54 protein-coding genes (2 of these 54 running past the window's edge) are annotated in these 55,924 nt (G+C 62.5%); 27 read left to right on the forward strand and 27 right to left on the reverse strand.

Translation table 11 applies throughout. The features are described from left to right. Positions 1-415 carry the 5' portion of a 4-hydroxy-tetrahydrodipicolinate reductase gene (gene dapB, locus JL2886_RS09675; RefSeq protein WP_065271811.1) on the reverse strand. Its footprint begins 395 nt before the window's first position, so 415 of the gene's 810 nt are visible here — the first part of the coding sequence; its start codon is at positions 413-415; the stop codon falls past the left edge of the window. Positions 416-520: 105 nt separating this feature from the next. Here dapB and rbfA point away from each other — a divergent pair, with 105 nt between their 5' ends. From rbfA to JL2886_RS09715, 8 genes are all read left to right on the forward strand, one after another. Then, the gene (gene rbfA / locus JL2886_RS09680; RefSeq protein ID WP_065271812.1) at positions 521-916 is read left to right on the forward strand and encodes a 30S ribosome-binding factor RbfA; all 396 of its coding nucleotides are present in this window, start codon (positions 521-523) and stop codon (positions 914-916) included. Beyond that, a complete protein-coding gene (locus JL2886_RS09685; RefSeq protein ID WP_370570407.1) occupies positions 913-1,653 on the forward strand; it encodes a phosphodiester glycosidase family protein in 741 nt (246 codons plus the stop codon). The genes rbfA and JL2886_RS09685 overlap by 4 nt, the downstream gene beginning before the upstream one ends. 127 nt (positions 1,654-1,780) lie before the next feature. After that, positions 1,781-2,689 carry a tRNA pseudouridine(55) synthase TruB gene (gene truB / locus JL2886_RS09690; protein WP_065271813.1) on the forward strand — a complete coding sequence of 303 codons (909 nt, stop codon included), beginning with the start codon at positions 1,781-1,783 and terminating at the stop codon, positions 2,687-2,689. 44 nt (positions 2,690-2,733) lie between these two features. Next, positions 2,734-3,240 carry a DUF1643 domain-containing protein gene (locus JL2886_RS09695; protein WP_065271814.1) on the forward strand — a complete coding sequence of 169 codons (507 nt, stop codon included), beginning with the start codon at positions 2,734-2,736 and terminating at the stop codon, positions 3,238-3,240. Positions 3,241-3,364: 124 nt separating this feature from the next. Beyond that, on the forward strand, positions 3,365-4,489 hold the full coding sequence (locus JL2886_RS19810; RefSeq protein ID WP_065271815.1) for a calcium-binding protein: 1,125 nt from the start codon (positions 3,365-3,367) through the stop codon (positions 4,487-4,489). Between the two features lie 104 nt (positions 4,490-4,593). After that, on the forward strand, positions 4,594-5,796 hold the full coding sequence (locus JL2886_RS09705; protein WP_065271816.1) for a GTP-binding protein: 1,203 nt from the start codon (positions 4,594-4,596) through the stop codon (positions 5,794-5,796). Between the two features lie 169 nt (positions 5,797-5,965). Then, a complete protein-coding gene (gene rpsO, locus JL2886_RS09710; protein ID WP_019295116.1) occupies positions 5,966-6,235 on the forward strand; it encodes a 30S ribosomal protein S15 in 270 nt (89 codons plus the stop codon). A gap of 186 nt (positions 6,236-6,421) precedes the next feature. Continuing rightward, positions 6,422-6,841 carry a GFA family protein gene (locus JL2886_RS09715; RefSeq protein WP_065271817.1) on the forward strand — a complete coding sequence of 140 codons (420 nt, stop codon included), beginning with the start codon at positions 6,422-6,424 and terminating at the stop codon, positions 6,839-6,841. A gap of 18 nt (positions 6,842-6,859) precedes the next feature. Here the strand turns inward: JL2886_RS09715 and JL2886_RS09720 are convergent, their stop codons facing one another. Beyond that, positions 6,860-7,450 carry a phosphotransferase gene (locus JL2886_RS09720; protein WP_082996049.1) on the reverse strand — a complete coding sequence of 197 codons (591 nt, stop codon included), beginning with the start codon at positions 7,448-7,450 and terminating at the stop codon, positions 6,860-6,862. Further along, a complete protein-coding gene (locus JL2886_RS09725) occupies positions 7,366-7,743 on the reverse strand; it encodes a hypothetical protein (RefSeq protein ID WP_065271819.1) in 378 nt (125 codons plus the stop codon). Before JL2886_RS09725 ends, JL2886_RS09720 begins: the two co-directional genes overlap by 85 nt. Positions 7,744-7,873: 130 nt before the next feature. Here JL2886_RS09725 and JL2886_RS09730 point away from each other — a divergent pair, with 130 nt between their 5' ends. The 4 genes from JL2886_RS09730 to JL2886_RS09745 all read left to right on the forward strand — a co-directional run bounded on the left by JL2886_RS09730 (position 7,874) and on the right by JL2886_RS09745 (position 12,006). Continuing rightward, positions 7,874-8,131, forward strand: coding sequence for a DUF6525 family protein (locus JL2886_RS09730; protein WP_065271820.1), 258 nt, complete (start codon positions 7,874-7,876; stop codon positions 8,129-8,131). Positions 8,132-8,327: 196 nt separating this feature from the next. Further along, positions 8,328-10,469, forward strand: a complete 2,142-nt coding sequence (gene pnp, locus JL2886_RS09735; RefSeq protein ID WP_065271821.1) for a polyribonucleotide nucleotidyltransferase — start codon at positions 8,328-8,330, stop codon at positions 10,467-10,469. A 119-nt stretch (positions 10,470-10,588) separates the two neighbouring features. Beyond that, the gene (locus JL2886_RS09740) at positions 10,589-11,302 is read left to right on the forward strand and encodes a glycosyltransferase family 25 protein (RefSeq protein ID WP_065273624.1); all 714 of its coding nucleotides are present in this window, start codon (positions 10,589-10,591) and stop codon (positions 11,300-11,302) included. 191 nt (positions 11,303-11,493) lie between these two features. Then, entirely contained in the window at positions 11,494-12,006 is a 513-nt protein-coding gene (locus JL2886_RS09745) for an AAA family ATPase (RefSeq protein ID WP_065271822.1), read from the forward strand. Positions 12,007-12,055: 49 nt separating this feature from the next. On the opposite strand, the gene JL2886_RS09750 is transcribed toward JL2886_RS09745, so the two are convergent. Then, positions 12,056-12,709: a peroxiredoxin gene (locus JL2886_RS09750; RefSeq protein ID WP_065271823.1), complete on the reverse strand. Its 654-nt coding sequence runs from the start codon at positions 12,707-12,709 to the stop codon at positions 12,056-12,058. Positions 12,710-12,993: 284 nt separating this feature from the next. Here JL2886_RS09750 and JL2886_RS09755 point away from each other — a divergent pair, with 284 nt between their 5' ends. After that, entirely contained in the window at positions 12,994-14,433 is a 1,440-nt protein-coding gene (locus JL2886_RS09755) for an aldehyde dehydrogenase family protein (RefSeq protein WP_065271824.1), read from the forward strand. Positions 14,434-14,523: 90 nt separating this feature from the next. On the opposite strand, the gene JL2886_RS09760 is transcribed toward JL2886_RS09755, so the two are convergent. From JL2886_RS09760 to JL2886_RS09785, 6 genes are all read right to left on the reverse strand, one after another. After that, positions 14,524-15,327 carry an ATP-binding cassette domain-containing protein gene (locus tag JL2886_RS09760; RefSeq protein ID WP_065271825.1) on the reverse strand — a complete coding sequence of 268 codons (804 nt, stop codon included), beginning with the start codon at positions 15,325-15,327 and terminating at the stop codon, positions 14,524-14,526. Then, entirely contained in the window at positions 15,324-16,196 is an 873-nt protein-coding gene (locus JL2886_RS09765) for an ABC transporter ATP-binding protein (RefSeq protein ID WP_065271826.1), read from the reverse strand. The genes JL2886_RS09760 and JL2886_RS09765 overlap by 4 nt, the downstream gene beginning before the upstream one ends. Beyond that, the gene (locus JL2886_RS09770) at positions 16,193-17,041 is read right to left on the reverse strand and encodes an ABC transporter permease (RefSeq protein ID WP_065271827.1); all 849 of its coding nucleotides are present in this window, start codon (positions 17,039-17,041) and stop codon (positions 16,193-16,195) included. Before JL2886_RS09770 ends, JL2886_RS09765 begins: the two co-directional genes overlap by 4 nt. Next, positions 17,034-18,044 (reverse strand): ABC transporter permease, encoded by a 1,011-nt coding sequence (locus tag JL2886_RS09775; RefSeq protein ID WP_065271828.1) that lies wholly within the window; start codon positions 18,042-18,044, stop codon positions 17,034-17,036. The genes JL2886_RS09770 and JL2886_RS09775 overlap by 8 nt, the downstream gene beginning before the upstream one ends. Before the next feature lie 89 nt (positions 18,045-18,133). Beyond that, positions 18,134-19,660 (reverse strand): ABC transporter substrate-binding protein, encoded by a 1,527-nt coding sequence (locus JL2886_RS09780; protein ID WP_065271829.1) that lies wholly within the window; start codon positions 19,658-19,660, stop codon positions 18,134-18,136. A gap of 43 nt (positions 19,661-19,703) precedes the next feature. Further along, positions 19,704-21,275 carry a phytoene desaturase family protein gene (locus tag JL2886_RS09785; protein WP_065271830.1) on the reverse strand — a complete coding sequence of 524 codons (1,572 nt, stop codon included), beginning with the start codon at positions 21,273-21,275 and terminating at the stop codon, positions 19,704-19,706. A 119-nt stretch (positions 21,276-21,394) separates the two neighbouring features. Between JL2886_RS09785 and JL2886_RS09790 the strand changes: the two genes are divergently transcribed. From JL2886_RS09790 to JL2886_RS09815, 6 genes are all read left to right on the forward strand, one after another. Continuing rightward, positions 21,395-22,186 carry a cyclase family protein gene (locus JL2886_RS09790; protein WP_065271831.1) on the forward strand — a complete coding sequence of 264 codons (792 nt, stop codon included), beginning with the start codon at positions 21,395-21,397 and terminating at the stop codon, positions 22,184-22,186. 6 nt (positions 22,187-22,192) lie between these two features. Next, positions 22,193-23,752 carry a phytoene desaturase family protein gene (locus JL2886_RS09795; protein WP_065271832.1) on the forward strand — a complete coding sequence of 520 codons (1,560 nt, stop codon included), beginning with the start codon at positions 22,193-22,195 and terminating at the stop codon, positions 23,750-23,752. Then, positions 23,749-24,255 carry a MarR family winged helix-turn-helix transcriptional regulator gene (locus tag JL2886_RS09800; RefSeq protein WP_065271833.1) on the forward strand — a complete coding sequence of 169 codons (507 nt, stop codon included), beginning with the start codon at positions 23,749-23,751 and terminating at the stop codon, positions 24,253-24,255. Before JL2886_RS09795 ends, JL2886_RS09800 begins: the two co-directional genes overlap by 4 nt. Positions 24,256-24,306: 51 nt before the next feature. Continuing rightward, on the forward strand, positions 24,307-26,469 hold the full coding sequence (locus tag JL2886_RS09805) for an indolepyruvate ferredoxin oxidoreductase subunit alpha (RefSeq protein WP_065271834.1): 2,163 nt from the start codon (positions 24,307-24,309) through the stop codon (positions 26,467-26,469). Then, on the forward strand, positions 26,469-28,013 hold the full coding sequence (locus JL2886_RS09810; protein ID WP_065271835.1) for an indolepyruvate oxidoreductase subunit beta family protein: 1,545 nt from the start codon (positions 26,469-26,471) through the stop codon (positions 28,011-28,013). The genes JL2886_RS09805 and JL2886_RS09810 overlap by 1 nt, the downstream gene beginning before the upstream one ends. Before the next feature lie 267 nt (positions 28,014-28,280). Continuing rightward, positions 28,281-29,126 carry an alpha-1,2-fucosyltransferase gene (locus JL2886_RS09815; protein WP_065271836.1) on the forward strand — a complete coding sequence of 282 codons (846 nt, stop codon included), beginning with the start codon at positions 28,281-28,283 and terminating at the stop codon, positions 29,124-29,126. Here the strand turns inward: JL2886_RS09815 and JL2886_RS09820 are convergent, their stop codons facing one another. Beyond that, positions 29,127-29,780: an RluA family pseudouridine synthase gene (locus JL2886_RS09820; RefSeq protein ID WP_065271837.1), complete on the reverse strand. Its 654-nt coding sequence runs from the start codon at positions 29,778-29,780 to the stop codon at positions 29,127-29,129. 108 nt (positions 29,781-29,888) lie between these two features. Here JL2886_RS09820 and JL2886_RS09825 point away from each other — a divergent pair, with 108 nt between their 5' ends. After that, a complete protein-coding gene (locus tag JL2886_RS09825) occupies positions 29,889-30,299 on the forward strand; it encodes a nuclear transport factor 2 family protein (protein ID WP_065273625.1) in 411 nt (136 codons plus the stop codon). Positions 30,300-30,336: 37 nt separating this feature from the next. Next, complete coding sequence (locus JL2886_RS09830; RefSeq protein ID WP_065271838.1) at positions 30,337-31,041, forward strand: SGNH/GDSL hydrolase family protein; 705 nt, start codon at positions 30,337-30,339, stop codon at positions 31,039-31,041. Positions 31,042-31,053: 12 nt separating this feature from the next. Here the strand turns inward: JL2886_RS09830 and rarD are convergent, their stop codons facing one another. The 11 genes from rarD to JL2886_RS09885 form a co-directional block, all read right to left on the reverse strand. Next, a complete protein-coding gene (gene rarD, locus JL2886_RS09835; protein ID WP_065271839.1) occupies positions 31,054-31,971 on the reverse strand; it encodes an EamA family transporter RarD in 918 nt (305 codons plus the stop codon). Positions 31,972-32,125: 154 nt separating this feature from the next. Beyond that, positions 32,126-34,576 (reverse strand): GcvT family protein, encoded by a 2,451-nt coding sequence (locus JL2886_RS09840; RefSeq protein ID WP_065271840.1) that lies wholly within the window; start codon positions 34,574-34,576, stop codon positions 32,126-32,128. Positions 34,577-34,681: 105 nt separating this feature from the next. Continuing rightward, complete coding sequence (locus JL2886_RS09845; RefSeq protein ID WP_237028458.1) at positions 34,682-35,620, reverse strand: GlxA family transcriptional regulator; 939 nt, start codon at positions 35,618-35,620, stop codon at positions 34,682-34,684. A 114-nt stretch (positions 35,621-35,734) separates the two neighbouring features. Further along, positions 35,735-38,182: a GcvT family protein gene (locus JL2886_RS09850; RefSeq protein ID WP_065271842.1), complete on the reverse strand. Its 2,448-nt coding sequence runs from the start codon at positions 38,180-38,182 to the stop codon at positions 35,735-35,737. Positions 38,183-38,206: 24 nt separating this feature from the next. After that, positions 38,207-38,578, reverse strand: coding sequence for a GFA family protein (locus JL2886_RS09855; RefSeq protein ID WP_065271843.1), 372 nt, complete (start codon positions 38,576-38,578; stop codon positions 38,207-38,209). Beyond that, a complete protein-coding gene (locus JL2886_RS09860) occupies positions 38,575-39,204 on the reverse strand; it encodes a LysE family translocator (RefSeq protein ID WP_065271844.1) in 630 nt (209 codons plus the stop codon). Before JL2886_RS09860 ends, JL2886_RS09855 begins: the two co-directional genes overlap by 4 nt. Next, entirely contained in the window at positions 39,201-39,473 is a 273-nt protein-coding gene (locus JL2886_RS19715; RefSeq protein ID WP_237028353.1) for a hypothetical protein, read from the reverse strand. Before JL2886_RS19715 ends, JL2886_RS09860 begins: the two co-directional genes overlap by 4 nt. Positions 39,474-39,694: 221 nt before the next feature. Beyond that, entirely contained in the window at positions 39,695-40,264 is a 570-nt protein-coding gene (locus JL2886_RS09870; RefSeq protein ID WP_065271846.1) for a helix-turn-helix domain-containing protein, read from the reverse strand. Positions 40,265-40,363: 99 nt separating this feature from the next. Continuing rightward, positions 40,364-40,816, reverse strand: coding sequence for a GAF domain-containing protein (locus JL2886_RS09875; protein ID WP_065271847.1), 453 nt, complete (start codon positions 40,814-40,816; stop codon positions 40,364-40,366). 73 nt (positions 40,817-40,889) lie between these two features. Beyond that, a complete protein-coding gene (locus JL2886_RS09880) occupies positions 40,890-41,936 on the reverse strand; it encodes an alpha/beta hydrolase (RefSeq protein WP_065271848.1) in 1,047 nt (348 codons plus the stop codon). 162 nt (positions 41,937-42,098) lie between these two features. Then, on the reverse strand, positions 42,099-43,271 hold the full coding sequence (locus tag JL2886_RS09885) for a thiolase family protein (protein WP_065273626.1): 1,173 nt from the start codon (positions 43,269-43,271) through the stop codon (positions 42,099-42,101). A gap of 97 nt (positions 43,272-43,368) precedes the next feature. Between JL2886_RS09885 and JL2886_RS09890 the strand changes: the two genes are divergently transcribed. The 3 genes from JL2886_RS09890 (at position 43,369) to JL2886_RS09900 (ending at position 46,208) form a co-directional block, all read left to right on the forward strand. Next, positions 43,369-43,713 (forward strand): STAS domain-containing protein, encoded by a 345-nt coding sequence (locus JL2886_RS09890; RefSeq protein WP_065271849.1) that lies wholly within the window; start codon positions 43,369-43,371, stop codon positions 43,711-43,713. A 36-nt stretch (positions 43,714-43,749) separates the two neighbouring features. Beyond that, positions 43,750-44,187: an ATP-binding protein gene (locus JL2886_RS09895; RefSeq protein WP_065271850.1), complete on the forward strand. Its 438-nt coding sequence runs from the start codon at positions 43,750-43,752 to the stop codon at positions 44,185-44,187. Between the two features lie 443 nt (positions 44,188-44,630). After that, complete coding sequence (locus tag JL2886_RS09900; protein WP_065273627.1) at positions 44,631-46,208, forward strand: gamma-glutamyltransferase family protein; 1,578 nt, start codon at positions 44,631-44,633, stop codon at positions 46,206-46,208. Between the two features lie 63 nt (positions 46,209-46,271). Here the strand turns inward: JL2886_RS09900 and hspQ are convergent, their stop codons facing one another. Continuing rightward, a complete protein-coding gene (hspQ, locus tag JL2886_RS09905; protein WP_065271851.1) occupies positions 46,272-46,598 on the reverse strand; it encodes a heat shock protein HspQ in 327 nt (108 codons plus the stop codon). Positions 46,599-46,683: 85 nt separating this feature from the next. Between hspQ and JL2886_RS09910 the strand changes: the two genes are divergently transcribed. After that, complete coding sequence (locus JL2886_RS09910) at positions 46,684-47,571, forward strand: AEC family transporter (RefSeq protein ID WP_065271852.1); 888 nt, start codon at positions 46,684-46,686, stop codon at positions 47,569-47,571. A gap of 56 nt (positions 47,572-47,627) precedes the next feature. Further along, positions 47,628-48,215, forward strand: coding sequence for a lytic transglycosylase (locus tag JL2886_RS09915; RefSeq protein ID WP_065271853.1), 588 nt, complete (start codon positions 47,628-47,630; stop codon positions 48,213-48,215). A gap of 324 nt (positions 48,216-48,539) precedes the next feature. Here the strand turns inward: JL2886_RS09915 and JL2886_RS09920 are convergent, their stop codons facing one another. From JL2886_RS09920 to JL2886_RS09935, 4 genes are all read right to left on the reverse strand, one after another. Then, positions 48,540-49,130 carry a LolA family protein gene (locus tag JL2886_RS09920; protein ID WP_065271854.1) on the reverse strand — a complete coding sequence of 197 codons (591 nt, stop codon included), beginning with the start codon at positions 49,128-49,130 and terminating at the stop codon, positions 48,540-48,542. A 79-nt stretch (positions 49,131-49,209) separates the two neighbouring features. Then, entirely contained in the window at positions 49,210-52,224 is a 3,015-nt protein-coding gene (locus JL2886_RS09925) for a DNA translocase FtsK 4TM domain-containing protein (protein WP_065271855.1), read from the reverse strand. Between the two features lie 115 nt (positions 52,225-52,339). Continuing rightward, positions 52,340-53,521, reverse strand: a complete 1,182-nt coding sequence (locus tag JL2886_RS09930) for an aminotransferase class I/II-fold pyridoxal phosphate-dependent enzyme (protein WP_065273628.1) — start codon at positions 53,519-53,521, stop codon at positions 52,340-52,342. Positions 53,522-53,655: 134 nt separating this feature from the next. Beyond that, on the reverse strand, positions 53,656-54,987 hold the full coding sequence (locus JL2886_RS09935) for an amidase (RefSeq protein WP_065271856.1): 1,332 nt from the start codon (positions 54,985-54,987) through the stop codon (positions 53,656-53,658). A 137-nt stretch (positions 54,988-55,124) separates the two neighbouring features. Here JL2886_RS09935 and JL2886_RS09940 point away from each other — a divergent pair, with 137 nt between their 5' ends. Further along, positions 55,125-55,924: the 5' portion of a UbiH/UbiF/VisC/COQ6 family ubiquinone biosynthesis hydroxylase gene (locus tag JL2886_RS09940; RefSeq protein ID WP_065271857.1), read on the forward strand. The gene runs 427 nt beyond the window's last position; the window shows 800 of its 1,227 coding nt (coding positions 1-800); the start codon lies at positions 55,125-55,127; the stop codon falls past the right edge of the window.

Genomic DNA, 55,924 nt, shown 5'->3' on the forward strand with positions numbered 1-55,924 from the left:
TCAGCTGCACTAGAAGGTTCACGCCCAGGGACATATTGCCCGCACGTACGATCACCGCGTGACGCGCGGCGGGCGCCAGCTGGGCGATCTGTTCATCCGTCATGCCGGTGGTGCCGATCACATGCACGGCGCGGGCCTGTGCAGCGAGGGCCGCAAATTCCAACGTGGCCTCAGGCGCGGTGAAATCGATCACCGCCTGCGCCTTGGAAAAAGCCTCAAGCGCGTCATCGGTGACGGTGACACCCAAAGGTACGCCGCCCATCGCCTCACCCACGTCGCGGCCGACCCAGTCGTGGCCGCCGCGCTCCACCGCGCCCACAAGGGTCGCCTTGTCGCTGTCCAGAACCGTCTTGATCAGCATCTGCCCCATACGCCCGGATGCTCCGGTAATCACGATCCCCGGTTTATGAGTCATTGGCCCGATCCTTTTCGCTGGCTGGCGCTTCGTTCTTTTGCTGGTTTTGTCCTACCGTCTTGCGCACGTCTTGGCAAAGGGCAGCTTTCGGCATAGATCGAAGATATGGCAAAGAACAAATTCCACGATGGCCCCGGCCCCTCTCAACGTCAGCTGCGCGTCGGCGAACTGATCCGCCGCACCCTGTCCGAGGTGCTGGCGCGCGGTGATGTGCATGACCCCGAACTCAACCGCATGTCGATCACGGTGGGCGAGGTGCGCATTTCACCCGACCTGAAGATCGCCACCGCCTATGTGCTGCCGCTCGGTGGCAAGGGGCAGGACGAGGTGCTGAAGCTGCTGGCCCGCAACAAGGGTGAGCTGCGCCGCATGGCGGGCAAGAAGCTCGGCCTCAAATACGCCCCGGATCTGCGGTTCCAGCTGGATCAGACCTTTGATCAGATGGATGACACCCGCCGGATGTTGAACCAGGACGCGGTGCGCCGCGATATCGACGATTGATCCTGCGGGCGGCAGTTGCGCTTGCCGCCTTTTGCCTGGGGTTGTCGGCCTCTGTCGCCGCAGCCGTCGAATGCCGTGACACCTCTTACGATGGCAGCCGCTACACAATCTGCGAAGTCGACGCGGGCAAGGAAGAGTTGCGGCTGTTCCTGCGGAACGCAGAGGGGAAACCCTACGGCCATTTTGCCGCCATCGATGCCGACCTCGGCAAAGAGGGCAAATCCCTCTCCTTTGCCACCAACGCCGGAATGTATCACGCCGACCGCTCTCCGGTGGGCCTCTATGTCGAGGATGGCCAGCAGGAAATGCGGCTTGTCCCCAATGCGGGCCCCGGCAATTTCGGCCTGCTACCCAATGGTGTCTTCTGCATCAATGAGACCCGCGCCGATGTGATCGAAACGCTGAAATTTCGCGACAGCGGCGCCAGCTGCCGCGATGCCACCCAGTCGGGGCCGATGCTGGTGATCGACGGGGAGCTGCACCCGCGCTTCCTGCCGGATTCGACCTCCTACTACGTGCGCAACGGTGTCGGCACCTCGGCAGACGGGCAGCGCGCGGTCTTTGTCATCTCGCGCAATGCGGTGACGTTTCACCAATTCGGCAGCCTATTCCGCGACTACCTGAAGCTGCCCAATGCGCTGTACTTTGACGGCAATATTTCGCGCCTGCACGCGCCCCAGATGGGCCGGTCGGATGCCGGTTTCTCGATGGGGCCGGTGGTGGGCGTCGTCGAATAGCCGCCGTGCAGCCCGCCTGAGCATAGACGGGGCATAGAAATGGCGCCACAACAGACCCGGCACAATTGACAGGCTGTTCTGGCTGCGCTACCCCGCGCGCCTCTTTCAGCATCATCGAGGAACAGGCATGGCACGCAAACGCAAGGGGCGCGATATTTCCGGCTGGCTGGTGGTGGACAAGCCCGCAGGGCTGACCTCGACCGCTGTCGTGAACAAGGTGCGCTGGGCGCTTGAGGCCAAGAAGGCCGGCCATGCGGGCACGCTCGACCCCGAGGCGACGGGTGTTCTGGCCGTGGCCCTGGGTGAGGCAACCAAGACGGTTCCCTATATCACCGACGCGCTGAAGGCCTATACCTTTACCGTGCGGCTGGGACAGGCGACCAATACCGACGATGCCGAGGGCGAGGTGATCGCGACAAGCGACGCGCGCCCTTCCGACGAGGAAATCAAGGCCGCGCTGGGTCAATTCATCGGTGAGATCATGCAGGTGCCGCCGAAATTCTCGGCTGTGAAGATCGACGGGCAGCGTGCCTATAAACTTGCCCGCGATGGCGACGAGGATTTCGAGATCGCCGCCCGCCCCCTGTGGGTCGAGGAACTGGTGCTGGTGGACCGCCCCGATCCCGATCATGTGGTGCTGGAAATGACCTGCGGTAAGGGGGGCTATGTACGCTCCATCGCGCGCGATCTGGGCGCCGCGCTTGGCTGTCATGGCCATGTGAAGGAGTTGCGCCGCATCTGGTCCGGACCCTTCGATGCTGCCGATGGGCTGTCGCTGGAAGAGATCGAACGGATGCAGCGCACGCCGGAACTCGACACCCATCTGCGCCCGCTGGAGGAAGGTCTGGCTGACCTCCCCGAGCTGAAATGCACGCCCGAAGGTGCCACACGCCTACGCAACGGCAACCCGGGCATGGTGCTGGCCTCGGATGTGGAGTACGGCGACGAGGCCTGGGCCTCGATTGACGGAAAGGCCGTCGCCGTCGGCATCTACAAGGCGGGTGAGCTGCACCCGAGCCGCGTCTTCAACCAGTAACGCCCGCGCTTGCCCCTCTGGGGGCAGCGTGGCATCCCTGCCCCATGATCACCCGCAGCCATACCAAGGGCGATGCACCCTCCACCGCCGTCTATTCGGATTGCGAGACCTATCGCTACAGCCTGACCCGGATCTGGGATCCGGATGGGCAAAAGGTGATGTTCGTGATGCTGAACCCTTCGACTGCGACCGAGGTGCAGAACGATCCGACCATCGAACGCTGCGAAAGACGAGCGCGCACGTTGGGGTTTGGCGGCTTCCGGGCCACCAATATCTTTGCCATCCGCGCCACTGACCCGCGGGTGATGCGCGCCGCCAAGGATCCCGAGGGGCCGGAGAATGAGGCCGCGATCCTGTCCGGCGCAGAGTGGGCCGATCAGATCATCTGCGCCTGGGGCACCCATGGCGCCCACCGCGATCAAGGTCCCCGCATTGAGAATGCGTTAAGGGCGACCGGACAGCCTCTGTTTCACCTTGGCCTCAGCAAACACGGCCATCCGAAACACCCGCTTTACATCGCCTACAGCCAGCAGCCGCAACCCTGGGCATGATCCCAAAGGCGCCGACCCCGGTATTATTTCGTTAACCGATGTTCCCGGTTTGTTTTGAGGCAAATCCTTAATTGTGCGAGAGTATACTCAGGGATAGAAATTTGTTGCGTAAGGAGTGGGGCCGATGCTCTGGTTGGCCGGCCTTTTTGGTCTTGTGGCTGTTGGCGGGGCCATGTTTGTGGATTTCAGCGGCGGTGACGACGATCTGAACGACACCGACGACTCGGATGAGGCAGCGGGCGAAGGCTCCGGTGAGGACACCGGAGCCGTCATCGTGCCGCCTTCCGAATTTCTGAACCCCGACGACCCGGACAGCACCGCTACAGATGACGGCTCTGCCAGTGGCAGCGGCGACACCGGGACGACCACCGATGGCGAAACCGGTGACGGCACCGACAGCGCCACGGATGGGCTCAACCTGTCCGGTACCGATGAACCCGAACTGCTGACCGGCAGCGATTGGGCCGATATTCTGTTCGGTGGCGATGGCGATGATCAGCTGGACGGCAACGAAGGCGACGATTCCCTGTCTGGCGACGGCGGCCATGACGTCCTGCACGGTGGCGACGGCGATGACACGCTTGCGGGTGGCTGGGGACGTGATCTGCTGCATGGTGAAGACGGCGACGATCACATTGCTGGCGAGGATGGCGATGACACGCTGTATGGTCACTTCGGCAATGACACCCTGACCGGCGGCGGCGCCGAGGATGTGGCCCACGGTGGCCAGGGTCACGACGTGCTGAGCGGCGGCGAAGGCAGCGACGCGCTGCATGGTAACGATGGCAATGACACGCTGAGCGGTGGCACCCAGAACGACACGCTGTTCGGTGGCCGGGGCAACGATCTGGTCTGGGGCGCCGATGACGATGACACCAGCGATTTCCTGAACGGGGGCGATGGCGATGACACATTGGTTGCCGGAGCCGGGGATATCGTCACTGCGGGCAGCGGCGCCGATCTGATCATGGCCGGAGATATCGGCGGAGCCCCGGATGGCGACCAGCCCCCTGTCGAACTGGTCGATTATGATCCCGAAGAGGACCAACTCATGGTTCTCTGGTCCCCCGGCAGCGAATCGGAGCCGGAGATCACCGTGGAACAAGATCCCGATGCCCCGGACGAGCAGGTAATCCGCGTGAACGGCACCGAGGCCTTGCGCGTGAGTGGTGCCGCGCCGCTATCGGCCTCGGACATTCGACTGGTCGATGTGAACGATCCGACCTTCGCCGACCTGCTGCCCAGCTGACCGATCCGATTGCGGCCTGAACCGGCACGGATAGACGGCTTGCAGGGTTGCGCCTTTGCTTCTCTCGTGATTGTTATGTCATAACATAACATTTGGAGTAAACCATGCAGGATTCTCGCCTTCCCGTCACAGTGCTGTCCGGATTTCTCGGTGCGGGCAAAACCACCTTGCTGAACCGGGTGCTGAACAACCGCGACGGGCGCCGCGTCGCCGTGATTGTCAACGATATGTCAGAGGTGAACATCGACGCCGATCTGGTGCGCGCCAATACGCCCGAGCTGAGCAAGACCGAAGAAAACCTCGTGGAACTGTCCAACGGCTGCATCTGCTGCACCCTGCGCGACGATCTGCTGACCGAGGTACGCCGTCTCGCGGAAACGGGCCGGTTCGATTACCTGCTGATCGAATCCACCGGCATATCCGAACCGCTGCCGGTGGCGACGACCTTTGATTTCCGCGATGAGGCTGGCGTCAGCCTGTCCGATGTCGCGCGGCTGGATACTATGGTGACCGTGGTCGATGCGGTGAACCTGCCGGATGACTTCTCCAGCCACGATCAGCTTGGCGACCGGGGCGAGACGATGGGAGAAGCGGATACCCGCAGCCTTGTCCACCTGCTGACGGATCAGATGGAATTTGCCGATGTGGTGATCCTCAACAAGGTCACGGACGCAGGCCCAGCCCGCACCGATGCCGCGCGCAAGATCATCCGCAGCCTCAACGCCGATGCCCGCATTGTCGAAGTCGATCACAGCGAGGTCGCGCCAGAAGATATCCTCGACACCCGCCTGTTCGATTTTGAAACCGCGCATGAGCACCCGATGTGGGCCAAGGAACTCTATGGTTTTGCCGATCACACGCCCGAAAGCGATGAATATGATATCCAGTCCTTCGTCTTTCGCGCCCGCGCGCCCTTTGATCCGGTGGCAATCCACCGGGTTCTGAATGCGGATCTGCCCGGCGTGATCCGCGCCAAGGGGCATTTCTGGATTGCCACCCGCCCCGATTGGGTGGCGGAATTCTCGCTTGCCGGTGCCCTGTCCAGCGTTGCGCCGCTGGGGACATGGTGGGCCACAGTTCCCGAAGAACGCAGGCCCACTCATGCCCAGGCGCAGGAATACCTGCAGGCGCATTGGCAGGAACCCTTCGGTGATCGCAGGCAGGAACTGGTATTCATCGGCAGCGGGATCGACTGGCCATCCCTGAAGGCACAGCTGGAGGCCTGCCTGATGGCGGTTCCCGATGTCGATGCGCTGGAGTGGCTGACGGATCTGCCCGATCCTTTCCCGCGCTGGCGCCGGGCCTGAACGCCTAAGGGCGAAAAACCGGGAACCGCCGACATCTCCTTTGCTTTTTGCCGCAAAACCGCCTATACGCCCGCATCTGCCGTGGAATCGCGGCGGACTTCTCCATGGGCCTGTGCTGGACGACATCCCGGCCTGCGCCATTTCTCTAACCTTTTCAAAGGAGACCCCGATGTCGATTACTGCTGAAGAAAAAGCACGCCTGATGAAAGAATTCGCAACCAAGGAAGGCGACACCGGTTCGCCCGAAGTCCAGGTTGCCATTCTGACCTCGCGCATCAACACCTTGACCGAGCACTTCAAGACCCACAAGAAAGACAACCACGGTCGTCGTGGTCTGCTGAAGATGGTTGCTCAGCGTCGTAAGCTGCTGGACTACACCAAAGGCAAGGATGAGGCCCGTTACCAGGACCTGATCAAGCGCTTGGGCATCCGCCGCTAAGCGCGACATTTGCATTTCGATGCATGCGCCCGTTCCGAAAGGAGCGGGCGTTTTTTATTGGCGGGAACCGGATGGGATGTGGTTGGCCCACCGCCAGCCCTCGTTTACCGGCTGCCGACCTATGATGTAGGGTTTCACTGCGTGTGAAGCGCGCTCTCCCAGCTCAGACAATGAAAGAGCAGAAATATGGAACACCTGACCTCGGGAAGCTGCTCGGGAAGCTGTCTGTGCGGTGCTGTCCGGTTTCACATCCACGGCGCATTCGAAAGCTTCTTCCTGTGCCACTGCGCGCGCTGCCGCAAGGACAGCGGGTCCGCGCATGCGGCCAATCTGTTTTCCACCCAGGCAGAGATTGAATGGCTAACCGGGGGGGACAGGGTCAAGAGTTTCCAGTTGCCTGAAACACAGCATGTCAAAAGCTTTTGCATGGATTGCGGATCAGCGCTGCCGACGCTGCAGATGGATGGCGCCCTGCTGGTCGTGCCCGCAGGTGCGCTGGACAGTGAGATCCCTATCCGGCCCACGGCCCGCATCTGCTACGCCAGCCGCGCGGCCTGGACCGATGCGATTGAGACTGCGGAAACCATCGATGGGCTTCCCGGCTAACCGATCCCCTCCATTCACCTAGCGCAGTAGATCCAGCCGGGACAGGGTCAGCCGTGATTGTCGGCACAGCGCCTCATTCTTGCCGCCACGATAGAAACTGAGGGCAATTACCGCACAATAGAGCGCCCAGCCGCTAGCCCGTACCCACGCGCGGTCCTGCAGTTCCAGACGGTCGCGAAACGCGGTGCGGGCGGCAGGGTCCACCCAGGTCCAGGCCGCCGCATAATCGACGGCGGGATCGCCAACTGCCGACAGGCCCCAATCGATCACCCCCCGCAAGACACCATCCCGGGCAATCAGATTGTCCGCCTTCAGATCCCCGTGCAGCCAGACGGGTCGGTCCTGAAACCCGGCATCGCAGGCCGCGTCCCACAGGCAACGTGCGCGCGATGCGTCGATCTCATCTTTGAGGATATCGATGGCCGGATGCACCACGTGGGTCAGGTCCTGCAGCGCGACGCCACGCCGGTTGTTGGCCTCCCCCGCAACGGGTGAGCCCTCCGTGTCGGTTCGGTGCAGCGCCGTCAGAAATCTGCAAGGCTTTGCGCCACCGCAACCGGGTCCGCAATCTTTGCGGGGTTTGCGAGATCCCCTTCGATCCAGTCGAATATGCCAAAGGGCAGATCATCCCGTAGACAGCTGCGGTGCCGCAGCACCGGAACCGCAAGCGGCAGACCCTGTAGGCGCGGCAGCCAGTCCAACTCCTTGGCCAGATACTGAGTCGCCGACCACCGGCGCGGCACCCTAAGAACCATCTGCTCCCCGATACGGACCATGCAATTGTCCGTCCCAGACGATTCGATGCGCCTCCGCGGAAGGCCAGCCCATTGCGGCACCTCGGTCGCAAGGATATCGCCGACCATCGCGTCGCTGATTGCAATGTCATCCGTGTCTTTGCTCATCAGGCGAAGCTAACCGCCCGATGGCCCCACCGGCAAGGAAAGGGCGCGATCCGAGTCCCGAAGTACCGGCAGCTTGCCGCTTCAATTTGATATGTTATTACATACTAAATCAGCATTTCGAAGGACACCTATGCCACACCCGCGACGCCGCAATCTGGGCGCCACCGGCCTGCCCATCCGCAAACGTACCGGAAATGCGATGACGGAGTATGACCGCTTGCCGCCCAGCCTGCGGGCCTGGATGCAAGAGGCTGCCCTGCCGTGGTCGCCGCGCTCTTGCCGCAGCATCTGGATGAAGGTGAAACAGGATGGCGGAACCGACCGGCAGGCCATTGCACGCCTTGCCGCTGTTGAGGCCGCAATGCTGAAACGCGCCGCAGAGGCGTGAACCTCCTTCCTGTAGGTCTCCACGAGCTGTTTTTCTTTCATTCCGGGCCAAAGTGATGTATGGGCCGGGCATCTGAGACGTTGCGCCATGGCCCCGGCGCTCGAAAGAAAGATGGAGGGGGCCGGCGGCAATGGGGCCGCCATGACAACGGGAGACCCGGGATACGCCTGGGAGTGCTCCCACTTAGGATGCTGACATGTTCAACGTTACGAAGAAATCAATGCAGTGGGGCGAGGAAACGCTCACACTGGAAACCGGCAAGGTTGCCCGCCAGGCAGATGGCTCTGTGATTGCCACCCTCGGCGAAACCTCGGTTATGGCAAACGTCACCTTTGCCCGCCAGCAAAAGCCCGGCCAGGACTTCTTTCCCCTGACCGTGCACTACCAGGAAAAATACTACGCCGCGGGTAAAGTGCCCGGCGGCTTCTTCAAGCGTGAGGCCCGCCCCACCGAGAAGGAAACCCTGACCGCGCGTCTGATCGACCGCCCGATCCGCCCGCTGTTCGTCCCCGGCTTCAAAAACGAAGTTCTGGTGATGTGCACCGTGCTGTCCCACGATCTGGTCAATGACCCTGACATCGTCGCAATGATCGCTGCCTCCGCTGCGCTGACCATTTCCGGCGCCCCCTTCATGGGCCCGATCGCCGGTTGCCGCGTTGGTTTCGAGGACGGCGAATACGTCCTGAACCCGACCGTGGACGACATGCAGGACCTGCGCTTGAACCCCGATCAGCGCCTGGACCTGGTTGTTGCCGGCACCAAGAACGCCGTGATGATGGTGGAATCCGAAGCTTACGAGCTGTCCGAAGCAGAAATGCTGGGCGCCGTGAACTTTGCCCACGAGCAGATCCAGCCGGTTCTGGACCTGATCATCTCGCTGGCCGAAGAAGCCGCCAAAGAGCCGTTCGACTTTGCCGCACCGGATTACTCCGAGCTGTATGAAGCGGTCAAAGCCGCTGGCGAAGAGCAGATGCGCGCCGCCTTTGCGATCTCGGACAAGCAGGAGCGCACCGCCGCTGTTGCCGCCGCACGCGAAGCCATCAAGGAAGCGCTGAGCGAAGAGCAGCTGGAAGATTCCAACCTCGGTTCTGCTCTGAAGAAACTGGAAGCCGGCATTCTGCGCGGTGACGTTGTCAAAACCGGCAAGCGTATCGACGGCCGCAAGACCGACGAGATCCGCGACATCGTTTCGGAAACCGGCCTGCTGCCGCGGACCCACGGTTCTGCCCTGTTCACCCGTGGTGAAACCCAGGGTCTGGTCGTGACCACGCTGGGCACCGGCGATGACGAACAGTTCATCGACGCCCTGCACGGCAACTTCAAATCCAACTTCCTGCTGCACTACAACTTCCCGCCCTACTCGGTTGGTGAAGTTGGCCGCGTGGGTGGCCCCGGCCGCCGCGAAATCGGTCACGGCAAGCTGGCATGGCGCGCGCTGCAGGCGGTTCTGCCCGCGGCAACCGACTTCCCCTACACCATCCGCGTGGTGTCCGAGATCACCGAATCGAATGGCTCCTCCTCGATGGCGTCGGTCTGCGGTGGCTCGCTGTCGATGATGGACGCAGGCGTTCCGCTGAAAGCACCGGTCGCCGGTGTGGCCATGGGCCTGATCCTCGAAGATGACGGCTCCTACGCGATCCTGTCCGACATCCTGGGTGACGAAGACCACCTCGGCGACATGGACTTCAAGGTTGCGGGTACCGAGAACGGCATCACCTCGCTGCAGATGGACATCAAGGTCGCAGGCATCACGCCCGAGATCATGGAAAAAGCCCTGGCCCAGGCCAAGGACGGCCGGATGCACATCCTTGGTGAGATGTCCAAGGCTCTGTCGGAAACCAACGCGTTCTCCGTCCACGCGCCGCGCATCGAGACCATGAACATCCCGACCGACAAGATCCGTGAAGTGATCGGTTCGGGCGGCAAGGTCATCCGCGAAATCGTGGAAACCTCTGGTGCCAAGGTCGACATCAACGACGACGGCGTGATCAAGATCGCTTCCTCCAACGGTGACGCGATCCAGAAGGCCTATGACATGATCCACGCGATCGTGGCAGAGCCGGAAGAAGGCGCCATCTACAAAGGCAAGGTCGTGAAGATCGTCGATTTCGGCGCCTTCGTGAACTTCTTTGGCAAGCGCGACGGCCTGGTGCACGTCAGCCAGATCGAGAACCGCCGCCTGAACCATCCTTCGGACGTTCTGAAGGAAGGCCAGGAAGTCTGGGTCAAGCTGCTGGGCTTTGACGACCGCGGCAAGGTCCGTCTGTCGATGAAAGTCGTCGATCAGGAAACCGGCGAGCCCGCCGCGCCTGAGAAGAAAGAAGAAGCCGCGGACTGATCCGCAGCCTCGCTTCGAACAAGAAAGGCCCCGCTGGCAACGGCGGGGCCTTTTCTGTCAGCGCCGTTCAAGGAACTGCGGCCTTCCCCCCCGGCTCGTTCCCCGATATGGATCTGACCATGCACACCCTGATCATCCACATGTCCGGCAGCAGCAAACGCGGCGCAAATGTCGAACACCTGCTTTATACACTGCCGAATGCCGAGGTGGCCGTAGCGGTGAATGGCCGGACTGCGGTGAGTCACCATGTGCATCCGACGCGTCACGGCGATGTGCATGATCCGCGCTACCCCTTTCCCCTGTCACCAGGAGAGGTCGGCTGCTTCCTGTCACACCGTAGCTGCTGGCAGCGGATCGTGGATGCGGGCTGGGAGTATGCTTTGATCGTCGAGGATGATCTCTCGGTCGATCCGGAGGCATGGCAGACGGCGCTGTCGCTGGTCGAGGCCCACGCGGATGCGGACAGCTTCATCCGCCTGCCCGCCAAACGACGCGAAAGCCCCGCCACCATTATCGACCAGACGGGCGACAGCAAGCTGTTCCTGCCCCGCGTCATCGGCCTTCAGACCGTCGCGCAGGTGGTGGGGCGCAACGCGGCGGCGAACCTTCTTGCCGCCAGCACCACCATCGACCGGCCTGTCGATACCTTCCTGCAGATGCACTGGATCCACGGCCAGACCATTCATACCATCCTGCCCAATGGCGTCAGCGAGCTGACTGAGTCACTGGGCGGATCGACCATCCAGAAAAAGAAACAGGGCAGCAAGCTTGCGCGTGAATTCAAGCGCACGCTTTACCGGGCTCAGGTCGCAGCACGCCCGCAAACTGCCTGAGGGTCCAGCAGACTGGACCCAAACCCGGGACTGTGCGATGAGACACAGCATGACACCCCTTGTTCAGACATTTCCCCTGCCGCGCTGCGCGCGAATTACCGTCCCGGCCTGACAGTCGGGCCGGGTGGTCGAACGCTGAACAACATATGCGCGCCACATAGAACCTGCGCGCGCTTTCAAGGGTTTCTGAAATGTCTCAAACACTTCCGACGCTGCACATGCTGTGCGGCAAGATCGCCTCTGGCAAATCCACTCTCGCCGATCACCTGACGCGCGAAGACAAGGCCGTACGCATTGCCGAGGACCAATGGCTGAACACTCTCTTCCGCGGCGAGATAGAAACCGGAACCGATTACCTGCGTTGCACCGCGCGGCTACGCGAGACCGTGGCGCCTCATGTTATCGACCTGCTCAACGTAGGGGTTTCCGTGGTGCTGGATTTCGCCGCAAATACGATCCAGCAACGCACCTGGATGCACGGCATTCTCGACAGGACTATTGCAGACCATCAACTGCATGTGCTGGATGTCCCGGATGAAGTCTGCCTCACCCGGTTGCGTGCGCGAAATGCCAGTGGCGATCATCCATTCTCGGCAACCGAAGAACAGTTTCACCAGTTCTCGAAACACTTTGTCCTGCCCACGCCGCAGGAGAGGTTCAATATCGTGATTCACTCCGCGCCCAAAGACACGCCCCCGAAATGACAAAGGGGCCAAACGGCCCCCTTGCTGAACTTCAAAATGGTCTTCCGACTTATTCCGGCGCTTTGGTCTTGCGCAGGTAGGGGAAGATGGTTTCGAACTCACCGAACTTGGCCTTGGCGTCTTCGTTCGACACGGTCGGCGGGATGATCACATCCTGACCTGGCACCCAGTCGGCAGGGGTGGCAACGCCGTGGCCGGTGGTCATCTGCAGACCGTCCAGCGCGCGCAGGATCTCGGCAAAGTTGCGGCCCACCGACATCGGGTAGGTCATCGACAGTTTCAACTGCTTGTCCGGGCCGATGATGAAGACCGAGCGCACTGTGGCGCTGTCGGCCGGAGTGCGGCCATCGGGCAGGTAGGCTTCGGCGGGCAGCATGTCAAAGGCCTTGGACACGGCGAGCCCTTCGTCCGCGATGATCGGGAAGCCTGCCGGAGTTTTGGCATAGCTTTCAATGTCGCCTTTCCATTTCTTGTGGTCCTCGACACCGTCAACGGACACGCCGATCACCTTGGTGTTGCGCTTGGCCCACTCCTCGGACAGCTGCGCCACGGCACCAAATTCAGTGGTGCAGACCGGGGTGAAATCCTTGGGGTGGGAAAACAGGATCGCCCAGCTGTCCCCGATCCAGTCGTGGAAGGTGATGGTGCCCTGATCGGTCTCGGCGGTGAAATTCGGAACCACATCGTTGATGCGCAAACCCATGACGGTCTCCTCTCTGCGTTCACATTCAGTTTTCAATACGTATCTTGCTACGCAAGGTAATCAATCGCAGCGCAGGTTAAACCCCTGCGGCGTCAAGACCAGCACAAAAGTGCCAATCACCTGCGACAAAACGGAAAACCCTGGGTTTATCCGCGAAAATCCGCCTCACATAATTTGATCAAATTATGTGAATGTGGTCTTGCCCAAGGGTCAAGGCAGTGACACAGTGGCGCGCGAAAGCGCCGGTACAAACTGGCGAAACGTCTGATTTGGGAGATCTGGACATGATCGAGAAACGCGACTTTTACATCAATGGCCAATGGGTTGCTCCTGCGGCAGCCAAGGATCACAATGTCATCGATCCTTCCACCGAAGAACCCTGTGCAGTGATTTCCCTGGGATCCGAAGCCGATACCAATGCCGCCGTTGCCGCTGCCAAGGCCGCCCTGCCCGGCTGGATGGCGACCCCGGTAGAAGAGCGGATCGCGCTGGTGGAAAAACTGATTGAGGTCTACCAGGCCCGCGGCGAAGATCTGGCCCAGGCCATGTCCACCGAGATGGGCGCCCCGATCGAGATGTCCCGCACCCAGCAGGTTGGCGCCGGTATCTTCCACCTGAAGAATTTTGTGCGCGCGGCCAAGGCGTTTGAATTTGAACGCCCCCTGAGCGACCGCTTCCAGAACGACCGCATCATCTACGAAGCCGTCGGTGTTGCTGCCCTGATCACGCCCTGGAACTGGCCGATGAACCAGATCACGCTCAAGGTGGGTGCCGCGGCCATCGCGGGCTGCACCATGGTTCTGAAGCCTTCCGAGGAAAGCCCGCTGGATGCGATGATCTTTGCCGAGCTGATGGACGAGGCAGGTTTCCCCGCCGGCGTCTTCAACCTGGTGAACGGCGATGGCGTCGGCGTCGGCTCGCAGCTGTCCTCGCACCCGGATGTGGACATGGTGTCCTTCACCGGCTCGACCCGCGCAGGCACCGCGATCTCCAAGGCAGCCGCCGACACCCTGAAGAAGGTGCACCTTGAGCTGGGCGGCAAAGGCGCCAACGTGATCTTTGACGATGCCGACGAAAAAGCGGTCAAGCGTGGCGTGCTGCACATGATGAACAACACCGGCCAAAGCTGCAACGCGCCCTCGCGGATGCTGGTTCAGAAAGGCATCTACGATCAGGCCGTGGCCACCGCTGCCGAAGTTGCCGCCAAGGTCACCGTCGGCCCGGCGTCCGAGGAAGGTCGCCACATCGGCCCCGTGGTCAATGAAACCCAGTGGAACAAGATTCAGGACCTGATCCAGAAGGGCATCGACGAAGGCGCGCGCCTTGTCGCCGGTGGCACCGGTCGCCCTGAAGGCTTCAACAAGGGCTTTTACGTCAAACCGACCGTCTTTGCCGATGTGAACAACCAGATGACCATCGCCCGTGAAGAAATCTTTGGACCGGTCCTGTCGATCATCCCGTTTGAGACCGAGGAAGAAGCCGTCGAGATCGCCAACGACACGCCCTATGGTCTGACCAACTATGTGCAGACCCAGGACGGCGCCAAGGCCAACCGTATGGCCCGCGTGCTACGGTCCGGCATGGTGGAAATGAACGGCCAGTCCCGGTCCCCCGGTGCGCCCTTCGGTGGCATGAAGCAGTCCGGCAACGGCCGTGAAGGCGGTATCTTCGGGATCGAGGATTTCCTGGAAATCAAGGCCGTCGGCGGCTGGTCCACCGACTGATTTTCAGCCTCTTTGAAATAGCAAAAGCCGCTCCTATCCGGAGCGGCTTTTCTTTTGCCCGCGTGGTGCACGGGGTCTTGCAGCTCCCCGTTACGCCCAAACTTGGTCGGGATCGGGCAGCGGGATCGCAGACAGGAGCTCTTGCGTGTAGGGCGCAGTCGGCGCAGCGAACAGGTCCGCCGTCGCGGCGTTTTCAACGATTTCGCCCTGATAGAGCACCAGAATGCGGCTGCACAGGCGGCGGATCACCGACAGGTCGTGGCTGATGAAGGCCAGCGTCAGGCCCAGCTCGCGCACCAATTCTTCGAGCAGGTTCAGCACCTGCGCCTGACTGGAGACATCCAGCCCCGAGACGATCTCATCCGCGAGGATGAAATCGGGGCGCAGGGCGATGGCGCGGGCGATACCGACGCGCTGACGCTGCCCACCGGACAATTCATGCGGATAGCGGCTGGCAAAGCTGCGTGGCAGGCCCACCATATCCAGCGCCTCATTTACGCGGGCGTCGATCCCCTCAAGCCCATGCAGGCGCAAGGGACCGGCGATGATCCCCCCCACCCGGCGGCGCGGGTTAAGCGAGGACAGGGGATCCTGAAAGATCATCTGGAACCGCCGCCGCAGGGGGCGCAGGGCCTCCTCTGACATATGGGTGATGTCTGTCCCCTCAAACGAAATTTGACCACTGTCCGGTTCAATCAACCGGATCAGCGCCCGCCCCAATGTGGATTTACCGGACCCAGAGCCGCCAACGATGCCCAAAACCTCACCCTTGGGGATCTGGAAGGTCAGCCCCTTGAGGATCTCGATCCGCGGCGCAGGACCAAGGATTGGTTTGCGCGACATGTCCGGAAAGCTGAGCCGCAGATCCTTCACATCATAGATCACATCACTCATGCCGAGCCCTCCATTTGTCGGTCAAAGGCCGCAACCTCTTCCTCCACCGCGCGGATCACCGCGTCGGGGACCGGGGTCAGACTGCCGTCCGGATCGGTGTATTTCGGCGTCGCTGCCAACAGGGCCGCCGAATAGGGATGCCCGGGGCTCGCGAAGAAGTCGCGCACCTTGGTGTCCTCGACCACCTTGCCGGAGTAGAGCACGGTCATGGTCTGGCAGACCTTGGAGACCACGCCCAGATCATGGGTCACGAACAACAGCGCGGTACCATGGCGTTGCTGCATGTCCGAGATCAGCCGCAGGATCTGCTTCTGCACGGTGACATCCAGCGCGGTCGTCGGCTCATCCGCGATGATCAGCTTCGGCTCTGCCGCAAAGGCGGAGGCAATGAGGATCCGCTGGCGCATTCCCCCCGACAGCTCGTGCGGGTAGGCGCGCATGACGCGGGCGGGATCGGGGATATGGACCTCTTCCAGCAGCTCCAGCGCCCGGGCCTCGGCGGCCTTGCGCGACCAGCCAAGGATATCCACCAGCCGGTTGGTGATCTGCGGCCCCACCCGGCGCGAAGGGTTGAGCGCGGTCAGCGGATCCTGTGGGATCAGGGCGACCTTGGCGCCAATCCTCTGGCGGCGCGCGCGCGGTGACAGCTGGCCCAGATCCTCGCCTTCCAGGATGATCTGCCCGCCGGTGATTCCCAGCGCCTGCGGCAGGGTGCCCAGCACCGATTTGCCGATCATGGATTTGCCTGCGCCGCTTTCGCCGACAAGGGCGCGGGATTCACCCGCCGCCACATTGAGCGACACACGCCGCAAGATCGGCACATTGCCCCTGAGGCGCACGGTCAGGTCTTGAATGGACAGAAAGCTCATCGCAGCACCGGATCGAAATGGTCCTTCAGACCCTCGCCAAGCTGCGAGAAGCTGAGAACGGTGAAAAACAGGGCGACCAGCGGGAACACCAGCACCCACCAGGCCTGATGGACCGAGGTGCGCCCCTCGGCGATCATCCCGCCCCAGGTCGGCGCATCGGTGGAGATCGACAGGTTCACAAAGCTGAGGATCGCCTCGACGATGATTGCAATGCCCATCTCCAGCGTCAGCAGCGCCACGATGGTGGGCAGCACGTTGGGCAGGATTTCCGTCAGCGCGGTACCGAACCGGGTGCGCCCCACAACCTGTGCCGAGGCGACGTAATCCATCTTGCCCTGGCTCATTGCTTCGGCCCGGATCACCCGGGCAAAACGGGTCCAGTCAATCACCACGATGGCGATGATGATCGAAGTCATGCCAGTGCCCAGAACCGCGATCAGCAGGATCGCAAAAAGGACCGGCGGGAAGGCCATCCAGATATCCACGAGGCGGGAAATCACCAGATCGGCCCAGCCGCCGTAATAGCCAGCGATCAGGCCCAGCGTGGCCCCAATCAGACAGGTCAGCACCCCGGCGATCAGCGCCACGCTCAGCGCCAGCCGGGCGCCATGCAGAATGCGGCTGAGGACATCGCGGCCCAGGGAATCGGTGCCCAGCCAGTAATTGGGATCGGCGCCCGTCTCCCAGAAGGGCGGCATCCGTCCGGCGAACAGGTCCTGCGCCAGCGGATCATGCGGGCTGATCCAGGGCGCCAACAGCGCGGCCAGAACTAGAAGGCTGATCCAGCCCCCGGACAGCCACAGGCGCAGGCCCGGTTTGCGGGTGTGTGCTCGGGTATCACGCATGACGGAGCCTCGGGTTCAGGGCGGCATAGGTCATGTCGACGACCAAATTGACCACGGTGAAAATCAGGGCGAACAGGATCACGATCCCCTGGATCAGTGGCAGATCGCGGTTGATCACCGCATCAATGGCCATGTTGCCCAGCCCCTCATAAGAAAACAGCCGCTCCACAATGACCGTGCCGCCAATCAGGAAGGTGAACTGCACCCCGACCAAGGTCAGCGTCGGCAGGATCGCATTGGGCAGCGCCTCGCGGGTGATGATGCTGGTCTCGGCGTAGCCCTTGGTGCGCGCCAGGGTCACGTAATCCAGATGCATGGTTTCCTTCAGCGACTGTTTCAGCAGCTGCGAGATGATCGCCGCCAGCGGGATCGCCAGCGCCAGCGCGGGCATGAACATATGGGCGACGATATCGGCCCAGACATCGAACCGCAGGCGGATGAAGCTTTCCCAGAGATAGAAATTCGACTGGAACTCGAACCCCAGCGAGGGCGACACCCGGCCCGAGATATGAAACAGCGGCCAAAGCACGCCAAAGAGCAGGATCAGCACCAGCCCCCACAGGAAGTCGGGCACCGACAGGGCCATGCCCCCGGCCACATCGATCGCACCTTCGACGCGCGTGCCCCGGTAAAGCGTCGCGGTCAACGCCATGGTGCCGCCCAGCATCACCGCGATTACCAACGCCATTACTGATAGTTCCAACGTGGCGGGCAGACGGCCCAGCACCAGTTCGGACACCGGCTGGCGCAGGGAAATCGAGGTTCCGAAATCCCCCTGAAGCACGCCAGAGGCCCAGATCAGGAATTGTTCGGGGATCGATTTGTCGAACCCGTAAAGCGCCTGAAGCCGCTGGATATCCGCATCGGTGGCCCCCGGCGGCAGCATCATGGCAATCGGATTGCCCGGCACCACGCGGATAACCACAAAGACGATGATCGCCACCCCGACCAGCGTCACCATAGTGGCCGCCAGCCGCGCGATCATTCTGCGCAGGATCTGCATTGTCTACCTTCGTTCTGTGAGGTCGTGAAAAAGGGCCGCGGGGCACCGGCACAATCAGACCGATGCCCCGCAACCAAGGGAGAGAGGGATCAGGCCCGTGTCATCAGATGCGGCAACAGCGCGCCCGAGGCATGCGGCACCACCTTCACCTGATCGCTGTGCAGGATCGGCTGAACATATTGCAGCAGCGGGATCACCAGCGCGTTCTCGGCGATGAAACGGTCCACGTCCTTCCAGCCCGCGATCCGCTTGTCCTCGTCCGATTCACCCCAGAGCGGCAGGATCTTCTGCATCAGCTCCTCACCGTCCCAGACCGAATGCGGCGAGGGGCCGAACATGGCAAAGCCGGTCGAGGTGGTGGGATCACCAATCGAGTTGCCCCAGTTGTAGAAGGCCGCAGGCGCCAATGTGTCGGCCGCGCGCAGCTCGTAGTGTTTGGCAATCTCGTAGACTTCGATCTCGGCCTCGATACCGACCCGGCGCCACAGACCGACGATGGCCTGGATGATCTCGTAATCCTTCGGCTTAAAGCCACGGGTGGTCTGGATGGTGAATTTCACCGGATTGTCGGGACCATAGCCAGAGGCCGCCAGCAGCTCCTTGGACTTCTCCGGATCATAGGCGACCTTGATCGTCTCGTCATAGCCCACGTAATCGGGCGTCTGCAGCGTGTCGATCGCCACGCCATAGCCGGACAGCAGCCGGTCGATGATCAGCTGTTTGTCGATCGCATGGGCCATGGCCATGCGCACGTTGGGATCGGTCATCACTTCGATATCGTTGATGAAGATCATGCCGATATCCGACACCGGTGCGGCAGTGCCCATGATGCCCGATTTTTCCTTCAGGCGGTCGAATTCCTCATAGGGCATTTCCAGCGTCACATGGGCGTTGCCCGATTCCACCTCGGCCACGCGGCTGGCGGCATCGGTCACGAACTTGATGGTGACGGATTTGAATTCGGGCGCGCCGCCCCAGTAGTTCTCGTTCGCCTTCAGGCGCACGAATGCGTTGCGCTCGAACTTTTCGACCATATAGGGACCGGTGCCCACAGGCGCGGCCTCAAAGCCATCTGCCCCGACTTCCTCGTAGTATTTCTTGGGCAGGATATAGCCGGTCAGGAAGCTCATCCATTTGAAGATCGTCGGCTCATAGGCCAGCACGTCAGCGGTGACGCGGTTCCCCTCGATGGAGAAATTGCCGATCTTGCCCCAGATGAACTGGATCGGGTTGCCGGTCTCGGGGTTGCCCGCACGTTCCAGCGACCAGACCACGTCTTCGGGTGTCAGGGGATCGCCATTGTGCCAGGTGACGCCTTCGCGCACATCCATCCAGACCTTTGTCTTGTCATCGTTCCAGCCATAATCGCTGATGATCCCGGAACCAAAGGACAGATCCGGGTTCTGCGGGATGAACAGATCGAACACCGATTGGTAGATGCCCTGAATGGTGGGGTTCACCGCCGAGGGACCGACGGTCGGATCCCAGCTGGGCAGGTTCACGTTATAGGCAATCACCAGCTCTTCGATCCCGGCGGCAAAGCTGGGCAGGCTGGCCCCGGCAAGCGCCACGCTGGCGGCGGTGCTCTGAAGTAAAGTGCGTCTTGTCAATTTCATTTTGCTTTTCCCTGTTGGTTGGAAGGCCGACATGTTGTTGTGATTAGGTGCCGGCCAGTTTTTGCCCGAGGAGGTATCCCGCCCCGGCTCCGGTTCCCGCTCCGGGCCAGACAGCCGCCCCGGTGTGATAAAGATCACGGATCGGGGTGGAGCCATCCGCAAACCCGCGCAGGGGCCGGAACATGAAATGCTGGTTGAGCTGGTGACTGCCACAGACCTGATCCCCGCCCACAAGGTTGGGGTTATCGGCCTCCAGCATGGTGGGCGTCACGATATGCTGGCCAAGGATCTTTGCCCTTGTACCGGGCGCATAGGTTTCAAGGATATCGAGCGCGCGCTCTGCCATTGGCTGCGCTGCCTCTGTCCAGTCGGTGGCGGTGATCTGTCCGGCGGCATCGCCCTTGATCTGACCGGGCACCATGCGCACCTGCAACCACAGAACATGTTTGCCCTCGGGCGCGCGACTGGGGTCGATGACGGTGGGCTGACCGCAGACGATCACCGGCTCATCCGGCAACAGCCCCGCCTTGGCCTGCGCATAGGTGCGCGCCATCTGGTCAAGCTCGGGCGCCATATGCACATAGGCAAAGCGTTTCAGACCATCCCCCGCCGCCCAGTCCGGCAGATCCTCCATCGCCAGATGGATCATCATGGTCCCCGGCGCATGGGCGAATTTCTCCATCCCGCGATCATACCGTTTGTCGGGTGTGCCGCCGGTCAGCCGCAGCATCGCGGCAGGGGCGACATTAGCGATGACCGCCCGTTTTGCCTGCACCTGTGTCCCGTCCGACAACTCGATTCCCGTGGCCCGTCCGCCCGCGTGCAGAATCCGCGACACTTCGGCGCCGCAGGTTACCGATCCGCCACGCGCCTCGATCATGGCGATCATGGCCTTGATGATGCCATCGGCGCCGCCCTGCCCCAGTACCATGCCAAACGCCTGGTTCACCTGTCCTTCTAGGTAAGGAAACAGCGCACCGCCCGCGATGTCCGGGGCAAAATCCAGATGCATGCCCCAGGCCGCCAGAAGGGCACGGACCTTTGACGATTCGAATGTCTCTTCCAGCCAGCTGCGCGGCGAAGAGGCCAGAAACTGCCCCAGATCCATCAGCCCGGCAGCGCCCATCTTGCGCCAAGACTTCCAGCCTAAAGATGCAAATGCACGTTTATTGATCGGACTGCCCAGCAAAGCGAACAAAGTTTCAGCACGCTCTGGAAACGCGGCGCTCAACGCCTCCCAGGCTTTTGCATCAGCCGCATTTTCAGCTGCGATTCGCGCCACATTGGCCGCCGCATCATTGCCGATACCCAACCAGGTCTGATCCGGAAAAACCGAGGCAAAACAATCCGCCGCAGGAGCAAAACCAAGCCCGTGCCCGGCCAGTTCCTCGGCATATTTCTGATGAAAGGCGGACCCTGCAAAGAGCGACAGATTCATCGCGGCCCAGTCATGGCGAAAGCCCGGAAGCGTATATTCCCCGGTTTTTACTGCCCCGCCGGGCGTTTCGGCGCGCTCGTATACGGCCACACTCCAGCCCTTTGCCGCCAGATGCGCAGCACAGGCCAAAGAGTTGTGACCGCTTCCGATAATAACTGCGTCCGGCGCCGCTGACATGGGCAGATTCCTTTATCCTTTACATATTGATATTTGCAAATGCATGTAATTATGTCTAGCATGGATTTGTCATCGCAAAAAGCGGCACCTTCAGACCGCGCACAACACGGGAGGCGATAATGACCGCAACAACCGCATTGGACGGGCTTGGCGCCAAGCTTTTGACCGGGGAAATCGAAGTGGTGGACTGCACCGGGGTTCTGGGGCCGAACACTCCGATCCTGCAGCTGCCGGAAGATTTCGCGAAAAACACACCCAAGGTCGAAATCCACAAGATCAGCGAATACGACGAAGACGGCCCCTTCTTTGCCTGGAACTGGATGAAGCTGGGCGAACACACCGGCACCCACTTTGATGCGCCGCATCACTGGATTACCGGCAAGGATTTCGAAGAAGGCTACACCGACACGCTGGACGTGCAGCGCCTGATCGCGCCGGTGAACGTGCTCGACTTCTCCAAGGAGTGCGGCGAAGATTCCGACTTCCTGCTGACCATCGACCACGTGAAGGCCTGGGAGGCCGAGCACGGCGAGATCAAGGCCGGTGAATGGGTCGTCCTGCGCAGCGACTGGGATCAATACGCCGACGACGAGGCCAAGTTCCTCAACGCCGATGAAACCGGTCCGCACACCCCCGGACCGACCGCCGAGGTGATCCAGTATCTGGTCGACAAGGGCATCGTCGGCTGGGGCAGCCAGTGCATCGGCACCGACGCAGGCATGGCCGGTGGCATGACCCCGCCCTTCCCGGCGCATAACCTGCTGCACGCCAACAACCGCTTTGGTCTGGCCTCGCTGGCCAATCTGGACAAGCTGCCCGCAAAGGGCGCCATCCTGATTGCCGCACCGCTGAAGATCCAGCGCGGCACCGGCAGCCCGATCCGCGCGCTGGCGCTGGTCCCCAAGGGATAAGAGCAGATGGCCGCCGCCCCTCACATCATCATCGGCACCGGGATCAATTCACTGGTCGCCGCCGCGCTGTTGTCCCGCAAGGGCAAACCGGTTCTGATGCTCGAACGCTCGGACCGCATCGGAGGCTGCCTGCGCACCGATGAGATCACGCTGCCCGGGTATTCCCATGATGTGATGGCGGCGACCTTCGTCCTGTTTCTCACCTCGCCTGCCTATGCAGAACTGGCGGGCGATCTGGCGAAACATGGGCTTGAGTTCTGTCACACGGACCGCCCCACGGCGGTCCTGCGCCCCGATGGCCGCGCCACCGTACTGACCATGGACCGCGCCGCCAATATCGCTGCCTTTGACGCGCTCAGCCCCGGCGACGGGGCGCAACATGGCCGCGACGTGGGCGGCATCGAAGCCGACGCCGACTTCCTCTTTGCGCTGCTGGGCGGACCGCTCTGGTCTGCTGGCACCGCCAAACTGCTGGCAAAACAGGCGTGGAAACGGGGCCTCAACGGTCTCAAATCCTGGGTCGGCGCAGCGCTGCAACCGGCGCGCGGCTGGCTGGAAAGCTCTTATGGCTCCGAAGACCTTCAGGCGCTTTGGGCGCCTTGGGTGCTGCATTGCGGCCTCACCCCCGAAAGCACTTATTCCGGCCAGATGGGCCGCGTCATCGCCTTTGCGCTAGAGGCCGCTGGGGCGCCGGTGGTCAAAGGTGGCGCCGGGGCTGCCGCCGAAGCCTTTGAACGGCTGATCACCGCCAATGGCGGCGAGATCCGTACCGGCACCGATGTGACGCGTATCCTTACCGAAAACGGCCGCGCCACCGGCATCGAAACCGCCGACGGAGAGGTCATCCGCGGCGCCTCGGTCATCGCTTCGGTCACGCCGTCGCAACTCTATGGCCGCCTGCTGCCGCAGGAAACCGCGCCGGAGGCCGCGAAGAACTACCGCCACGGGCGCGGCAATTTCCAGCTGCACTATGCGCTGGATGCCGTTCCGGAATGGCTGAGCGAGGGGCTGGAAGATGTCGCGCTTGTCCACCTCGCAGACGGGGTCGACAGCGTTTCGAAATCCGCCAACGAGGCCGAACGCGGCATGCTGCCGGAAACGCCCACGATCTGCGTGGGCCAGCCCCACCGCATGGACCCCACCCGCTGCCCGGATGGAAAGGCGATCCTGTGGCTGCAGATCCCCGACGCCCCCCGCGTTATCAAAGGCGACGCCGCAAAAGAGATCGACAGCGGACCCGAGTGGGATGAACCGACCCGCGAAGCCTTTGCCGACCGGATCGAGGCGATCCTGTCCCGTAACATCAAGGATTTCGACAAGATCAAACTGGCCCGCCGCGCCTATTCCCCTGCCGATCTTCAGGATCTGAACATGAACCTGGTGGGCGGCGATCCCTATGGCGGATCCTGCACGCTGGACCAGTTCTTTGTCTGGCGCCCCTTCCCGCAATCGGTCAATAACGCCACCGCAGTGAAGGACCTGCATCTGATTGGGGCCGCGACCCACCCCGGACCTGGTCTGGGCGGAGGGTCCGGCTACAACCTTGCAAAAAGGATGGGCGCATGAGCACGGACGACACCACCACGGCCACGGCAGACCAACCGGAGGCGGACACACCGCTGCCCCGTCTGGGCGAAATCGGGCTGGAAAACTTCCCCCCCTACCTGATGAACCGCATCATGGGCCGCTACAACGCGTCCTTGCGCGAAGAGATGGCGGCGCTCGGCCTCAACACGGCTAAGATGCGCGCCCTCGCCGTACTGTCGGTGCTCGACGGGCTGCTGATCCGTGAACTCGCCGTCTATGCGGTGGTCGAACAATCCACGCTCAGCCGGTCGCTGGACAAGCTGGAACAGGACGAGCTGATCATCCGCCGTCCCGACCCCGACGACAGCCGCGCCACCCGGATCTTCATGGCCCCCAAGGGCCGAGAGACGCAGGAAAAGCTCTGGCCGCATATCGCCGAAGCCTATGCCCAGATGTTCACCGGCATCAGCGCCGAAGAGCAGCGTCAGTTCGTGACCACCCTGCAAACCATCCTGCGCAACGTGCGCGTACACCAGATTTAACCCGACCGTCTTCCACGACGGTCCCCCAGAACGATATCCAAGGAGGCGCCAATGGCCGAAAGGTCGTTCAAGGCAGAAGTAGAGCACCTGCGCAAAGGTGCCGGGACCAGCTTTACCGGCGAAGGCATTCTGGCCATCACAAAGGCCTTGCTGGAAAACGGAGTCGGCTATGTCGGCGGTTATCAGGGCGCGCCGATCTCGCACCTGATGGACGTGCTGGCCGATGCCGAGGACCTGCTCGGCGAACTTGGCGTGCGCTACGAGGCAAACGCCTCCGAAGCGGCAGCGGCGGCGATGCTTGCAGCCTCGGTCCATTATCCCATCCGCGGCGCGGTCACCTTCAAGGGATCGGTCGGGGTCAACGTGGCCTCGGATGCGCTGGCCAACCTCGCCTCTTCGGGCGTCACCGGCGGCGCTCTTGTGGTGGTGGGTGAGGATTACGGCGAAGGCTCCTCGATCATGCAGGAGCGGTCTTATGCCTTTGCGATGAAATCGCAGTTCTGGCTCTTGGACCCACGCCCCAACCTGCCTTCGATCGTGAAATCTGTGGGCGATGGCTTTGGCCTGTCCGAAGCGTCGAACACGCCGGTGATGCTGATGGTGCGGATCCGATCCTGCCACGTGACTGGCACCTTTGAATGCCGCGAAAACCAGCGCCCCGATCTGACCGTGCGCGATGCGCTGGCCAACCCGCAGCGGGATTTCTCCCGCGTGGTGCTGCCGCCGATGTCCTATCAGCATGAACACGACAAGATCGACAACCGCTGGCCCGCTGCCGAGAAGTACATCCTCGACAATGGTCTGAACGAACGCTTTGGCCCGAAGGAAGGCAAGGTCGGGTTGATCTGCCTGGGCGGCATGTACAACAGCGTCATCCGCGCCCTGCAACGCCTTGGCCTTGCGGATCTGTCGGGCAACACCGACGTGCCGCTTTACGTGATGAACGTGACCTACCCGCTGGTGCAAAGCGACCTTCTCGATTTCTGCGAGGACAAGGATGCCGTCCTGATGATCGAGGAAGGCCAGCCCGAGTTCATCGAACAGCAGCTTGGCGCCATGCTTTACAAGGCAGGCAGCAGCACCAAGCTTGAAGGCAAGGGCACCTTCCCCAAGGCAGGCGAATATACCGGCCAGGTGATGAAGGACGGCATCGACGATTTCCTGCGCACCTATGCCGCGCACCTGCTGCCCGGACAGGTTCTGGCCCCGAACGAACCGGCGCCCGAAATTCCCGACCTCAGCCAGACCGTGCCGATCCGCCCGCCGGGGTTCTGCACCGGCTGCCCGGAACGGCCCATCTTTGCCTCGATGAAACTGGTGGAGCAGGAGCTGGGCAAGCATCAGATCTCGGCCGATATCGGCTGCCACCTGTTTGCAGCCTTGCCGCCCTTCGAAATCGGCGGGCAGACCATGGGCTATGGCCTTGGTCCGGCCTCCAACGCGGCCTTTGACGGCGGCGGCGAGAAACGCGCGATCTCGATCCTTGGCGACGGGGGCTTCTGGCACAACGGCCTCAGCTCTTCGATCGGCAACATGGTGTTCAATAAATCGGACAGCGTCGCGATCATCGTCGACAACTACTATTCCGCAGCGACCGGCGGGCAGGACATCCCATCCAGCCGCGCCAAGAACCCCAGCAAGGCGACCAACAACCCGATCACCAAGGCGCTGGAGGGTGCTGGCGTCAAATGGATCCGGCAGATCGACCGCACCTATGATGTCACCCAGATGCGCGCCACCATCCGCGAGGCGCTGACCACCGATTACGATGGGCCAAAGGTGATCGTGGCCTCCTCGGAATGCATGCTGAACCGGCAGCGGCGGGAGAAACCCCAGCGCAATGCCGCGATCAAGGACGGTACCCGCGTCGAGGTGCCCCGCTTTGGCGTTGATGAGGATATCTGCACCGGCGATCACGCCTGTATCCGCCTGTCCGGCTGCCCCTCACTGTCGCTGAAGAAACTGGACGACCCGCTGCGCGACGATCCTGTCGCCCATATCGACCAGACCTGCGTCGGCTGCGGCAACTGCGGCGAGGTCGCTGATGCTGCGATCCTCTGCCCGTCCTTCTACGAGGCCCGCGTGGTGCACAACCCGACCGGGTTTGAACGCTGGACCGCAGGATTGCGCAACCGGATGATCTCCTGGCTGCAGAACCGCCGCGCAGCGCGACGCCTGACCTTTTCCACCGACCTGAGCGAAGGAGCCGCGTGATGTCCATCGAACTGCCAATCGCATCTGGCGGAGGCGCCACCCATCTGGACGGCGTCATCAAGGTCGCGATCCTTGCCGTGGGCGGACAGGGCGGCGGCGTCCTGACCAACTGGATCGAATCCCTGGCCCGCGCCGAAGGCTATTCCGCGCAGGCGACCAGCGTCGCGGGCGTGGCGCAGCGTACCGGCGCCACCATCTATTACATCGAAATGGCGCCTGCATCGGTGCCAACGCCTGTCTTCTCCCTCGCACCGGCGCAGGGCGACATCGACGTGATGATTGCCGCCGAAATGATGGAAGCCGGGCGCGCCATCATGCGCGGCTTTGTCACCCCGGACCGCACCACTCTGATCGCATCGACCCACCGGGCGCTGGCAGTCTCTGAGAAAATGGTGCCGGGCGACGGCATGGCCGATGCCGCCGAAGTGCGCGCCGCCGCCGAAACCGCGGCGCGGCAGCTGGTCATGGCCGATATGGAACAGGCCGCTGTCGGTGTCGGCTCAGTGATCTCCGCGTCGCTGTTCGGTGCACTGGCCGGATCCGGAGCCCTGCCGTTCAAACGTGCTGCCTTTGAAGAGGCGATCCGCGCGGGAGGTAAGGGCGTCGAGGCCAGCCTGCGTGCCTTTGCCGCCGGATATGATCTGGCCCAGGGCGGGAAAGAGGCCCCGGCTGCAGCCGCCTCCACCCCCGCCGAAGCGGCGAAACCGGCGGGATCCGCCGGAAAGCTACGGGCCTATGGCGCGCTGCTGGACCGGATCAATGCCCTGCCAGCTGCGGTCCAGGAATTGGCGCTGCCGGGCCTGCGCAAGGTGGTGGATTTTCAGGACATCGCCTATGGCGCCGAATATCTGGACCGGCTCGAAGGCATCCTGGGCCGCGACAGCGCTGACCGGGGGTATGTGCTGTCGCGCGAGGCCGCGAAATACATCGCCAATGCCATGGCCTATGACGATGTGATCCGGGTGGCAGATCTGAAAACCCGCGCCAGCCGGTTCGACCGGATCGAGGATCAGGTTGGCAGTGCTGACAAGCTGATGACCCTGACCGATTATCTGCACCCGCGCGCCGAAGAGATCGCCGGTCTGCTGCCTGCGGGGCTTGGCGCCCGGATCGAGGCCAGCCCGGTCTGGATGAAACGTCTCGACCGGCTGTTCAACAAGGGCCGCCGCATCCGCACCGACCGCTTCCGTGGCTTTGCCCTGCTTTATGTGATGGGCGGCCTGCGCGGCTGGCGCCGCAAGAGCCGCCGCCACGCGCTGGAACAGGCGCATCTGGACGACTGGTTGAACCGCGCGATCGGCTATCTGCCCAGCAGCTATGACATGGCGGTGGAAGTGCTGCGCTGTCGGCGCCTGATCAAGGGCTATTCCGACACCCACACACGGGGCCTGTCGAAATTCGACCGGGTTCTGGACGGCGCGCGACTGGTCGAAACCCGCGACGACGGTCCCGAATGGGTCGCCCGCCTGCGCGAAGCGGCGCTGCAGGACGAAAAAGGTGAAGCCTTGGACGGCGCGCTGAAGACCATCCGCAGCTTTATCTGACCCTTTAAAGACAGAACCTCCCGCGCCCAAAGGCTGCCGTGGCCGTGCCACGACAGCCTTTGCGGCCTTGGGCCCGGCGCCGCGCCTTGCGCGGCGCCGGGCCCAACGGGAGGCAGCCTTTCACCAAAAAGGCGAACGACGGGCGGGAGGACGCCCCATCGCCGGACCCGGATCGGATCATCCTGTCCCTATCGACCTTCCAATGTGGCTACGGCACCGATATGCAGGGGTATCGGATCCTCCCCTTTGCAAGGACAGACAGCCGCGATGATCACCGCCCGCCTGCACGGCCGCCTTGGCAATCAGATGTTTCAATACGCCGCCGCCCGCGCGCTGGCCGAGCGCCTTGGCGTGGCTGTCGCTCTCGATAGCCGCGAAGCGGTGCGGCGCTGCGAAGGCGTGTTGACCCGGGTCTTTGATCTCGATCTGACCGACCCCGCACCACTGCCGCCACTGAAAAAGGAAGCACCGCTGCGCTATGCCCTGTGGCGCGCCTTTGGCTCCGCTCCAACTTTCCGGCGCGAACGCGGCCTTGGCTACAACGCCGATTTTGCGACCTGGGGCGATGACAGCTATCTGCATGGCTACTGGCAAAGCGAGAAATACTTTGCCGCGATCGCCGACCGCATCCGGGCCGATTTCAGCTTCCCGGAGTTCACCAACACGCAGAACGCCGACATGGCCGCCCGTATCCAAGGTAGCAATGCCATCTCACTGCACGTGCGGCGCGGTGATTACGTGGCGCTTGCCGCCCATGTGCTTTGCGATCAAGCCTATTACGAAGCCGCCCTCGCCCGCGTTCTGGAGGGGCTGGAGGGTACGCCAACCGTATTTGTCTTCTCCGACGATCCGGACTGGGCCAAGGAAAACCTGCCCTTGCCCTGCGAAAAGGTGGTGGTGGATTTCAACGGCCCAGACACCGATTTCGAGGACATGCGGCTGATGACCCTGTGCCAGCACAATATCATCGCCAACAGTTCATTTTCCTGGTGGGCGGCCTGGCTGAACCAGAACCCGGAGAAACGCGTCACCGGCCCGGCGCAGTGGTTCGGAGATCCGAAGCTCTCCAACCCCGATATCCTGCCAGACAGCTGGCACCGGATCGACGCCTGATCAAAAGGGCGCCTTGGCCCGGAACTTCATCGACTGTTCGCTATCGGGGTGTTTGATCCGCAGCTCTTCGGAATGCAGCATCATGCGGGGGAAATCCCGCGCCGCGCCTTCAGCATACAGCGGATCGCCCAGAATGGCGTGCCCCAGCGACAGCATATGCACCCGCAACTGGTGCGACCGGCCCGTCTTGGGCGTCAGCCGCACTCGGGTCTCCCCTTCGCCGTATTTCATCACCCGCCAGTCGGTCACCGCAGGTTTACCCGTCTCATGGCAGACCATCTGGCGCGGACGGTTCGGCCAGTCGACGATCAGCGGCAGATCCACCGTGCCCGCCTTTGGCTCCAGCCGCCCGGTGACGCGGGCCACGTAGACCTTGCGCGTGCTGCGTTTCTCGAACTGCATCGACAGGTGCCGCTGCGCATGGGGCGTCAGCGCAAAGACCATCACCCCCGAGGTATCGCGGTCCAGCCGATGCACCAGCAGCGCCTCGGGAAAGGCAAGCTGCACCCGCGACAACAGGCAATCGGCGAGATGTTCACCCCGGCCCGGCACGCTCAGCAATCCCGCCGGTTTGTTTACCGCAAGGATCTGCGCATCATGATGCAGGATCTCCAGCGGGTCCTGCGGCGGGGTGTAATCGCTCGATACCGTCATGGCCGCCTGCCTACTGCCTTGCTGCCGCCGGAGCAAGTTCCCGCCACGTCCGTCTTGCCCGGCCCGCCGCCGCAAGGGCAGGATCGCATCAACAAAGGGAGAGAAACCATGCATCCAACCATCACCCGCATGCAGGAGGTCGTCGCCAAGGGCGATGAGGCGCTGATCGCAGAGCTGCTGTCCGAGGACGTGAAATTCCTGCCCCCCACCTATTGGAAAACCTGGACCGGCCGCGCGCCGGTGGCGGCGGTGCTGGGTCATGTGGGGCAAGTGTTCTCGGACTTCCGCTATCGCAGGATCATGGGAGAGGGCAACGACTGGGCGCTGGAATTCCAGTGCAAGATCGGCGAGTTCGACGCCGTGGGCGTGGATCTGATCACTCTGGGTGATGACGGGCTGATCGAGGTCTTCGAGGTGGTCATGCGCCCCTATAAATCCGTCGGCGCCCTGCGCGATGCGATGAATGCACGGGTGCAGACCGATGCGCGCTTCCTGAAATTCCGTGAGGCACTCAGCTGATTCCCTCATGTTAGAGCCACATATTGGCAGATAACCCATGATCGCAGCCGACCAGATCCTTCGCCTGCCGCTGCTCCCGCTGTTGATTGCGCAGGGGCTGCACCTCCGGCGCCGGGCCTTGCGGCTGCCTGAGCCGGAGGGAGCGCGACAGGGAACTGCGGGTTCCGGTGCGCCGCTACGGCTGCTGATTGCCGGGGACAGTTCCGCCGCCGGTGTGGGCGCTGCGCATCAGGAGCAGGCGCTTACCGGGCAACTGGTGCAGCGGCTGGCGCCCCGGTGGCAGGTTCACTGGCGCCTTGAGGCCACCACCGGGCATCGTACGGCAGATACGTTGCAGCGGCTGATGGCCCTGCCCGCGCAGCCCTTTGACGTAGCCGTACTGGCGCTGGGAGTGAACGATGTGACCGGAGCCGTTCCACAAGGGCAATTTGAACGGCAGCAACGCGATCTGGCACGGCTTCTAACGGATCGCTTTGGTGTGCAAAGAATCCTCGTCTGTGGGGTGCCACAGATGGAGTATTTCCCCGCCCTGCCGCAGCCGCTTGCCTGGGCGCTGGGGTGTCAGGCACGGCGGTTGGATTGCAGGCTTGCAGACCTCTCCGGGCAGATCGACGGGTTTCACCATCTTCCGTTTGAATTGCCCAGTGACCCGGCGCTGGCCGCCGAGGATGGCTATCACCCAAATCCGCGCGCCTATGCGCTTTGGGCGGACCGGCTGGCGAAAGAGATCGAAAACCCTTGATCAGAGCCTGAGTTAGGTAAGCTTCTGCACCTTCGGCTTGCGCCGCATCTGACGGATCAGGGGAATGGAATAGATCACCAGCGCCGCCCAGATCATCGGGAAGGCGATCATGCGGGCGTGGCCGAACTCCTCACCAAAGACAAAGACGGCGACCAGAAAGATCAGCGTCGGCGCGATATATTGCAGGATACCGATGGTCGATAGCCGCAGCAGCTTGGCACCATTGGCATAGATGATCAGCGGCACCGCCGTCACCACGCCGCACCCCATCAGCAGCAGGCTTTGCCCCCAGCTGATGCCAAAGCTGCCTGTGCCTGTCGCGGTCAGATAGGACAGATAGGCCAGCGCGGGCACCGACAGGATCAGCACCTCCAGAAGGAACCCCTGATTGGGGCCGACCGGCAACCATTTCTTGAAGAAGGCGTAAAAGCCCCAGCTGAACGTCAGACCGACAGCAGCCCAGGGCAGGCTTCCGGTTTCCACGGTCAGAACCACAACCGCGGCCGCCGCCAAGGCGATCGCCAGCATCTGAGTGCGACTCGGCCGCTCCCCCAACAAAAGGGCGCCCAATGCGACACTAAACAAGGGGTTTATGTAATATCCAAGTGCTGCATCCAGCGCGTGATCCGTGGCAATGGACCAGACATAGATGCCCCAGTTCACCGAAATCAGCACCGCCGTGATGCAGGCCATCAGCAGGGTGCGCGGGCTGCGCAGGGCCGCGCGCAGATCGCCGGTGCGGCGCAGAACGATCAGCAGCGCCCCTGCCAAAGGCACCGACCAGATCACCCGATGGGCCACCACCTCGGCCGCCGGAATGTGCGACACCGCCTTCATGTAGAGCGGCAGGAACCCCCACAGCAGATAGGCCGTAATGGCAAAGGCCAGCCCCTGAGGGGTGTCGACGTTCTCGCGCGTATGGGTGGTCATGGCAGCTCTCCTACGCGGCCTTTATGGCAGCTTTGCAGGCGAAGGGAATGCCCAAAACGCACAGGAATTGATCACGAAACAGATCACGCCGCACCATCGCCTGCATGGCTCGTCAGACCGAAGTATGACAAATTAGCCCGTATTAAAGCCTGATTCAGACCTTCACCCGCTCCGATTTCGGGTCATACATCGGTTTCAGCGAAGCCTCTGCCTGCACCCGGATGCCCATCACGTCGATCTCGTAGGACGAGGCCAGAACCTCGGCAGCGCTTTCCCCTTCACACGGCACATAGCCCATGCCGATGGCAGCACCCAACGTATGACCATAGGCACCCGAAGAGAGATAGCCGACGATCTCTCCATCGCGCAGCAGGGGTTCGTTGTGATAAAGCAGCGGTTCAGGGTCAGTCAGGCGGAATTGCAGCATCCGGGCCTTTGGGCCGCTCTCCTTGCGCGCGGCAACGGCCGCCTTGCCGATGAAATCAGGTTTGTTCAGATCCACTGCGAATCCCAGCCCCGCGTCGATCACGTGATCCTCGCAGGTGATGTCATGGCCGAAGTGGCGAAAGCCCTTCTCGATCCGGCAGCTGTCCATCATATGCATGCCGCAGAGCTTCAGATCCATGTCCCGCCCGGCATCCTGCAGCACCTCGAAAACGTGCCCTGCCATATCGGACGAAACATAGAGCTCCCAGCCGAGTTCGCCGACGTAAGAGACCCGATGCGCACGGGCCAGCCCCATGCCGATCTCGATCTCCTGCGCGGTGCCAAAAGGGTTCACCGCGTTGCTGAAATCATTGGGAGAGACCTTCTGCAGCAACTCGCGCGAGCGTGGCCCCATGACCGCCAGGACGCCCTCCCCCGCGGTCACATCGGTAATGGTCACGCGGTAATCCCCGACCAGCCGCCGCATGCGGGTCTCATCCGCCAGCCGGGTCAGGGCAGGCGTCACAACCAAGTATACAGTCTCTGACAGGCGTGTGACTGTCACATCCGCCTCGATTCCACCGCGGCTGTTCAGGAACTGGGTATAGACGATCTTGCCCACAGGGGCAGACATGTTCGCGCCGCAGATATGGTTCAGGAAGCTTTCCGCATCCGGTCCTTCCACACGGATTTTCCCGAAGGAGGACATATCGTACATGCCAACGTTTTCGCGCACCGCACGGTGTTCAGCGGCGGAGTTCTGGAACCAGTTCTGCCGCTTCCAGCTATAGCGGTATTCCCGTTCCTGCCCCGCCTCGGCAAACCAGTTGGCGCGCTCCCAGCCCGCCAGTTCGCCAAAGACAGCGCCCGCCTCAGTCAGTTGGTGATGGAAAGGAGAGCGCCGCACCCCGCGCGCGGTTGCCTTTTGCCGATAGGGGAAGTGATCCGCATAAAGCAGGCCCAGCGTTTCCTTGGAGCGTTCGAACAGGTAGTGTTTGTTGCCCTGAAAGGGATGCATGCGGGTGATATCCACATCGCCCAGATCAAAGGGCTTCTCTCCATCCTGCATCCATTGCGCCAGCGCCATGCCCGCACCGCCCGCCGACTGGATCCCGATCGAATTGAACCCCGCAGCGACCCAGACGTTGTCCATCTCGGGCGCCAGTCCCAGGTGATAGGCATCGTCGGGCGTAAAGCTTTCGGGCCCGTTGAAGAAGGTATGAATCCCGGCATCGGTCAGCATCGGCATCCGGTTGCAGGCGGCCTCCAGGATGGGCTCGAAGTGATCGAAATCCTCGGGCAGCTGGTCGAATTCGAAACTGTCGGGAATGCCCTTCATCCCCCAGGGTTTCGCCTTGGGTTCAAAGGCGCCCAGCATGATCTTGCCCGCATCTTCCTTGTAATAAGCGCATTCATCCGGCACCCGCAGCACCGGCATCTGGCTGAGCCCTTGGATCGGTTCCGAGACGATGTAGAAATGCTCGCAGGCGTGCAGCGGCACGTTGACGCCCGCCATGCGGCCCACTTCATGCCCCCACATGCCAGCGCAGTTCACCACCATGTCACAGGCGATATGCCCCGTATCAGAGCCTGAATCGGACACCCAGTCCACTCCCATCACCCGCCGTCCTTCGCGGGCAATGCCGGTGACCTTGATCCTCTCCTTGACCAGCGCACCGCGCTGGCGGGCACCCTTGGCCAGGGCGAGCGCGATATTCCCCGGATCCGCCTGACCGTCGGTCGGCAGCCAGACACCACCGGTGACGCCATCGAGGTTGATATGGTCGTAGCGCGCTTTCACTTCTGCCGGGGAGAGCTCCTCGACCGGCACGCCAAAAGCCCGCGCCATGGCGGCATTTCGGTACAGCTCCTCCAGCCGTTCATCGGTCAGCGCGACCGAGATTGACCCCACCTGCCGCATACCGGTGGCAACGCCGGTTTCTTCCTCCAGCCCAAGGTACAGATCGGCGGAATAGCGCGCCAGCTTCGTCATGTTGGAGGATGCCCGCAGCTGCCCGATCAGCCCGGCCGCATGCCATGTGGTGCCAGAGGTCAGCTGTTTGCGCTCCAGCAGGACCACATCCTGCCAGCCGAGTTTCGTCAGGTGATAGGCCACCGAACAGCCCACCACGCCGCCGCCGATGATGACCACGCGGGCCGACTTTGGAAGATCGCTCATCTCATGCTCTCCGAACCGATTTACGGATCAGAGTGGCACAGACTTACGTCAGAAAATGCATCAAAAACGTCAAACGCGGGAACGTCTTATCCCCGGCCCGTTTTTTCAAACCGGCCTTGGCGCCCCAGAATGCGCACTGTGGGCGGTTTCAGACTCCGGGCGGGTGCGGCGCTGTTTGCGCAGGGCAAAGGGGGTGATCCCGAAAACGGATTTGTAGAGCGAGGAAAACCCGTTGGGAAACCCGCAGGCAAGGCCAATCTCACGCACGCTGAGCGTGGTGTTCAGCAGCAGGTTGTTCGCCTTGCTGAGCCGCATTTCCCGATAGAACCCGTTGGGCGTGGTTCCGAAAAACGTCCGGAACTTGCGCTCCAACGAGCGGTTGGACAGGCCCAGTTCGGTGACGATACTGCGGATCGGCATCGGCTCCTCGATATTGGTCTGCATCAGGCGGATGCAATCGTCCAGATCCCGGTCGCCCGATGTGGTCGGCGCATGACCCGCAAAGGGTTGCAGCGAGGCGAAATCGCGGATGTGGTCGTGCAGCAGGATATTGGCCACCGTGACCTGCGCCGCCGCCGAGGTCAGCTGCCCGACCAGGGCCAGAACCACATCGGTGGTGGCGCCCATCCCGGCGCAGGTCACCACCGGACCGTCCTGACGGGCCAGCGCATGGGCACCAAGATCCAGCCCAAGCTGTTCACGCAGCAGGTCCGAGTTCTCCCAATGGGTGGTGTGCGCCCCCGCCCCGCCGGACTGGCTGCGGATATGGCGGGCGGCGGCTTCGGCCAGCAGATAGACCTGCGCGCCGCGGCTGGTGTAGCTCTGGACCACCCGGCCCAGCGACAGGCCCGGATGCGCCGGATCGGAATTGCCAAGGACAAAGGCAAAATCGGCCTCTGGCTTCGCGGCGAAACACTGGGTTTCGACACTCAACCCCGACCGGCAGGTGATCTGCCCGCCAGAGGCAGAGCGCACCGTCCAGTCGAACAGAGGGCGCGCCAGCACCCGGTTGGCAATGCGCAGCGTGTCGGTGACTGCGGCCATTTCCGTCAGTACGAACCCATCGCAGACCAGAATGTCGAAATGCCAGCCTTGCGAGGCCTCTTTCAGATCCGAACCCTTCTGATCCACTCCGTGTACCCTCATTCAAACAGGACGTTAGGCCCGCAGGCGCGCGTTTTCCGGATCCCAGAGCGGTTCATCCTTCTGGACCACGGCCCGGTGCATTTGTCCGTAGATCTCCACCTCCAACTCGGTGCCGGGCGTGGCCAGATCACTGCGCACCATGCCCAGCGCGACAGAGGCGCCGACGCGGTATCCCCAATCGCCCGAGGTGGTCTCGCCCACGATCTCGCCATCCTTCCAGATGCAGGACATATAGGGCGCGTCCGCCTCACCCGCCTCGACAATCAGAGTGACAAACCGTTTGGCCGGGCCATCCTGCGCCTCTGCCGCCAGTACCGCCTTGCCGGGGAAATCATGCGGCTTGTTCAGTCGAATGAACCGGTCGAGGCCCCCTTCGATGGCCGAATAGTCAGTGGAGAGGTCGCCCTTCCACGCGCGGTACCCCTTCTCGATCCGCAGGGAATTCAACGCGTACATGCCAAAGGGTTTCGCGCCTGCCTCCAGAACCGCCTCATAAAGCGCGGGAATATCATCTGGCGCGGCGTGGATTTCCCAGCCCAACTCCCCGGCAAAGGACACCCGCGCCAACCCGCAGTCGCGCCCGGAAACCCGCGCGCTCTGCACTGAAAGCCACGGCAGCGACAGATCCGCCTCGGTCCCGATGACGGTGAAGATCTCGCGCGCGGCGGGGCCAGTGACGATCAGGGTCGAGAAATCTTTCGTCCGGTCGCTGAGGGTGATCCATTCCGGCAGGTCATGGGCGAGCACATCGTAATCGTGCCATTGCGCCGTGGCGGCGGTGATCAGCATATAGTGATCCTCGCCGTGCCACATCACGCTCATCTCGGTCAGGATACGGCCGCGGGGATCGGTGAAATAGGCCAGCCCCATACGCCCCGGTCCGGGCAGGCCGCCGGTGATCTTGCCCAAGAGCCAGTCGCGCGCGCCGGGTCCCTTGACCTCGAACCGGGAAAATCCGGGCAGATCGAGCACACCACAATGATCGCGCACCGCCTCGCATTCCTCGCGGATGCGCGCCTCCCAGGGACCGGAACGGCCCCAGGTCCGGGTGGCTTCCTCGGAGGTGTCATCGCCGTCTTTCGCGAACCAGTTGGCACGCTCCCAGCCGTTATAGGCGCCCATTTGACCGCCCAGCGCCTTGACCCGCTCATGAACCGGCGACAGTTTCCGGTCGCGTCCGGCAGGCCATTCGTGGCGCGGGAAGTGCATGGCGTATTCGTGGCCGTAGACCTCCATTCCCTTGTCGACGCAGTACTGGTGGTCGGTGTAATCGGTGTAGCGGCGCGGATCGCAGGACCACATGTCCCATTCGGTCTGCCCATCGACAATCCATTCCGCCAGCACCTTGCCCGCGCCGCCGCCCTGCGCGATGCCAAAGGTAAAGACGCAGGCCTCAAAGGCGTTCTTCACGCCCGGCATGGGGCCAAGCAGCGGCAGCCCGTCGGGTGCATAGGGGATCGGCCCGTTGATTACACGGGACACGCCCGAGGTCGCCAGCGCAGGCACCCGCTCCATGGCGTCGGTGACGATTTCCTCGATCCGGTCCAAATCGTCGTTCCACAGCTGAAAGGAGAAATCCTCGGGCATGGGATCGGCGTCGGTATCCCAATGGGCGCGGCAGTTCGGCTCATAGGGGCCAAGGTTGAAACCATGTTTTTCCTGCCGCAGGTAGTAGGAAACATCCACATCGCGCAGGAGCGGCAGTTTCTTACCGGTCTCCTTGGTATGGGCCTCGATCTCGGGGATTTCCTCGGAGAGAAGGTATTGGTGGCTCATCACCATCATCGGCACGGTGCGCCCGCCGTAAGGTTTGAACCATTCCCCCACCCGCTGCGCGTAATAGCCCGCCGCATTCACCACGTAATCGCAAGCGATGTCGCCCTTGTCGGTGTGAACGATCCAGCCATCGTCTGTCTGCGTGACGCCTGTCGCCGGGCAGAACCGCAGGATCTTGGCGCCCAGATCGCGCGCGCCCTTGGCCAGGGCCTGCGTCACCTGCGCCGGGTCGATGTCACCGTCATTGGGATCATACAGAGCGCCCGCCAGATCGTGGGTTTCCAGGAAGGGATAGCGCGCCTTAGCCTCTTCCGGAGTCAGGATCTCCATCCCCATGCCCTGATAACGGCCCATGGCGGCGGCACGCTCGAACTCCTGCATGCGTTCCTTGGTGTGCGCCAGACGGATTGATCCGGTCTGGTGATAGTTCATTGGGTAGTCGACCTCTTCGCCGAGGCGAGCATAAAGCTCGGTCGAGTAGCGCTGCATGTTCATGATCGACCAGGAGGTCGAAAAGGTCGGCACATTGCCTGCCGCGTGCCAGGTCGATCCCGCGGTCAGCTCATTCTTTTCCAGCAGCACGCAATCGCTCCAGCCGCGTTTGGCCAGATGATACAGTGACGAGCAGCCGACAACGCCGCCGCCAATGATGACCACGCGGGCCTTTGATGGAAAATCAGACATATCCGCTCCCTGTTGCTGCGGGTGTTATGGTTTCTGCGGCAGCCCGTCGGCGATCTCGTAGTAATCGCCCTTGCTGGCGCAAAAGATGTGCTTTTCGATCTTCAGCCCGCTGGGGTCCTCGACCGCGCCAAGGGCAAAGCTGATCGTGTCCTCGTCATGGGCCTTCCAGAACAGAAAGGAGCCACAGCGCACGCAAAAGCCTCGTTCGGCGCCCACGCTGGCCGCGTACCAGCTGACCGGGCCGTGAAGGATCAACTCGGTTTCCGGCACATAGGCCGAAGCCCAGACACCGCCCGATTGCTTGCGGCACTGGCTGCAATGGCACATCGACGGTCCTTGCGGCGCGGCGGCGGTTTCAAAGCGGATATCACCGCACAGGCAGGATCCCCGGATCATTGCACGCCCTCCAACTGCGGTGTGCTGCTGGCCCCCAGTAGCACGCCATAGACGATGAAGCAGACCGCCAGCAGGCGGCGGATCCAGACGTTGAACACCGCCTTCAGCGCCGCCTTGCCCATCAACACACCCAATAGGGTGAACCCCGTATAGCTGAGCGTCGTCAGCACCAGTGCCGTGGGCATGATCACCGACATCTGCTCCCAGATCGGCACACCGGGCTGCACGAACTGGGAAAAGGCGGCAAGGTATCCGGCAACGCTTTTGGGGTTGATCGTGGCGACCGCCAGCGCGTGCAGGTAAACATGGCGTGCAGGGCGTTCCACTGCGGGCGTAGGGCGCGTTGCGTTGATCCAGCCACGCACGCCCAGAAAGATCAGAAAGCCCGCCCCGATCACCTTGGCCACGAAGAACCCGGTGGGCGAGGCCGCGATCAGCGCCGTCACCCCCAGCGCCGACAGGATCAGAAAGGCGCTGGCCTGCGTCAGGATCGCCAGCACCCCCAGCATCGCCTTGGGCAGGCCCAGCGTCATGCCGTTCGAAATGCAATTCACTGCATTGGGGCCGGGCGTGGTGACAAAGACCACCCAGAACAGGGCAAACAGGGTCCAGGCTTCAAAACTCATAATGTGTCCTCTTCCTGCGCCGCCGTCACGTGCGCTACAAATGCCGTCACCAGATCAGGATCGTTTTCCGAGACGATCTCCCACCACATGGCCCTTGCCTCTTTTGGCACCTGATCCATGTGGATGCGCGCAACCGCGTTGAGCAGAGCGTCGGGGATCTTGTAGCCGGACTTCAGTTCAATCTTGCGCCGCGACTTGCTGCCCCACTCATAGGCGATCCGAAACTTCTCTTCGGCTCGGTCCATATCTCCCGCACGTAGGCTCGCCACCGCATATCCTATGAACAAGCGGGCATCACTCGGCTTTCTTGGCTGTCCAATTCTCCAGTGCACCGCCAACCCGTGTTCACTTAGCCAACACGCCTTGTCAGTTCGCTCCGGCGTTGTCAGCCCATTGACGCAAGAACTCGAAGCCAGTGACGTAACCATTCCAAAGATCCAGAACACCAAAAATCCCGCAACCAGAATTGATATGAAGGCGCCTTTGCTCATCAATAAACGGGCGGGGCAATGACCCAGACCGCCACGGCGGGCGCGTCATAGGGGTTGGCCCATTGGTAGGGTTCGTGGCGGATGCGGAAACTGTCACCGGGACCGACGGTAAAGGCATGCCCGCCGATCACCAGATCCAGCTGCCCCGAGATCATGTAGCCAACCTCTTGCGTGGGGCGGTTGGCCGGGGTCTGCATGCGGGACTGCGGTGCAAAGGTGGAATGCACCATCTCGAAATCATCGGTCAGATCCGGCGACAGCAGCTCCTCGATCAGACCTTCTTCGCCCGATCCCATCGGGCGGCGGGCACCTGCGCGCACCACATAGCCCTGTTCGTCCGCAGGCACGTTGGAATGGGCAAACAGCATGGACATGGGCACGCCCAGACATTGCGCGATCTGGCGCAGATCGGAAATCGACGGTTCGGACAGGTCCCGCTCAACCTGGCTGAGCCAGCCCACCGACCGGTTCAGCCGCGCCGCGATATCGGACAGCGTTAGCCCGCGCGCCTTGCGCAGGGCGCGAATATCCGCGCCAAGGGTCGCTGTCTGCGGGGATAGATCACTCAATGCCGGTTCCGCTTCGTGAAAAAATAAACCTCTTTTTCACGCTGCCTCACATTGCGTGAAATTTCAAAGCATTTTTTCACGAAAGCCGCAGAAAGCCTGTCAGGCGGCAAAGACCTGTTTGAGGATGGTTCCCAGCTGATCCGCATCTTCCTGGGTGAAGGCATCGGGCTGGTCGCTGTCGATGTCAAAGACGCCGATCACCTCGCCCGCCTTGTTCCAGACAGGCAGCACCAGTTCAGACCTGGTGGAGGAGGCACAGGCGATATGGCCGGGGAAGGCCTCGACATCCGGCACCAGCTGCACTTCTCCGCTGCGCGCCGCCGCGCCGCAAACGCCGCGCGAGAACGGGATCTGCAGACAGCCGTGTCCGCCCTGGTAGGGGCCGATTTTCAGCAGCTCGGGCGCCACCACGCGATAAAACCCGGTCCAGTCAAACCGGTCATCGCTGTGATGCACCTCGCAGGCGACGGTGGCCATCAGGGCGACCTCATCGGTTTCGCCCTCGGTCAGGGCGGCGATGGTCTTTGCCAAAGTGGTGTAATCGAGGCTCATCTGGTCGGCTCCCGGGTCTGTCTGTTCTGGTGCTGCTGTATCCCGCGCGGGCGCAGCCGACGCAAGGCCCCCTTCACGCGGCGGTGTTCAGCGCGCCCCGCAACCACTCTGCGGCATCGAATATGGCTTCATCCGCCTGCGGGATCACCTTGGTCAGGTTCAGGAAGCCGTGGATCTGCCCCGGATACTGCTTCACCGTGACGGGCACGCCTGCCTTCTCCAGTGCTGCCGCATAGGACAGGCCATCGTCCCACAGGGGATCATGCCCCGCCACCAGCACGAATCCCTGCGGCTGCCCGGCCAGATGGGTCGACATCAGCGGCGATATCTCGGGCGCCAGACGGTCCTGACCTTGGGGAATATACTGATCCATGTACCACTGCATCCGCGGCAGCGACAGCAGCGGGTGATCCTGCAAGGCCTGCACCGAGGCCGAGGTGAGCCGCGCATCCACAGCCGGATAGATCAAGAGCTGCGCCCGGGGCAGAGGTTTGCCCGCCTCGGACAGGCTGTGCATCAGGCTGGCCGTCAGATTCGCCCCCGCGCTGTCGCCCCCGACAGCAATGCGCGCCGGATCGATGCCAAGATCCTCCGCCCGCTCTAGCAAGGCCAGATAGGCGGCCAGCACATCCTGCGCCGCCGCCGGAAAGGGATGTTTCGGTGCCAAACGGTAGCTGACTGAAACCACCCGCACCCCGGCCCGCGCCGCCAGTTTCGCACAGAGCGCATCATGGGTGTCGATACTGCCCTGTATCCAGCCACCACCATGCAGGTAGATCAGCGTCGGAAAGCTCTGCGCCCCGTCGCATCCGCCGGGGACATAGACACGCGCAGGCCGGGGACCATCGCCGCCCGGCAGGGTCATATCGTTTCGCGTAACCGGTTCCCGGCAGGGGGCATCGAATTTTTCCACAAAACCGGCCAGTTGCACTCGGCTTTCCTGGACCGTCGGCTGGGCTGCGGGATCGCGCACCAGACCAACCAGATCCGCAACCGCCTGCGCCTTGGGGTTGGCCTGCCGCCCATCGACCACAGGCAAGGCCCCGCCATAAAGCAGGCGCACCGCGCTCTCGGGCAGCAGCACCCGCAGCAAGGCCCAGATCAACTTCACTTTCTTCATTGGAAATCCCCCGCACTGAAATCACCTGCACCCCGCCAGAATTCACGGCGGAGACAGGGCTACTCTGCGGAGGAGAGGGCAACCGCGCAAGCCACGGCAGGCTGCAGGCACATAAAAGGGCAGAGAGGTCGCCCCCTCTGCCCTTCACTCACTGATCCGCGATTAGACCCGTTCGATAGCGATGGCGGTGCCTTCGCCGCCACCGATGCAGATCGCCGCAACACCGCGTTTCAGCCCGCGTTTTTCCAGCGCATTCAGCAGCGTCACCATGATCCGCGCACCGGAGGCACCGATCGGGTGACCCAGCGCGCAGGCGCCGCCGTTCACATTCACCTTGTCGCGGGAAATGCCCAGCTCGTGCATGAAGGCCATGGGCACGACCGCAAAAGCCTCGTTCACTTCCCACAGATCCACATCCTCGACCGACCAGCCGATCTGTTTCAGCAGTTTCTGGGCCGCCGGAACCGGTGCGGTGGTGAACCATCCTGGTGCCTGCGCGTGGCTGGCGTGGCCCATGATCCGCGCCCGCACCGTCAGACCCTTTGCTTCTGCCGCCTCTTCCGAGGCCAGCACCAGCGCCGCCGCCCCGTCCGAAATCGACGAGGCATTCGCTGCGGTCACAGTGCCATCCTTGCGGAAGGCCGGTTTCAGGTTCGGAATCTTTTCCGGGCGGGCCGACTGGGGTTGCTCATCGGTGGTAATGACCTGTTCACCACTGCGGGTGTGCAGCGTGACCGAGGTGATCTCATCCGCAAAAGCACCGGTGCGTTCGGCGTCGAGCGCGTTCGACAACGAGGCCAGCGCGTATTGATCCTGCGCTTCGCGGGTGAACTGGAACTTCTCGGCGCAATCCTCGGCGAAGGTGCCCATCAGGCGCCCCTTGTCATAGGCATCCTCCAGACCATCGAGGAACATGTGGTCGATGACCTGCCCGTGACCGATCCGCGCACCCCCGCGCATCTTGGGCAACAGATAGGGCGCATTGCTCATGCTCTCCATACCGCCCGCGATCATCGTGTCGGTGTGACCAAGAGCGATCTGATCAAAGGCAATCATCGCCGCCTTCATGCCCGATCCGCACATCTTGTTGAGCGTCGTGGCCGGGACCTCTTCGCCCAGACCGCCTGCAAAACCAGCTTGCCGCGCGGGCGCCTGCCCCTGCCCCGCGGGCAGAACGCAGCCCATCAGAACCTCATCGACGGTGTCGGTTCCGGCCCCGGCGAGCGCTGCCTTGATCGCGGCGCCACCCAGTTCGGCAGCAGTCACGCCATCGAAAACGCCCTGGAACCCACCCATGGGGGTGCGCGCCGCTCCGGCAATTACAACGTGTTTCATGAAATTTTCCTCCAATCGTCGAAATTATCCATACAGAATGCTAAGGTTTGAGGTCTAGAGTCAGTGTGAAGTACAGAGAGACCCTCGGGGAACAAACATGAGCTTATCCAGTACGGTAACGGACGGTGCGCAGATCGTCACAGTGAATGCGGAGCGGATCGACGCGGCCATCGCGATTCGGTTCAAGGAAGACATGCGCTCTGCCACCGAAAGCGGACCCGACCGCGTGATCCTGGACCTGTCCGAGGTCCAGTTCATCGATTCCAGCGGTCTTGGCGCCATTGTCGCAGCCATGAAACAGCTTGGCAGCGGTCGCCGCCTTGATCTGGCTGGCCCGACCCCGATGGTGGAAAAGGTTTTCCGCCTCACCCGGATGGACACGATTTTCGATCTATATGGCTCGCTGACCGAAGCGATGTCTGAACCCAAAGTCGGCACGTGATTCCGTATATGATCCTCCGCGCAAAGCGAGAAACGAATGGTTGAAACCTTTGCCTGCTCGTTCACGGCAACAGAGCTTGATGCCCGGTCCGGCATTACGCAGGTTGTGAAACGGCTGCGCGGACTGGGCATCCCCGAGTTGCGGGTCGATGAAGTCCAGATCGCGCTGGCCGAAGCCGTGAACAATGTGGTCGAGCACGCTTATGCGGGCAAGACCCCGGGAGACGTGCGGATCCGCTGTTCCCTGGAACCTGAGCGTCTGTGGATCAATATCACCGATGCCGGAGCCCCCTTCCCCGAAGGCGAACTGCCCGAAGGCAAGCCTGCAAATCTGGATGTGGCGCCGGAAGATCTCCCCGAAGGTGGCTTTGGCTGGTTTCTGATCCGGGAGCTGACAAGCGACATCCACTATGAACGCAGCGCCGGCAACAACCAGCTGTCCTTGTGTTTCGAAATTCAGGTGACCCGGGCCTGACCCCCGTTACCTGCCCCCTGTTTTGATCTGGTACCGACCTGTCGCTGTACCAGCGGCAGAGCTTTTATTGCTCCAAACCCGTATTTTCTAAAGCGTCCTGCCAATAGCACGCCGAGTGCGCCGAAGGGGTGGCTCCGGACTTCGCCGCAATTGCGCCACATATTTACCCCTAAATCGCCTGTAAAGTGTGCTTTCTGTTACATCATAAGCTTTTGATAGCTGTCCCTGGCGCTACGTTCCACTGCCCCCATCGTGCATGTTGCGCCGGGGAACATCCTCTCCCCTTCCACTGCATGCATGGAAATCTCAGCCCCGGTTTTGCACCGCTACCGGCAATGGCCGTCTTTTGATGCGCCGAAGACGCGACAAGCATGGATGCCTTTCGCATTGCCTTCGGCGGCGAAGCCACTAGTGTTTCGCTGCTAGTCAAGAGGGAGAGGCATATGCGCGATTTTCAACAACCCGGACGCTCTGCGGTCTTTGCACAGAACGGTATCTGCGCCACATCGCACCCCCTTGCGGCCGGTGCCGCCATCGACATTCTGAAACGCGGCGGCAACGCCATGGATGCGGCCATCGCTGGGGCGGTTCTGCTCGGCATTTGCGAGCCGCAGATGACCGGGATCGGCGGCGATTGCTTTGTGCTTTATACCCGTCCTGGCAGCGATGAAATTCACGCGCTGAACGGGTCCGGCCGGGCACCTGCCGCCGCCAATGCCGCAGATCTGCGCGCCGAAGGGCTGAGCGCCGTGCCGCTGCGCAGCCCGCATGCGGTTACCGTGCCGGGCGCCATCGACGCCTTTTGCCACCTGTCGCAGACCGAAGGCAAACTGGGCCTTGATGCGATCCTGTCCCCCGCAATCCACTATGCCGAAACCGGCGTTCCGGTAGCGCCGCGTGTTGCCTTTGACTGGGCCAATGACGCGGACACCCTGCAGGGCGCGGCCCGCGACAGCTATCTTATCGGGGGCAAGGTCCCGACCGTTGGGCAGATCTTCCGCGCCCCGGGCCAGGCCGAAGTTCTGCGCCGGATCGCCAAGGACGGTCGCGATGCCTTTTACACCGGTGAAATCGCCGAAGACATGGTTGCCGCGCTCAACGCGCTTGGCGGCGTGCACACGGTTGATGATTTCGCCGCTACCGCCTGCATGTCGGTGACGCCGGTTTCCGGCGATTACAAAGGCACCGATCTGGTCGAGCATCCGCCGAACGGTCAGGGTGCGACCGCCATCCTGATGCTGAATATCCTGAAACATTTCGACATCGCGGGCATGGACCCCTTTGGCGCCGAACGCGCCCATATCGAGGCCGAAGCCGCCAAGCTGGCCTATGATGCCCGCAACCGCTTCATCGCCGATGCCGATCACACCACCCGGCTGGACCACATGCTGGCGCCCGAAACCGCGGCCAAACTGGCCGCACTGATCGATCCGAAACGCGCCATGGCCGCCGCCGCCCCGCTGAGCGAGGCCGTGCACAAGGATACGATCTATATCACCGTGGTCGACAAGGACCGCATGGCCGTGTCGCTGATCTACTCGATCTTCCACGGCTTTGGCTCGGGCATCGCCTCGGACAAATTCGGCATCCTGCTGCAGAACCGGGGCGCCGGTTTCACCCTGGAAGAAGGCCACGCCAACGAATTGGGCGGAGGCAAACGGCCGATGCATACGATCATCCCCGGAATGCTGCGCCAGAACGGGCGTGTGACGATGCCTTTCGGTGTGATGGGCGGTGCCTATCAGCCCAATGGCCACGCGCGTTTCGTCTCAAACCTTACCGATTTCGGCATGGAGCCGCAGGCCGCCATGGACGCACCGCGTAGCTTCTCGGACGCAGGTGTCATGAAGGTCGAGCGTGGCTATTCCGACAAGGTGCGTCAGGAGCTGACCGAGATGGGCCACAAGGTGGAGATCCCCGAAACCGCGATTGGCGGCTCGCAGGGCATTCGCATCCACGATGGCGATCTGCTGGAAGGCGCCAGCGATCCGCGCAAGGATGGCTGCGCGCTCGGCTACTGATCGGGCATCACCGGTGCTTCGCTGCAGCAAAGGCGCAGCGGGGCACCGGACGCGATCCGGCGATCAGTTCAGCTGGTATTGCAGGGAATAGGCCGCGCCGTCGAATTTGCCGAACATTTCCGACAGATCCGGATGGCTGATCGGTTCACCGGAATAGTCCGCAACCAGATTCTGCTCGGACACATAGGCCACGTAATAGGTCTGATCGTTTTCGGCCAGCAGATGATAGAAGGGTTGATCCTTCACCGGCCTGCTTTCTTCGGGAATGGATTCGTACCATTCCTCGGTATTTGCAAAGGCTGGATCGACGTCAAACACCACCCCGCGGAAGGGATGCTTCCGGTGGCGGACGACCTGGCCCAGGTTATATTTTGCGCGCGTTCTCAACATGGTCTTGCTGCCCCCGTCTTTTGTTACTAACGCGGATGCGCGGCAGATGTCCAACTCTTGAGGCAAATTTTCGAGGAAACAGACTGTGAACCTTGCTCTGACAGTGCTTGAAATCGTGGCCCCCGTCTTCCTGCTTGCCGGGGTCGGGTTCGCTTGGGTGCGGCTTGGATTTGAGTATCGGATTCAATTTGTTACCCGTCTGGCCATGACGCTGGCGGTGCCCTGCCTGATCTTCACGGCGCTGATGAAAACCGAGCTGGACAAGGCCGCGATCGGCTGGTTCGTGCTGGCTGCCCTTGCCGGGCATGCGCTGCTGGCATTGGCAGGCGCAGCACTGGTGCGCGTGATGCAGCTGGAGCGGCGCAGCTATCTGGCGCCCTTCATTTTCGGCAATACCGGCAACCTTGGCATTCCGCTGTCGCTCTTTGCCTTTGGCGAGGCGGGCCTTGGCTATGCGGTAGCGATGCTCGCGGTTTCTGCAGTGCTGTCCTTCACCTTTGGCATCTATCTGGTCGCCGGTGAAGGCGGCGGCGGCAAGGCGCTGCGTGAACCGATGGTCTGGGCCACGCTTCTGGGGGCACTCTTTCTGTGGCAGGGCTGGCAGACGCCGCAATTCCTGACCAATGCGCTGGATCTGATCGGGCAAATGGCAATTCCACTGATGCTGATCACCCTTGGCGTTGCGGTAGCGCGGCTGACACCGGGCAAGACCGGGCTTGCCGTGTTACTGTCGCTGATCAAGGTCACGCTCAGCGCGGCCATCGGCTGGGGGCTGGGGCTGGCATTCGGGCTCGATTACACGGCATTCGGCGTTCTGGTGCTGCAGCTGGCAACGCCCGTGGCGGTGACTTCTTACCTGCTGGCCGAAAAATTCGAAGCCGATGCGCAGGCGGTTGCTGGCATGGTGGTGGTTTCCACGCTGATGTCCGTTGCAGCTCTGCCTCTCCTGCTGTCCCTGCTTCTGGAATTGTGATTTCATCCACAGGCGCAATTCGCTAGACTGCCGCCAAAATAAAAAAGGCAGAGGCAATGAGCAGAATCATCGTCGCCCTGATCCTCCTGTTGGCGGTTGCCTCCTGTGGGGGTGGGTACAAGTCCCCGCCGCGCAATCTTGATAATGCCTGCAGCATTATCAAACAGCGGCCTGAATACCTGAAAGCCTTCCGCGCGACCGAACGGCGCTGGGGTGTTCCAGTGCACGTGCAGATGGCCACAATCTATCACGAGAGCCGTTTTGACGGCGATGCCCGCACGCCGCACAACTATCTTCTGGGCGTCATCCCGATGGGCCGCCAGTCCAGCGCCTATGGCTACAGCCAAGCCCTGGACGGCACCTGGGACGATTACCGGCGCGACACAGGACGCCGTCGGGCCAAGCGCGACCGGATCAAGGATGCCGCGGATTTCATGGGCTGGTACATGAACAAGAGCCGCGAAAAGAACGGCATCGCGCTTTATGATGCCCGCAATCAGTATCTTGCCTATCACGAAGGGCACAGCGGCTATGCCCGCGGCAGCTACCGTGCGAAATCCTGGCTGATGCGGGTGGCGAGCAAGGTGGAATCTCGCTCCTTGATGTATCAGGCGCAACTGGCCACCTGCCGTAAGTTCCGCTGACCCTCCGGGCACGTGCCACAACGAATTGGTTCCCGTCCGGGCTGCCCCAGGGAAACGCTTAGGGGGCACTCCCGCCAGTCTCGAACCCTTCTGCGAAGGCCCTCCCCCGTTGGGCCCGGCACCGCCTGACGGCGGTGCGACCCGCGCCACGGGCGCCAGTGTTCCACGGAATGTTCAGATATCACCGAGCGCGCCACGCCTTGGCGTGGCGCCCGGCCCAACACCGCCAAGGGGTTCGGGCAAAGCCCGGGCACCTGCGGGGGCGGGAGCATTCAGCTGTATGATTGACGGCCTACCGGCTGCCGAGGTCAGACTCTACAGTAGTCAGCGGGATCCGCTGCCTGCGCCCGTGGTGAAGAGGAAGGAGGATAGCTTGCCCCCGGTTTCCAGAGCGCCCAGAACCACCGTCGTGCGGCCCCCGGCGCTGTCATGCACAACCCATTTGCGCAATTCGACCGGGTCATCGGTGAACATCAGCTCCAGCCCGCCGTATTCGGGGTTCTCCGGGTCCTGCGCCTGAAGGATCGTTGTCGTTCCGTCGAACTGATGGCCCACAACCATATCGGCCTGTCCCAGATCCACAGTTTTGGCCAGGATGATCGACAGCGGCGTACGCTTCAGCGGATAAGTCTCCGGCGGCTGGTTCGATTTCGGATCGTGGATCACCACCGACCCGGCCCCGGCCACCACCGTGGCGCCATTTTCGCCATCATATTCGAACCGCATCCGGCCCGGCCGATGGATATACAGCTTGCCAGTGGACAGCGTGCCATCATCGTTGATCTGGGTAAAACTGGCTTCGGCCGTGGTCATGGCGTTCAGGTAAGCCGACAGTTCCGACAGGCTCAGCTTCTCTGCCGCCCAGGCAGCAGGGGCACACAGGATCAGCGCCGCGACAAGTGCAATCTGTTTCATGACCCTTAGATAAGCCCTGACTGTGGAAAAGGAAGAGCCACCCGCCGCTGCGGGAGACCCTGCGCACCCATCCGCCGATCTACTGTTCGGGGACTAGGATTTCCCGTTTGCCGACATGGTTCGCCGGAGACACCAGCCCTTCGTCCTCCATCTGCTCAACCAGACGCGCGGCCTTGTTATAGCCAATCGCCAGTTTGCGCTGGATGTAAGAGGTAGAGCACTTGCGGTCCTTGATCACGATCTGCACGGCGGAGTCATACAGCGCATCCTCGCCCGTGGTATTGCCGCCGGTGGACAGCCCCAGAACCGCGTCGATGTCGTCGGCCTTCTCGTCATCCGGGCCATCCAGAACCGTGCCCACATAGGCAGGCGGGCCGAATTGCTTCAGATGGGTGACGACTTCCTCGACCTCTTCATCCGACACGAAGGGACCGTGGCAGCGGGTGATCTTGGCGCCGCCCGCCATATAGAGCATATCACCCATCCCCAGCAGCTGCTCGGCGCCCATTTCGCCAAGGATGGTGCGGCTATCGATCTTGCCGGTCACCTGGAAGGAAATCCGGGTGGGGAAGTTCGCCTTGATGGTACCGGTGATCACATCGACCGAGGGACGCTGAGTGGCCATGATCAGGTGAATGCCCGAAGCCCTCGCCATCTGCGCCAGACGCTGAATGCAGGCTTCGATTTCCTTGCCAGCCACCATCATCAGGTCGGCCATCTCGTCGACGATCACAACGATATAGGGCAGTGCCTCGGGTGCGAACTCTTCGGTCTCGAACACTGGCTCGCCGGTGTCATCGTCAAACCCGGTCTGCACTGTGCGGGAGAACATCTCACCCTTGGCAAGCGCCTCTTTCACGCGACCATTGTAGCCTGCGATATTGCGCACGCCCATCTTGGACATCTTGCGATAGCGGTCTTCCATCTCGCCCACGACCCATTTCAGGGCGACGACCGCCTTTTTCGGATCGGTCACAACAGGCGACAGAAGATGCGGGATGCCATCATAGACAGAGAGTTCCAACATCTTGGGGTCGATCATGATCAGGCGGCATTCATCCGGTGTCAGCTTGTACAGCAGTGACAGGATCATGGTGTTGATCGCCACCGATTTACCGGATCCGGTGGTACCCGCGATCAATAGGTGCGGCATCTTCGAAAGGTCCGCCACCATGGCGTCGCCACCGATATCCTTGCCCAGCGCCAGCGGCAGGTTCTGGGTGCCATCGCCATAATCGCGGCTCGACAGGATTTCGCGGAAGCTGACCATTTCCCGTTTTTCATTGGGCAGTTCGATGCCGATCACCGAGCGGCCCGGCACGGTCGAAACACGCGCCGACAGGGCTGACATGGAGCGGGCGATATCATCCGCCAGACCGATCACCCGGCTGGCCTTCAGGCCCGGCGCTGGTTCCAGTTCGTACATGGTGACGACGGGGCCGGGACGGACCGAGACGATCTCACCCTTGACGCCATAGTCATCGAGCACCGATTCCAGCATCCGCGCGTTCTCTTCCAGCGCCTCATCGCTCAGATGATGACGCTCGACCGCGGCAGGATTGGCCAACAGCGACAGCGGCGGCAGGTCGAAATCACTGGAATCGTTCTCTTCAAAGGCCAGCCGCGGCTGGGCTTCCGCCTTGGCGCGGGTCGATGGCTCCGGCGCGCGGCGCTGGGGCTGCTCCACAACCACCTTGCGCGGCTCTGCCACCGGGATGGTCAGGCCCTCGGCGGGTTGCTCTGCGCGAGCCGTGATCGCGGGCTCAGCGGCTTCAGCAGGCGCGTGGGTCGGCAACTCCTCGGCTGGGACCCGATCGGGCTCCAGATCGGCGCCATATCCGGTGTCTGCTGCAGGCGCCCCAACGGTCGGCGCGGGCGGAACCTGCGACAGCCCGGGGGCGGCAGGCGCCTCGGCACTGAATTCTGCCGGAGCAGCAGGGGCATGCGCTGCGGTCAGTGGTGGTTCGGGCGGCAGCCCCGCATGGGGCGCGGGATCGGGATTGAAGACCAGCGGCTCAGGGCGGCGACCGCGCCCCTTGGTCAGGGGCAGGTTCGGATCGGGTTCCGGCGGCTGCCCAGCAGCGCGACGCACACGCACGGCATTTGCGATCTTCTGCGAAATCCGGTCATCACCCGGCAGATCCTCATCACTGATCTGCGGTGCGCTCTCGACCAACTCGGGCTGCGGCATCGGCGCATTAGCCAAATCGGGATCAGCGCGGCGGATCAGATTGGGCACCCGAGAGAACAATCCGGTTTTTGTCGGTGCGGCAGGCGCTGCGACCTCGATCGGCGGAGGCGCAGTCACATCGGTTTCGAACATCTGAGGCTCTTCCTCCTCCTGTCCGAACCAGGCCGTGTCATCTTCGGCGGCCCTTGCCTGTTCTGCGGCGGCAGCGCGTTTTTCACGATAGGACAGCGCCGCCTGGACACCGCTGGAGGCGCCACGGCCCAGAAGGCTGGCAAGCGTGCCATAGGCCAGGATAAGACCGACCAGCAGGAACCGTCCGGCCCGCTGCAGTTCCGCACGCGAAAAGCCGCAGACAAACGTGCCAAGCGCCAGCATGCCAATGGCCATCAGCAGCGACATCAGCTTGACCGCGAAATGCGAACTGATCGGCACCAGCGTCAGGAGCGCCCCCATCACGGTATCGCCAAACAGACCCCCAAGGCCAAAACTATGAGTGGCGCGCCATTCTGCGCCCGGCACCAGCGTCGCTGCATAGACCGAGCCCACGGCGATCAGAACCGGTGCAAAGACGATCCGCCCGATGACCCGCTCGGCGCCCTGATGCAGCAGGAAGCGAACACCCCAGGCGAGCAGCGTCACCGCGAGGGCCACGCCGCCCCAACCGACAACCATGAACAGCGGCGCCGCCACAGAAGCCCCCATCCGGCCCATCCAGTTCTGAACCGGCGCATCGGTGGAGACCATCCAGTTGGGATCATCCGGCGTATAAGAGCCGATCATCGCGGCGGCCATCAGGCCCAGCCCCAGAAGGGCGATCCCGATCAGTTCCTTACCGCGCTTTTCGATGGCTGCCTGCATGTTGCTGTCAAGCAACGGATCGCGGCTGCGGGTTTGAAATGCCATGCCTACCTCGGTTCCATTTTTTGGCGCCTGCCCCGCTTGTGCCGCGGGATCCTGGCATCCGGTGGTCTATTGATTTTGGCCGCGCGCCCCCAGCCGGGGCCGCGTGGCAGTCGTATCAGTACAGGCAGCTGCGCAGGGTGGTCAGCGCCGTCTGTGTTGCCTCCGCCGGGGCGACCAGCGCCACGCGGATATATCCTTCGCCCGGGTTCTGCCCCGGCGCGCCTTGCGCCAGATAGGCGCCTGGCAGCACCCGCACGCCGGTTTCCTGCCACAGCTTCAGCGCTGCCGCCTCGCCGCCGTCCTTGACCGGTAGCCACAGGAAGAACCCGGCTTCGGGGGACATGTAGCCATCCAGACCGTCAAACACCTGATCGGCGATCTGGTATTTCTCCTGATAGAGCGCACGGTTTTCCTCTACGTGCGCCTCATCGGCCCAGACACGCGCTGCCGCAGCCTGCAACGGGCCGGGCATCGGTGCGCCGCTATAGGCGCGCAGCTGTTTGAGGCGGGCAATGCATTCGGGGCCGCCCGCGATCAGACCAGCACGCAGCCCGGGCAGGTTCGAACGTTTCGACAGGGAGTTGAACAACACCACACGTTCGGGATCGGCGCCCAGTTCCTGCGCTACGGTCAGCGCGCCTACGGGCGCAGCGTCGCGGTAGATTTCGGAGTAGCATTCGTCGGCGAAAATGCGGAAGTCATGCTTTTCCGCCAGCCGGATCAGATCGGCCCAGTATTCGCGCGTGGCCACTGCGCCCTGCGGGTTGGCAGGCGAGCAGATATAGGCCACCGCTGTGCGGTCCAGCACCTCGGTGGGCAGGCTGGCGTAATCGGGCAGATGGCCGGTTTCGGCTGTGGCAGGCACAAACACCGGCTCGGCCCCGACGGAAATCGTCGCCACCATGTAGACCTGATAAAACGGATTCGGGATCAGCACCGCAGGGCGGGCGCCGTTCTTGGTTTCCGGGCACAGGGCCATCGCCGCATTGTAGAGCCCTTCGCGGGTGCCGTTCAGCGCCATTACCTGCCGGTCCGCATCCATCTTCACGCCATAGCGGCGCGCGATCCAGTCAGACATTGCGCCGCGCAGTTCCTCGGAGCCTTCGTTTGGCGGGTAGTTGTTAAACCCGGCCGCATTCTCCGCGATCACATCCGTGACCCAGGCGGGAAAGGTGTGTTTCGGCTCACCAATGGTCATATGCACCACATCCCCGCCGGGCGTATGGTGGTCTAGCAGCGCCCGCAGACGCGGAAACGCATAGGGCGGCAGGTTCGAAAACCGCTCTGGGAAGTTCATCACAATTGCCTCAGTTTCGGGATCATTAGCGCCCCGTTTGCAGATAAGGTACAGAGCGTGGGCGCCTGCGTCCAGCCGCATAGGGCACCCACGGTCCAGTTGTGCTTTTGCAACAACGTGCGATAGCCGTCAGATCAACACAGCGCCGCCTCGACGCTGGCCCCGATCCGCAACAGTGCCTCTTCGCAATCCGGTTGCCCCAATAGCTGCAAGCCGCAGCTGGGTTTACTCGTGGGCAAGGACAGCGCGCAAAGCCCCATCAGGTTGCCGATCCGGGTATTGCGCAGGGTCAGAAGATTGGCCCGGACGTAATAGTCATGATCGCTTTGCAGTTGTGCCATGTTCGGCGGCAGAATCGGGCAGGAGGGCGTTAGAACCGCGTCAAAGCCCGCCACCGCCTGATCCCAGACCATCCTGCATTGTTCCAGCTTGGCCCAGGCCGCCACATAATCGGGACCACTGTGCTGACCGCCAGCGCGGAACCGCTCCAGGATTTCGGCAAACATCAGATCCGGGCTCGCCTCGATCACATCCTTCCACAGACCATAAGCCTCTGTGGTATAAAGAATTCCGCTCAGGTCCATGGCGTCCTGCAGCTCCGGCACCTCCAGCGGTACGATCTCTGCGCCGGCCGCCTTCAGCTTGCCCAGACACTCCACATGGGCAGCGGCGACTTCAGGCTCCAGATCATCGCGCGCCACGGTGCGCAGATCGGCAAAGCGGCGCCCCTGCAGCGACGGTGGGTTGCGCAGGTCCGGCCCCTTGGTGCCCTCCAGCAGCCCCAGCATCAGGCCCGCATCTTCGACCGAACGCGCCAGCGGACCGACAGTGTCGAACTTCAGGCACAGAGGCACCACGCCCTCTAGGCTGATCCGACCTGCCGTGGTCTTAAGCCCCACAAGATTGTTCCAGGCCGAAGGGATGCGCACCGAACCGCCGGTGTCCGAACCGATGCCGCAGGCCGCCAGACCAAAGGCGACCGAAGCCGCCGCACCAGAGGACGATCCCCCCGGCGCCGCGCCTTCATCATTGACGCAGGGCGGGGTTTCCTTAACCGGGTTCAGTCCCAGCCCGGAGAAGGCAAGCTCGCTCATGTGGGTTTTGCCCAGGCAGACGGTGCCCATGGCGGTGGCATTGGCCAGAACCCGTGCGTCCTGATCCGGCACCCGGCCTTTGAGCAGGTCCGATCCCGCCTCGGTACCGGTTCCGGCACTGTCGAACAGGTCTTTCCAGCTGATCGGCACCCCATCCAGCGGCGAGCGCCGCAAATCCATCCGCGCCCGCTCGGCCGCGGCTTCCGCTTCGGCCAGGGCGCGCTCATGCGTGACCTCGGTATAGATCCGGTCGCGCAGCGGATGCGCGTCAATGGCCTCCAGATAGCATTTGGTCAGCGCAACAGGATCGATCTCCCCTGCCCCAATGCCGCGCCCCAGATCCGCAGCCGTCATCTTCAGCCAGTCCTGCATCCGCAAAGTCTCCCGTCGCGTGTTCCATATGTTTTGCCGGGGACGGTAACGGCAGCAGCGCTGAGGGACAATCCCGCGCACTCGCAAGACCGGACAATGCGATGGACATTCCGAATGCAAGGCGCATATTGCAGGGCATGAAGAACAGCTCCGATATCCTGATTGTCGGCGGCGGGCTGAACGGCCCTGCCCTGGCCCTGGCGCTGGCCCAGACCGGCCACAGCGTCACCGTCATCGATGCGCTGCCCAAGGTCGCCCTGAAGGACGAAGGCTTCGACGGGCGCGGCTATGCGCTGGCGCTGGCCTCCAAACGTCTGCTCGACCGGATCGGCGTTTGGCAACACGTCGCGGACAATGCGCAGCCGATGCTGGAGATCAAGGCCTCCGACGGACACGCCGGAGAGGGGCCCGCGCCGTTCTTCATCCATTTCGACCATACCGAGATCGAAGACGGGCCGATGGGCTATATGGTCGAGGATCGCTTTCTGCGCCGCGCCTTTCAGCAGGCGATGGAGGACGCGCCCCGGATCACCACGGTGAATGGCCGCCGCGTGGTGGCGCAGGCACCGGATCAGAGCGGCGTCACCCTGACGCTGGATGATGGCGCCGAGCTGCGCGGTCGCATGCTGGTCGGCTCGGACGGACGAAAAAGCGGCACCGCCGCCCGCGCCGGGATCAAACGCACCGGCTGGGACTACGGCCAGACCGCGCTGGTCTGCGCCATCGACCATGAAAAACCCCACCACGGCATCGCGCATCAGTTCTTCATGCCAGCGGGGCCGCTGGCCATCCTGCCCCTGCCCGGCAACCGCTCCTCCATCGTCTGGAGTGAAAAGACAGAGACCGCTGAAGCCATTCAGGGCCTGAACGACGCCGATTACATCGCCGCACTGAAACCCCGGTTTGGCGATTTCCTGGGTGAGATTTCTCTTGCGGG

The sequence above is a fragment of the Phaeobacter gallaeciensis genome (genome assembly GCF_001678945.1).
GTDB lineage: Bacteria > Pseudomonadota > Alphaproteobacteria > Rhodobacterales > Rhodobacteraceae > Phycobacter > Phycobacter gallaeciensis_A.

Bases quoted from the DNA above. Each gene is read 5' to 3' on its own strand.
- rbfA (WP_065271812.1), top strand. From the start codon at position 521: ATGGCAAAGAACAAATTCCACGATGGCCCCGGCCCCTCTCAACGTCAG.
- truB (WP_065271813.1), top strand. From the start codon at position 1,781: ATGGCACGCAAACGCAAGGGGCGCGATATTTCCGGCTGGCTGGTGGTG.
- JL2886_RS09695 (WP_065271814.1), top strand. From the start codon at position 2,734: ATGATCACCCGCAGCCATACCAAGGGCGATGCACCCTCCACCGCCGTC.
- JL2886_RS19810 (WP_065271815.1), top strand. From the start codon at position 3,365: ATGCTCTGGTTGGCCGGCCTTTTTGGTCTTGTGGCTGTTGGCGGGGCC.
- JL2886_RS09705 (WP_065271816.1), top strand. From the start codon at position 4,594: ATGCAGGATTCTCGCCTTCCCGTCACAGTGCTGTCCGGATTTCTCGGT.
- rpsO (WP_019295116.1), top strand. From the start codon at position 5,966: ATGTCGATTACTGCTGAAGAAAAAGCACGCCTGATGAAAGAATTCGCA.
- JL2886_RS09715 (WP_065271817.1), top strand. From the start codon at position 6,422: ATGGAACACCTGACCTCGGGAAGCTGCTCGGGAAGCTGTCTGTGCGGT.
- JL2886_RS09725 (WP_065271819.1), bottom strand. From the start codon at position 7,743: ATGAGCAAAGACACGGATGACATTGCAATCAGCGACGCGATGGTCGGC.
- JL2886_RS09730 (WP_065271820.1), top strand. From the start codon at position 7,874: ATGCCACACCCGCGACGCCGCAATCTGGGCGCCACCGGCCTGCCCATC.
- pnp (WP_065271821.1), top strand. From the start codon at position 8,328: ATGTTCAACGTTACGAAGAAATCAATGCAGTGGGGCGAGGAAACGCTC.
- JL2886_RS09740 (WP_065273624.1), top strand. From the start codon at position 10,589: ATGCACACCCTGATCATCCACATGTCCGGCAGCAGCAAACGCGGCGCA.
- JL2886_RS09745 (WP_065271822.1), top strand. From the start codon at position 11,494: ATGTCTCAAACACTTCCGACGCTGCACATGCTGTGCGGCAAGATCGCC.
- JL2886_RS09750 (WP_065271823.1), bottom strand. From the start codon at position 12,709: ATGGGTTTGCGCATCAACGATGTGGTTCCGAATTTCACCGCCGAGACC.
- JL2886_RS09755 (WP_065271824.1), top strand. From the start codon at position 12,994: ATGATCGAGAAACGCGACTTTTACATCAATGGCCAATGGGTTGCTCCT.
- JL2886_RS09760 (WP_065271825.1), bottom strand. From the start codon at position 15,327: ATGAGTGATGTGATCTATGATGTGAAGGATCTGCGGCTCAGCTTTCCG.
- JL2886_RS09765 (WP_065271826.1), bottom strand. From the start codon at position 16,196: ATGAGCTTTCTGTCCATTCAAGACCTGACCGTGCGCCTCAGGGGCAAT.
- JL2886_RS09770 (WP_065271827.1), bottom strand. From the start codon at position 17,041: ATGCGTGATACCCGAGCACACACCCGCAAACCGGGCCTGCGCCTGTGG.
- JL2886_RS09775 (WP_065271828.1), bottom strand. From the start codon at position 18,044: ATGCAGATCCTGCGCAGAATGATCGCGCGGCTGGCGGCCACTATGGTG.
- JL2886_RS09780 (WP_065271829.1), bottom strand. From the start codon at position 19,660: ATGAAATTGACAAGACGCACTTTACTTCAGAGCACCGCCGCCAGCGTG.
- JL2886_RS09785 (WP_065271830.1), bottom strand. From the start codon at position 21,275: ATGTCAGCGGCGCCGGACGCAGTTATTATCGGAAGCGGTCACAACTCT.
- JL2886_RS09790 (WP_065271831.1), top strand. From the start codon at position 21,395: ATGACCGCAACAACCGCATTGGACGGGCTTGGCGCCAAGCTTTTGACC.
- JL2886_RS09795 (WP_065271832.1), top strand. From the start codon at position 22,193: ATGGCCGCCGCCCCTCACATCATCATCGGCACCGGGATCAATTCACTG.
- JL2886_RS09800 (WP_065271833.1), top strand. From the start codon at position 23,749: ATGAGCACGGACGACACCACCACGGCCACGGCAGACCAACCGGAGGCG.
- JL2886_RS09805 (WP_065271834.1), top strand. From the start codon at position 24,307: ATGGCCGAAAGGTCGTTCAAGGCAGAAGTAGAGCACCTGCGCAAAGGT.
- JL2886_RS09810 (WP_065271835.1), top strand. From the start codon at position 26,469: ATGTCCATCGAACTGCCAATCGCATCTGGCGGAGGCGCCACCCATCTG.
- JL2886_RS09815 (WP_065271836.1), top strand. From the start codon at position 28,281: ATGATCACCGCCCGCCTGCACGGCCGCCTTGGCAATCAGATGTTTCAA.
- JL2886_RS09820 (WP_065271837.1), bottom strand. From the start codon at position 29,780: ATGACGGTATCGAGCGATTACACCCCGCCGCAGGACCCGCTGGAGATC.
- JL2886_RS09825 (WP_065273625.1), top strand. From the start codon at position 29,889: ATGCATCCAACCATCACCCGCATGCAGGAGGTCGTCGCCAAGGGCGAT.
- JL2886_RS09830 (WP_065271838.1), top strand. From the start codon at position 30,337: ATGATCGCAGCCGACCAGATCCTTCGCCTGCCGCTGCTCCCGCTGTTG.
- rarD (WP_065271839.1), bottom strand. From the start codon at position 31,971: ATGACCACCCATACGCGCGAGAACGTCGACACCCCTCAGGGGCTGGCC.
- JL2886_RS09840 (WP_065271840.1), bottom strand. From the start codon at position 34,576: ATGAGCGATCTTCCAAAGTCGGCCCGCGTGGTCATCATCGGCGGCGGC.
- JL2886_RS09845 (WP_237028458.1), bottom strand. From the start codon at position 35,620: ATGGCCGCAGTCACCGACACGCTGCGCATTGCCAACCGGGTGCTGGCG.
- JL2886_RS09850 (WP_065271842.1), bottom strand. From the start codon at position 38,182: ATGTCTGATTTTCCATCAAAGGCCCGCGTGGTCATCATTGGCGGCGGC.
- JL2886_RS09855 (WP_065271843.1), bottom strand. From the start codon at position 38,578: ATGATCCGGGGATCCTGCCTGTGCGGTGATATCCGCTTTGAAACCGCC.
- JL2886_RS09860 (WP_065271844.1), bottom strand. From the start codon at position 39,204: ATGAGTTTTGAAGCCTGGACCCTGTTTGCCCTGTTCTGGGTGGTCTTT.
- JL2886_RS09875 (WP_065271847.1), bottom strand. From the start codon at position 40,816: ATGAGCCTCGATTACACCACTTTGGCAAAGACCATCGCCGCCCTGACC.
- JL2886_RS09880 (WP_065271848.1), bottom strand. From the start codon at position 41,936: ATGAAGAAAGTGAAGTTGATCTGGGCCTTGCTGCGGGTGCTGCTGCCC.
- JL2886_RS09885 (WP_065273626.1), bottom strand. From the start codon at position 43,271: ATGAAACACGTTGTAATTGCCGGAGCGGCGCGCACCCCCATGGGTGGG.
- JL2886_RS09890 (WP_065271849.1), top strand. From the start codon at position 43,369: ATGAGCTTATCCAGTACGGTAACGGACGGTGCGCAGATCGTCACAGTG.
- JL2886_RS09895 (WP_065271850.1), top strand. From the start codon at position 43,750: ATGGTTGAAACCTTTGCCTGCTCGTTCACGGCAACAGAGCTTGATGCC.
- JL2886_RS09900 (WP_065273627.1), top strand. From the start codon at position 44,631: ATGCGCGATTTTCAACAACCCGGACGCTCTGCGGTCTTTGCACAGAAC.
- hspQ (WP_065271851.1), bottom strand. From the start codon at position 46,598: ATGTTGAGAACGCGCGCAAAATATAACCTGGGCCAGGTCGTCCGCCAC.
- JL2886_RS09915 (WP_065271853.1), top strand. From the start codon at position 47,628: ATGAGCAGAATCATCGTCGCCCTGATCCTCCTGTTGGCGGTTGCCTCC.
- JL2886_RS09920 (WP_065271854.1), bottom strand. From the start codon at position 49,130: ATGAAACAGATTGCACTTGTCGCGGCGCTGATCCTGTGTGCCCCTGCT.
- JL2886_RS09925 (WP_065271855.1), bottom strand. From the start codon at position 52,224: ATGGCATTTCAAACCCGCAGCCGCGATCCGTTGCTTGACAGCAACATG.
- JL2886_RS09930 (WP_065273628.1), bottom strand. From the start codon at position 53,521: ATGAACTTCCCAGAGCGGTTTTCGAACCTGCCGCCCTATGCGTTTCCG.
- JL2886_RS09935 (WP_065271856.1), bottom strand. From the start codon at position 54,987: ATGCAGGACTGGCTGAAGATGACGGCTGCGGATCTGGGGCGCGGCATT.